The organism is Streptomyces sp. NPDC093252 (assembly GCF_040683675.1).
Lineage (GTDB): Bacteria > Actinomycetota > Actinomycetes > Streptomycetales > Streptomycetaceae > Streptomyces.
The window spans coordinates 172,231-229,901 of record NZ_JBFBEM010000007.1 but is presented as its reverse complement, the minus strand read 5'-3'; the positions used below and the strand labels follow the sequence as shown (position 1 = coordinate 229,901).

Genomic DNA, 57,671 nt, shown 5'->3' with positions numbered 1-57,671 from the left:
GCCCCGGCCGGGGCGGGCAGCACCTGCCAGTCGAAGCCCTCCGGCGCCTGCTGCACGATCTGCTGCCGGTAGGAGAAGCCGAGCGGCACCATCGCGTACCGGCCGCCGAAGAAGCCGGGCAGGGTGTCGGAGCCGCCGCTGCCCAGGGTGGTCGGCGAGGCGCTGGCGTCGGGGCCGGTCTGGGCGTGGATGGTGTTCGGGACGACCGCGTCGCCGGGCTCGTAGCGGATGGTGACCTTGCCGTCGGGGTCCCGGTGGAAGAGCCTGCCGCCCGTGGAGAGGGAGAGGTTGAGGGTGGCGGAGACCGGGTCCTTCAGCGGCCAGGCGACCCCGTACCGGCCGTCGCCGGAGAGGGTCCTGGTGACCTCCCGGAACTCCGCCCAGCTCCAGGGCCGCTCCGGCGTCGGGATCCTGACCCCGGACTCCGCGAGCCGGTCGGCGTCGGCGATCAGCACCCGGGGCTCCTGGAGGAACGGCACCCCGTAGATCCCGTCCCCGAAGGTGGTGGTGCGCCAACTGCGGTCCGGGATGTCGGAGCGGAGCCGGGCGGGGAGCAGCCCGGTCAGATCGGCGAGATGGCCGCCGTAGGCGAAGTCGGCCAGGTCGTCGGAGGCGTCATGGATGATGTCGGGTGCCTCACCGCCCTCGAAGGAGGTGAGCAACTGGTCGTGCACACTGTCCCAACTGCCCTGGACGTACTCCACCCGGACCCCGGGATGCGTGGCGTTCCACTCCGCGACCAGTTCCTTGGTCACGGCCACCGACTCCTCCTGCCAGGCCAGCGACTGGAAGCGCAGGGTGATCCGCCCGTCGGCGTCCGCCGCCCGGCCCCCGCCGCCCGTGCATCCGGCCAGCAGCACGGCGAGGACGGCGACCAGGACGGCGAGCGTGCGCGGGGGCGCGGTACGGCGGCGGCGCATCAGCTCTTCACCGCCCCGGCGACCATGCCGCCGGTGATCCGGCGCTGGACGACCGCGAAGACGATCAGCGAGGGGAGGGTGGCGAGCACGGCCGCGGCGGCGAGCGGACCGAGGTCGGCGACGCCCTCCGCGCCGATGAAGCGGGTCAGGATCACCGGCAGGGTCTGTTTCTCCGGGGTCTTGAGCAGCACCAGCGCGAAGAAGAACTCGTTCCACGCCGTGATGAACGCGAACAGGGCGGTCGCCACGATGCCCGGCGCGAGCAGCGGCGCGGTCACCGACACCAGGGTCCGCAGCCGTCCCGCCCCGTCGACGGCCGCCGCCTCCTCCAGTTCCACCGGCACCGCCCGGACATACCCGGTGAGCATCCACAGCGCGAACGGCAGCGCCCACACCACGTACACCAGCACCAGCCCCGCCACGGAGTCGATCAGCCGCAGGTTCTTCAGCACCAGGAACAGCGGGATGATCACCAGGACGAAGGGGAACGCCTGGCTGACCACCACCCAGCCGCTCGCCGCCCGCGCCAGCCGGGTGCGCTGCCGGGCCATCACATAGGCCATGGGGGTGGCCACCAGGACGGCGATCAGGGCGGCGCCCACGGCGGCCAGCAGGGAGTTGAGCCCGGCCCGCAGCAGGGGCTGTTCGTCGAACGCCTGCCGGAAGTTGTCCAGCGTGGGCCGGTCCGGGATCCAGGTCGGGTGCAGGCCGGCCAGTTCGCGCGGGGGTTTGAAGGCGGTGGAGAGCAGCCAGAGGAAGGGGAGGGCGAGGAAGAGGAGGTAGCAGCACAGGGCCGCGTACTGGCCCGCGCGGGCCACGCCGGAGGACCTGGTGCGCGTTCTCATGACTCCTCGCCTCCCCTGAGCCGGCCGGCCAGGAAGACGGCGAGCACGATCGAGATCAGGGCGACCATCACACAGCCCATGGCCGCCGCGTAGCCGAACTGGCCGTAGCGGAACGCCTCTTCGTAGGCGAAGAGCATCGGCAGCCGGGTGCGTCCGCCGGGCCCGCCGCTGGTCAGGACGTAGATCAGGGCGAAGGCGTTGAAGTTCCAGATCAGATTGAGCGCGGTGATGGCGAGGGCGACGGGGCGCAGCGCGGGCCAGGTCACCGTGCGGAAGCGGCGCCAGGCTCCGGCGCCGTCCAGGGCGGCGGCCTCGTGCAGTTCGCGCGGGGTGTTCTGGAGCCCGGCGAGCAGGGCGACCGTGGTCTGCGGCATCCCGGCCCAGATCCCGACGAGGATCACCGCGGGCAGGGCGGTGCCGAGCGTGCCGAGCCAGTCGCGGCCCGCGCCCAGGCCCAGATCGCGCAGGGTCTCGTTGAGGACACCGGCGTCCGGGTGGTAGACCAGCCGCCACATCACCCCCACCACCACCTCGGGCATCGCCCACGGGACGATCGCGAGCGCGCGGGCCAGCCAGCGCAGCCGCAGCCGCTCGTTCAGCAGCAGCGCGAGGCCGAGGGCCAGCAGGAACTGCGGCACGGTCACCCCGGCCGCCCACACCAGCCCGATCCGGAACGACTCCCAGAACAGGGTGTCCTTCAGCAGATCCTGGAAATTGAGGGTGCCGATCCACCGGGTGGGTTCGGTGCGGCCGGACTGTGCGTCCGTGAACGCCAGCAGGATCCCGTAGAGCAGGGGTCCGGCGCTGAGCAGCAGGATGGGGATCAGCGCGGGCAGGACCAGGAACCAGGCGCCGGGGTCGGCGGCCCGCCGCCGGGGCCGGGGGGCGGGCGCGCGGCGGGCCGGGCGCTCGGCCTCGGTCGCCAGTGTCACGTCAGCGGCTCCTTCGCACGGTTCGTGACGTTCGGGACCCGGCGGGCCCCCGTCATGGTCGTGAACGCGACAGGGGCCGTCAAGGCACCGCGCGCCGTCGGAGATCTGTGCGAATGCGACACTGACCGGTGCGTGGCGGGAACCCGACGGCACGCCCTGGCGGTGATCACGGAGGCGGACGATGGACGAGGCACGGGCGCGGGACGTACTGGAGCGGGCGGGGGTGCTGCCCGGACCGGCGCGGGAGGCGCGGCTGCTCGCGCTGGGCGAGAACGCGGTGTTCGCGGCCGGTGAGGTGGTGGTGAAGGTCGGGCGGGACGCGGAGCTGCTGGCGCGGGCCCGGCGGGAACTGGCCGTCGCGCTGTGGCTGGCGGAGGCGGGGGTACCGGCGGTGCGGGCGGCGGAGCCGGTGGCTCGGTCGGTGGACGGGCATCCGGTGACGGTGTGGCACCGGCTGCCGGACGCGGTACGGCCCGCCGGTCCCGGCGATCTGGCCGAACTGCTGCGCCTGGTCCACACCCTCCCCGCTCCGCCCTTCCCGCTCCCGGCGCGGGAGCTGCTGGGCGGGGTGGAACGCTGGCTGCGGCTGGCGGGTGACGCAATCGACCCGGCCGACGCGGCGTTCCTGCGCGAGCGCCGGGACGGTTTCGCGGCGGCTGCGGCCGGGCTGACGCCGCATCTGACGCCGGGGCCGATCCACGGCGACGCGCTCCCCCGCAATGTCCACATCGGCCCGGACGGCCCGGTCCTCGTCGACCTGGAGACCTTCTCCGCCGATCTGCGCGAGCACGACCTGGTGGTCATGGCCCTGTCCCGGGACCGCTACGGGCTGGGGGCGGAGGCGTACGGCACCTTCAGCGCCGCGTACGGGTGGGATGTGCGGGAGTGGGAGGGCTGCGGGGTGCTGCGCGGCGCCCGGGAGACGGCGAGCTGCGCGTGGGTGGCCCAGCACGCCCCGGCCGATCCGAAGGCCCTCGCGGAGTTCCGCCGCCGGGTGGCGTCCCTGCGGGACGGGGACGAGTCGGTCCGCTGGTATCCGTTCTGACCTAGGGCGGCGGGATCGTGTACGGCCTCGCCGCCGATGAGCCGCCCAACAGGTGTCCACGAGGCACCCCACGAGGCACCCCATGAGGCGTTCATGAGGCATCCATGAGGCATCTGTGAGGCGCCCCGCGCGTGGAACAGGGGGGATGCGGTCTTGGGCCGGACCGTATCCCCCCTGGCCGATGGCCTGCCGTCAGGTCAGCAGGGCCGGTAGGAAGAGATCTTGTCGTTGATCCAACTGGGGACCTGGGCCCACCACTCGCCGCGGCCGACCTTGAACTCGAGGCCGCCGAAGTTCGCGTGCTCGTAGAAGCACATGCCGTGGTCCGTGGTGACGCCCACGGAGGAGATGCTGTCCTTCGCGATACCGGTCAGGTTCGTGACGTAGACCGGGGCGCCGGAGGGGTACACCGGGATCGAGTAGTTGTAGTTGGCGTACACGAAGACGTTGCCCTGCGCGGCGGCCGGGGTGGCGGTGGCCACGACGCCCGCCGTCGCGGCCATGGCGGCGACGGCACCGATCAGCGCGGAACGTCGCTTGTTGTTCGCGAGAAACGACATCTGTCTCTTCCTTCTTCTCGGGGACGCCCGACCGTGCAGCGGCTCATTCTCGGCGTCGTTTTCAAGCCGTGGCGTGATGCTATGAAAGACCTTTCTGCAAGCGATAGAAAGAGTTTTCATAGCTGCCCGAAAGGGCAATCCCCGTGCCCTGAAGGGCAGTTCCTGTCCTTTCGTGTTTCATCTGCGTTACCTGCGGTGAGAGCCGGTCGGCGCCGCCGGCCTCAGAGCGGCTTGCGCCATACGGAGATGTGCTTCCCTGAGTCCCGGGTGAACGGTGTCCCGTCCCAGTCCGCGACCCGGCGCTCCGGTGCGAGACCGGCGATCCGTGCCATCAGGTCCAGCTCCGCCGGCCAGGCGTACCGGTGCCGGGAGTTCTCGCGGCGGTAGCGGCCGTCGTCGCCGTCGCGGGTGAAGTGGTGCGAGACGAGCATCTGCTCGACCGGGTCGAGGGTGTCGAAGCCGAGATGACGGTCGGAGACGTCGAACGGCACCGCGACCTGACCGGGCGGCAGGAACCGCAGCGGCGGCACCCCCAGCTCGATGACGAACCGGCCGCCGGGCCCCAGATGACGGGCCGCGTTGCGGAAGCACTCGACCTGCTCGTCCTGTGTGAGCAGGTTCGTGATGGTGTTGTAGACGAGATAGACCAGGGTGAACTCGCCGGGGACGACGGTGGTCGCCATGTCGCCGATGACGACCGGCAGCGTGCTCTCGTCGACCTTGCGGCGCAGCACCGCCACCATGTGCTCGGACAGCTCGATCCCGGTCACCGGCACCCCGCGCTCGCGGAGCGGGACGCCCACACGTCCGGTTCCGATGGCGAACTCCAGTGCCCGGCCGTCCCCGGCGAGCCCGGCGAGGAAGGCGAGAGCCGGTCCGAGAGCGGCGGCGGAGGACGTGTCGGCCTCCTCGGCGTCGTAACGGTCGGCGGTCGCGCGGGTCCACACTTCACTGCTTGTCATGGACTGCACCCTGCCGGGCGCCGAAGACCACTGTCGACACGTTTTCGCTCCCCTCGGGGCCGGGTCACCCTCCGGAGCGGGGCGCTCTCCCGGGCGGGCAGCCCTTCCGGGAAGGGGCACGCCTCTGGGGTGGTGGCGCTCTTCCGGGCGGGGCACCCTCCGGGGAAGGGTCACCCCTCCGGGGGCGGTCCGGCCCGTCCCCGCGCGGTCGGTCGCGGTGAACCCCGACGGGTCACCCTCCGGGGGTCCGGCGCCGCTCACGACTTGGCGTTGACCCGCCCCGGGGGCACTGCCGACTCGCCGTCGCCCCACCCCGGGGGACACCGCCGACTATGCGTCGACCCGCTCTGGCGGGCACCGCCGACTCGCCGCCGCCCCATCCCGGGCGCACCGCCGACTCGGCCTCGCCCCGCCCAGCCCCCCCCGGAGCCCCGGCGGGAACCGCCCGCCCCTACACCCTCTCCCCGGCCGGCTCCCGTATCGGCCACACCCCGTCCACCACCGCGGCAGCGTCCCCCTTGTCCCTGAGGAACCGCTGGAAATCCGCCGCCCACTCCGCGTACCACCCCACCTGTCTGCGGTGCAGCTCCCCGGCGCCGGTGTCCCCCACCTTGGGGTGCCGGACGGCAATCGCGCAGGCGAGCCGCGCCGCCGCCGCCGCGTCCGCCGTCGCGTTGTGCGCGGCGTCCAGCACCACCCCGTACTCCGCGCAGACCGCCTCCAGATTCCGCTTGCCGCGCCGGTAGCGGTCGGCCCGGCGGTCGATGGTGTACGGGTCGATGACCGGTCCGGGTTCCGCGCCGCCGAGGCGCTCGCGCAGGGACGGCAGCCCGTGCCGCCGCAGCTCCGCGCTGAGCAGGGTCAGATCGAACGCCGCGTTGTAGGCGACGACCGGCACGCCCGCCGCCCAGTACCCCGTCAGCGCCCCCGCCAGCGCGTCGGCCACCCGGTCGGCCGGACGGCCCTCCGCCGCCGCGCGCTCCGTGCTGATGCCGTGCACCGCGACCGCGTCCGGCGGTATCGGCACCCCGGGGTCGGCCAGCCACTCCCGGTGGCCCAGGACCTGTCCGGCGCGGACCTCGACCAGGGCGCCCGTGACGATCCGCGCCTCCCGCGGGTCCGTCCCCGTCGTCTCCAGGTCGAAGCCGATCAGCAGCTCCCGGTGCCAGGCCATGGCAGGTCCCCTCTCCTCGGTGGTGCTCTCCCCCAGTGGTCTTCACCCTCGCACGCGCCACTGACAATCGGAGGATCGCGTTCCGCTCAGCCGCCGCCCTCCGGGCCCGTCAAGCCGCATATCCGGCACTTCACGACACCGGCCGCGAATCCGCCCACGACAGTTCGAACTCCTCGCGGTACGTCGGGAACAGCCCGCCCTCGTCCACCGGGTCCGCCCGGACCACCCGGCCCCCGCCGCCGCGCAGCACCAGGACCGGCGCCTCCATGCCCCGGATGCGCCGCATGTAGGACTGGACGACGGCGATGCCGTCGCTGCCGTCGCCGTCGACCAGGTACGCCGTGAAGCGCGGGGTCTCGTCGTAGACCTGGATCTCGAAGGCGCCGGGGTCGCGCAGCCGGGCGCGGACCCGGCGCATGTGGAGGATGTTCATCTCGACCGCGCGGCCCAGCTCACCGCGTTTGAGGCCGAGTTCGCGCTCCCGGCGCTTGACCGCGCTGGAGGCGGGGTTGAGGAAGAGCAGCCGGACCCGGCAGCCGGCCTCCGCGAGCCGGACCAGACGGCGGCCGGAGAAGTTCTGCACCAGCAGATTGAGGCCGATGCCGATGGCGTCCAGCCGCCGGGCGGCGCCGAAGATGTCCTCGGCCGGGAACTGCCGCAGCAGCCGCACCCGGTCGGGGTGCACGGCCACCACGTCCCCGTAGCGGTCGCCGACCAGGTCCTCCACCGCGTCCACCGGGAGCCGGCGGCCGGAGGGGACGTCACCGCCCGCGCCCAGCATCTCCAGCAGCCGTGCGGAGGCCCGCTCGGCCTGGTTCAGGACGGCCTCGGACAGGGCCCGGTTGCGGGAGACGACATTGCGGGTGACCTCCAGCTCGTCGAGGGCCAGCTCGACATCCCGGCGGTCGTCGACATACGGCTCGAAGCAGGGCCAGTGCTGGACCATCAGCTCGCGGAGCTGCGGGAGGGTGAGGAAGCTGAGGACATTGTCGTCCGCCGGGTCGAGGAGGTACCCCTTGCGACGGCTGACCTCGCGGACGGCGACCGCGCGCTGCACCCACTCCTGGCCCGCCGGTCCGGCGGCGGCGACCACCCAGTCGTCGCCGTGGACGGGTTCGTAGATCGGGCGGACCAGGGCGGAGACGACCGCGCGCAGCCGCTGTTCGACCAGATTGAGCCAGATGTAGGCGCGGCCCGCACGCTGGGCGCGGGTGCGTACCTCCTGCCAGGCCCCGGCGTCCCAGTCCAGCTCGGGCCCTATGGACCCGGTCTCCATCGGCCGGGCCAGGGACACCGCGCCGGGCTGGACCTCCGCCGTGTCGCCCTCATGACCCTCGTCACCAGGGGGCAACTCCAGCCCACCCGAGCCCACCCACGCACCGCCTTCCGCTCCCCCGAGCACTCCCCGTGTCAACGATCAAGGAAGGGTACTCCGGGAGCGGTCGGCGGTGCAGCCGGATGGACAGGACCGTTTCCCGACGGCCCCTCAGCGGCCTCTCAACGGCCGCTCCGCACATGTCCGTTCTGATCGGCCAGCTCCTTGGGCGTGAGCGGATTCATAGCCGTCACGTCCCTCGGGACCAGGGAGAAGCCCTGCCAGTGGACCGGCATGGGCTGCTGGTCCTCGTCGCGGGCGATGTGGTGGAAGCCCACATTGACCCACACCGTCGGGTTGGTCAGGGTCTGACCGTTGACCCATTTGTCGACATTCTTGGGGTGCCCGGCGCCGCAGTTGAGCGGGTTGTTGCTGGCGTACTGCTCGCACTTGTTGTACTGCGTGAAGAACACATCGCTCTTCGTGAAGCTGCGGCCCGGGTACTTGCTGGTCGCGCCCTGGGCGATCTCGTAGGAGCGGGGGTGGCCGTCCTTGTTCTTGCCCGTGTCGCTGACCACGCGCCACCAGCGCATGTTCGCGCTGTTGCCGGCCAGCTCCTTGGTGATTTTGGTGCGGGTGGTCTTGGTGGTGGGGGTCCGGCCGTTCGGGGACGCGGTCACCTTGGAGTCGTACTGCTCGACCCGGGCCTTGGAGGAGCCGTCCAGGCCGAAGTTGAGCCGCCAGAAGACATTGTGGCTGTGGCTGGTGGCGTAGTCCTTGGCGCCCTTGCCTATGGGCCAGCCGCGGCCGTCCCCGGCGTCGTAGTCCTCGGGGGCGAGGGTGCCGGTGGCGCCGACGTTCATATGGAGCGTGCCGTCGTCCGCGAAGCGCCACTCGCTGATGTACTCGTACCAGCCGACCTTGTTGACCGTGTAGACGAGGAGGTCGGTGCCCTGCTTCTGGTAGACCTTGCCCGGCGTGTCGCCCTGCATGCGGTAGGCGTGGCCCCGCGCGCGGGTGGTGGTGCACAGACCCTTGACGTTCGGGTTCTGCGGGTCCCACGCCTCGGGGACCTTCACCGTGCGGATGGTGCCGCCGGGGCACTCGCCGGGGGCCAGCGGCATCAGGCCCGCGCCGAAGAAGTAGCTGGTGAGGTCGTCGTACTCGTTCTTGCCGTCGTCGTAGGGCACATGGATCTGGCCGAGCTTGGCGCTGTTGAGGACCTTGATGGGCTTGGCCTCGCCGGGGGGCTGGTAGGAGACGTCCTCCAGGACCAGGCCGGCCTTGGCCTCGTAGCGCCAGCACATCCGCCAGGTGGTGCCGTTCGCGAGCTTCTGCTCGATGCGGTAGGCGGCGCTGCACGCCGGGGCCGGGGCGGCGGCGCGGGGCTGGGCGGTGGCGGGTCCGGCACCGGCCGTGAGCCCCCCGGCGAGGGAGGCCAGGGCGACGGCCCCCGCGGCCGTGCGGGCACGGCTGATTCGGTTCACGCGCATGAAGGAACTGCTCCCTTGGAGGAGAGGAGAGGAGAGAGAGGGGGGACGAGGAGACCCGGGATCGGGCAGCGGGCCCGTCAGGGGGTCAGGGTGCCGACCTCGCGGGTGCTCAGGTCGATCACGAAGGCGCGGGCGTCGATCCAGGGGCCGTTGACGACCTTCGGGAACAGGCGCGCGCAGCGGTGCTCCCCGCACTTGTCGACGACGGCGTCCTGCGCGCCGGGCACGGCCCGGTAGACCATGCTGGTGAGCTTGAGCTGGTCGGTGGAGGTCAGTGCCTTGCCGGTGGCGTCCTTGTAGTCCGCCTTGAGGCCCGCGCCGAGCGGGTCGGCGAGCAGCAGCTCGGCCGCCTCCAGGGTCTCCGCGTGGGTGAGCGGGGGCTGGACGCCCCGCTGGGTGCCGGTCTTCACGACCTTGCCGGTGTCGAGATCGACGGTCCGGGTGACGACGGTGTCGGTCCTGTAGTCGTAGTACGTGACGTCCGCGCGGCGGGGGGCGTTCGGCTTGTCCAGGTCGGCCGCGTCGGGTTCGGCGAGGTCGGTGCCGAGCCGCTCGGGGCCTCGCTCGCCGTCCACGCCCTCCGCGGAGCGCAGCGACTGCTGTCCGCCGCCCAGGGCGATCTGCTCGGCGCGGCTCAGTTCGTCGTCGGTGAGCGGGTCGCGGCCCGTGCCGCGCTCGCCCTGGGCCGGTGCCTCCTGGACCACTCCGGGCGCCACCGCACCCTGCTGTCCCGCCGCGCCCTGCTGTCCCGCCGTCCCCTCCTGGCCGCCCGCGCCGGTCGGCGGCTGTCCGGCCGCGGTCCGTTCGCCGCCGCCGGACGGTGTGTCGTCGGCGCCCGCCGTGCCCGGCAGGGTGACGGCCACCATCGCCGCCGTACCGGCCACGGCGATGCCCGCACCGGCCACCACCTTGCCCAGGTGGCGGCGCACTATCTCGCGCACATTTCCCCCTACTCCCCCTTCGGAACCCGGGAGTACGTGTTGCCCCATCACATTCGGCACACCGCTCCGGCGCTGGTCCGCCGCACGCTGGTCCGCGCGGCACGCAGGTCACGGCATGCCCGGTCGCCCCGTAAGAGGGGGCCAAGTCGCAGGAGGTTCCGTCACTTTCGGGGAGACTCGAACGCAAGGCGGCCCCGGGCGGGCGCCACACCTGGAAGAGTCGGGCCCATGCAGGTCTGGCCAGGAGAGGCGTATCCCCTCGGTGCCACGTACGACGGCGCCGGTACCAATTTCGCGGTCTTCACGGAGGCCGCGCACCGAGTCGAGCTGTGTCTGCTGCACGACGACGGTTCCGAGACGGCGGTGGAGCTGCGGGAGACCGACGCGTTCGTCCGGCACGCGTATCTGCCCGGGGTGATGCCGGGGCAGCGCTACGGGTTCCGGGTGCACGGCCCGTACGCGCCGGAGCGGGGGCTGCGCTGCAACGCGGCGAAGCTGCTGCTCGATCCGTACGCGCGTGCGGTCGCCGGGGACATCCGGTGGGGCGAGGAGGTGTACGGCTACCACTTCGACGCGCCCGAGCGGCGCAACGACCTGGACTCGGCGCCGCACACCATGAGCGCGGTGGTCGTCAACCCGTACTTCGACTGGGGCGACGACCGCCGCCCGCGCACCGAGTACCACCACACCGTGATCTACGAGGCCCATGTCAAGGGTCTGACGATGCGGCACCCGGGGCTGCCGGAGGAGCTGCGCGGCACCTATGCGGGGCTCGCGCACCCGGCGATCATCGGGCATCTGACCGATCTCGGGGTGACGGCCCTGGAGCTGATGCCGGTGCATCAGTTCGTCAACGACCACCGGCTGGTGGACATGGGCCTGAACAACTACTGGGGCTACAACACCATCGGCTACTTCGCCCCGCACAACGCGTACGCCTCCTGGGGCGACCGCGGGCAGCAGGTGCTGGAGTTCAAGTCGGCGGTGAAGGCGCTGCACGAGGCGGGGATCGAGGTGATCCTCGATGTGGTCTACAACCACACCGCCGAGGGCAACCATATGGGCCCCACCCTCTCCTTCCGGGGCCTGGACAACCCGTCCTACTACCGGCTGACCGCCGACCGGCGCTACTACATGGACACCACCGGGACCGGCAACAGCCTCCTGATGCGCTCCCCGCACGTGCTCCAGCTCATCATGGACTCGCTGCGGTACTGGGTGACCGAGATGCATGTCGACGGGTTCCGGTTCGATCTGGCGGCGACCCTGGCCCGGCAGTTCCACGAGGTGGACCGGCTGTCGTCGTTCTTCGACCTGGTGCAGCAGGACCCGGTGGTCTCCCAGGTGAAGCTGATCGCCGAGCCGTGGGACGTCGGCGAGGGCGGCTACCAGGTGGGCAACTTCCCGCCGCTGTGGACGGAGTGGAACGGCAAGTACCGCGACACGGTCCGGGATCTGTGGCGGGGAGAGCCGCGTGCCCTCGCCGAGTTCGCGTCCCGGCTCACCGGCTCCTCCGACCTCTACCAGGACGACGGCCGCCGCCCGCTGGCCTCCATCAACTTCGTCACCTGCCACGACGGTTTCACCCTGAACGACCTGGTGTCCTACGACGAGAAGCACAACGAGGCCAACGGCGAGGGCAACCGGGACGGCGAGAGCCACAACCGGTCCTGGAACTGCGGCGCCGAGGGGGACACCGACGACCCGGACGTCCTCGCGCTGCGGGCCCGGCAGATGCGGAACTTCGTGGCCACCCTGATGCTGTCCCAGGGCGTGCCGATGATCAGCCACGGCGACGAGTTCGCCCGCACCCAGCACGGCAACAACAACGCCTACTGCCAGGACAGCGAGCTGGCGTGGGTGGACTGGCCGGGGGCGGACGGCGGGGGCGGGGGCAACGGGGGCGGATCCGGGGGCAGCGGGGATGGGGGCGGGGGCGGCGCCGCCGGGGGTGGGCTGGCGGCCTTCACGCGGGCCATGGTGTGGCTGCGCCGGGACCATCCGGTGTTCCGGCGGCGGCGCTTCTTCCACGGGCGGCCGGTGCAGGGCACCCATGACGAGCTGTCCGACATCGCCTGGTTCACCCCGGAGGGCAAGGAGATGACCCAGCGGGACTGGGACTCGGCGCCCGCCTCCGCGCTGGCGGTGTTCCTCAACGGCAACTCGATCTCGGAGCCGGGCCCGCGCGGGGAGCCGATCACCGACGACTCGTTCTTCCTGATGTTCAACGCCTCCCCGCGTTCCCTGGAGTTCGAGGTTCCGGCCGATCACGGGCAGCAGTGGCAGGTGGTCGTGGACACCGCCCGCCCGGAGGGCGTACCGCCGGGAACCGGCCCCAAGGTACGGGCCGGGGAACGACTCACCCTGGTGGACCGCAGCCTTACGGTGCTCCAGCGTCCGTCGTGAGCGGGAGCCGGGAACCGGCTGCGGCCTCCGTCGTCGGCGGGGCCCCCGCGCGCGGGAAGGTCACGGTGATGTCCAGACCGCCTTCCGGACCCGGCTCGGTGACGATCCGGGCCCGGTGGGCGTCGGCGACGGCGGCGACGATGGACAGCCCGAGGCCGTGGCCCCGGGCCCGCGCCGCGCGGGGGCCGAGCCGCTGGAAGGGCTGGTAGAGCAGGGGGATGGCGTCGCGGGGCACCACGGGGCCGCTGTTGACGACCCGCACCCGGGGGCGGCCGTCCGCCTCGGCGGTGGTCACCCGGATCCAGCCCCCGGGGTCGGTGTAGCGCTGGGCGTTGCCGATCAGATTGCCCACCAGGCGCTCCACCAGGCTGGTGTTGCCGTCGGCGACGGCGGGGGCGAGGGCGGTGTCCAGGGTGACATCGGCGCGCCGGGCGGGCGCCAGCTCCCCGAGGACGTCCCCGACGACCTCGGCGAGGTCCAGGGGCTCGGTCCGGAAGACCCCGCCCTGGCTGCTCGCCAGCGTCAGCAGGGCCTCGATCAGCCGCTCCTGGTCCTCGCCGATGGCCAGCGCCCGTTCGCACACCGCGCGCAGCGCCGCCGCGTCCGGGTCGGGGGTGTTGAGGGCGACCTCGATCACCGTGCGCTGGAGGGTCAGGGGGGTGCGCAGTTCGTGGGAGGCGTTGGCGACGAAGCGGCGCTGGGCGTCGAAGGCCGCGTCGAGGCGGGCGAGCAGTCCGTCGAAGGTGTCGCCGAGGTTCTTCAGCTCGTCGTCCGGCGGACCGGGCATGGCGAGCCGTTCGTGCAGATTGTGCGCGGAGATCCGCCGGGCGCGGTCGGTCATCACCCGCACCGGCCGCAGCACCCGCCCGGCGACCACCCAGCCGAGCCCGCCGGAGACGCCGGTCATGATGCCGAGGGCGATCCCGGAGCGGGTGAGCAGGGTGCGCTGGGCCTTGCGCCGGGTCTCGTCGGCGACGAAGGAGATGTCCGAGCGCAGCTTCTCCCGGGTGGGGTCGTCGGACACGTTCCGGGTGACGAGCTGGGTGCCCTTGGACGCCGGGCTCTGCACGACCAGCACATAGGTGACCGCCAGCAGGGTGGCACCGGACACCAGGAACAGGGTGCCGTAGAGCAGGGTCAGGCGCAGCCGGGCCGACCAGCGGATCCGGAACCGGCCGCCGCCGCCCGGTTCAGATGCGGTAGCCGACATGGGGGACCGTCTCGATCACGGGCGGGTCGCCGAGCTTGCGGCGCAGCCTGCTGATGGTCACCTTCACGGTGTGGGTGAAGGGGTCGGTGGCGTCGTCCCAGGCCCGTTCGAGGAGTTCCTCGGCGGAGACCACCGCGCCGCGCGCGGCCAGCAGCAGCTCCAGTACGGCCATCTCCTTCGGCGACAGCTCCAGCCGCCGCCCGCCGCGCCGGGCGGTGTGCTCGGCGGGCGACAGCGACAGATCGCCATGGGTGAGCACGGGCGGTACGGCGGGGTGCGCGCGGCGGGCCAGGGCGCGGACCCGGGCGACGAGTTCGGCGAAGGCGAACGGCTTCGTCAGATAGTCGTCGGCGCCCAGGCTGAGGCCGTCGACCCGGTCGGCGATGGTGGAGGACGCGGTGAGCATCAGGATGCGGGCCCGGCAGCCGTGCGCGATCAGCGCCCGGCACACCTCGTCGCCGTGCACCAGCGGCAGGTCCCGGTCCAGCACGATCACGTCGTAGTCGTACACGGTCGCCTGTTCCAGCGCCTGACGGCCGTCCAGGGCCAGATCGACGGCCATGCCCTCCTGGCGCAGTCCGGCGGCGATCGTCTCGGCGAGTTCGAGATGGTCGTCGACAATCAGCACTCTCATACCGGCCAGCATGTCCTGACGGTGATAACAGCGGGGTAACGCGGTGTGGGGGAGGGTGGGATCACGAGGGCGGGTCCGGCTGTTCCCCGGCTGTGGTCCCGTGCCGCCGGGTCCGGCTGTTCCCCGGCTGTAACCGTCCGCCGCGTAGAAATCGCCGCATGTTCTCTCACCTTCGACGCGCCCCTGCCGGGCGCGCTTTCCTACCCGTGTCCGTGCTGCTCACCGGTGTGCTGCTGAGCGGCTGCTCCGGAGACTCCAGCGCCGCGGGCGGCTCCGGACCGTCGTCCTCCCCGGGCACGTCGTCGGGCTCCTCGGGGTCCTCCTCCGGGTCGTCCTCGGGGGCCGGTGGCCAGTTCGACCAGGCGCTGGAGTTCGCCGCGTGCATGCGCGCCAACGGTGTGCCCGACTTCCCCGACCCCCAGCAGTCGGACGGCGGTGTCCGGATGGACGCGGGCGGGGTCGACACCGAGTCGCCGGAGTTCCAGGCCGCCATGGAGGCGTGCCGCGACCAGGCGCCCCAGGCACAGGGCCAGGAGGGCGGGGAGCCCCTCGACCCGACGAAGGTCGCCGCGTGGGCGGAGTGCATCCGGGCCAACGGCGTACCGGACTTCCCCGACCCGGAGATCAACGGCGGCCAGATGACGCTGGACTTCGGCGGCACCGGGCTGAGCATGGACGACGGGGCGTTCCAGCAGGCGCGTGCCGCGTGCCAGGACAAGTGGCCCGGCGGCGGCATGATGATCCAGGGCGGCGGGGGCCGGTGAGTACGGCGGAATCGGACGGGACACAGGCCCCCGCGCGCGGGGGCCGCGGGCGCCGCCGTACGGCGCTGGTCGTGGTCGTGGCGACGGCGGTCGCCGCGGCGGCGGGGCTGGCCGCGAGCGGGTTCTTCAGCGGTGACGGGACCGCCGCCGCGTCCACCGCGCCGGACGGGCCCACCGCCACCACCGAGGTCCGGCGGCTGACGCTGACCAGCACCGAGACCGTGGACGGCACCCTGGGCCACGGCGATCCGGCGCCGGTCACCCACGCGGGCGCCGCCGGTGAGTTCCTCACCTGGGTGCCCGGCGAGGGCGACACGCTCACCCGCGGGGACACCGTGTACCGGGTCAATGAGCGCGAGGTGCCGCTGCTGTACGGGGCGGTGCCCTTCTACCGGGTCCTGGAGCCGGGGGCGGAGGGCGCGGACGTACGGCTGCTGGAGCGGAATCTGTCCGAGCTGGGCTACTCGGGGTTCGAGGCGGACGACACCTACACCTCCGGCACCGCCGACGCGGTCCGGGAGTGGCAGGACGACCTCGGCGCGTCGCGGACCGGGACCGTGCGGCCCGGGGACGCGGTGGTCGCGTCGGGCGCCCGGCGGGTCGCGCGGACGGCGTCCTCGCCGGGGGCGGTCGCCGGGGGCGAGGTCCTCACCTGGACGGGCACCGAGCGGATCGTCTCCGTGGACCTGGACCCGCGGCACGAGGATCTGGTCGAGGAGGGCTCCCGGGCCACCGTACGGCTGCCCGACGGCGGCACGGTGGCCGGTGAGATCACCGCGATCGGCACGGCGGGCTCCGGGGCGTCCGGGGCCTCCGGGTCGTCCGGTGAGGGTCAGGGCGCGGACGAGGCGACCCTGCCGGTCGAGCTGCGCGTCGAGGACCAGAAGCGGCTGGGCCGCTACCAGGCCGCCTCGGTGGACGTGATCCTTGAGGCCGACAGCCGCCGGGACGTCCTCGCGGTGCCGGTGAACGCGCTGATGGCACGGCAGGGCGGCGGCTACGCCCTGGAGGTGCCGGCGGCGGGCGGCGGCAGTGAGCTGGTGCCGGTCGAGCTGGGCATGTTCGCCGACGGCCTGGTCGAGGTGAAGGGCGCCGGTATCGAGGAGGGCATGGACGTGGGGGTGCCGGAGTGACGCCGTACGTGGTCGAGTTGCGGCAGGTCTCCCAGCGGTACGGGGAGGTGGTGGCGCTGGCCGACACGAGTCTGGCGATCGGGCGCGGGGAGCTGGTCGCCATCGTCGGTCCGTCGGGGTCGGGCAAGTCGACCCTGCTCAACATCATGGGCACGCTGAGCCGGCCCACCTCCGGTGAGGTACGGGTGGCCGGTCACACGGTGTCCGCGCTGACCGACCGCGAGCTGTCGGCGCTGCGGGCCGGGACGATCGGCTTCGTCTTCCAGCAGTTCCATCTCACCGCGGGCATCCCGGTGCTGGACAGCGTGGCCGACGGGCTGCTCTACAGCGGCACCCCGCGCGCCGGGCGGCGACGGCTCGCGGAGGCCGCGCTGCGCCGGGTGGGCCTCGGACACCGGCTCCACCACGAGCCGCACCGGCTCTCGGGGGGTGAGAAGCAGCGGGTCGCCATCGCCCGCGCGGTCCTCGGCGACCCCCCGCTCCTCCTGGCCGACGAGCCGACCGGCGCCCTGGACACCCGCTCCGGAGCGACGGTCCTGGACCTGCTGCGCGAGCTGAACGACGCCGGGACGACGGTGGTCGTCATCACCCATGACCGGGAGGTGGCGGAGGCGCTGCCGCGCCGGGTGGGGTTGCGGGACGGGAGGGTGGTGTCGGATACGGGGGGATCGGGTTCAGGGGGATTGGGTTCGGGGGGACGGCATTCGGGGGGACGGCATTCGGGGGTGGTTGCCTCGGGGGTGCTTGCCCCAGGGGGCCTTGCCTCGGGGGCGGTTGCCTCGGGGGGCCTTGATCTGGAGGGCCTCCCTCCGGGGGGATCTGCCGCGCTGGGCGATGAGGGCTCGGGGCTCGGCGGGGAGAGTTCGGCACACGGCGATGAGGGCTCCGCGCACGGCCGTGGGGACTCCGCGCTCGACGTCGGGGACTCCGCGCACCGCAGTCGGGGCTTCGGCCTTGGGGTCGGGGGCGGCAAGGCTCCGGGGGGTGGGCGATGAGCGGCGGTGGGCGCGCGGACGCGCTCGGCGGGGGTTCGCCCCGGCCCGCCCGGATGAGCCCCGCCGATGTGCTGCGGACCGGCGCGTACGGGCTGCGGGCCCGGCCCATGCGGGTGTTCCTGTCCGCGCTGGGCATCGCCATCGGGATCGCGGCGATGGTGGGCGTCGTCGGCATTTCCACGTCCAGCGCCGAGGATCTCGACCGGCGGCTGTCGGCGCTCGGCACCAATCTGCTGACCGTCACCCCGGGGCCCTCGCTCAGCGGCGAGGCGTCCCAACTGCCCACCGAGTCGGTGCGGATGGTCGGGAACGTCCCGGACGTGGAGTCGGTGAGCGCGCTCGGCAAGGTCGACGCCAAGGTCTACCGCACCGACCACATACCGGAGGCCGAGACCAGCGGTATCGCGGTCTACGCGGCGCGGAACAACCTCCCCGCGACCACCGGCGCCGAACTGACCGACGGCCGCTGGCTGAACGCGGCCAACGACCGGTACCCGTCCGTCGTCCTGGGTCCGCGCGCCGCCGCGCAGCTCGGGGTGCACCGGGCCGGGGCCGATGTGCGGGTGTGGCTGGGTGAGCGCTGGTTCACCGTGATCGGGCTGCTGGCGCCCAACGCGCTCACCCCCGAACTCGACACCCAGGCCCTGATCGGCTGGCCGTACGCGCGCGAGCACCTCGGCTTCGACGGATACCCGACCGTCCTCCATGTCCGGGCCGTCGAGGCGCGGGTCGCCGAGGTGCAGAGCGTGCTCGGGGCCACCACGAACCCGGAGAAGCCGGACGAGGTGGCGGTGTCCCGGCCGTCCGACGTGCTCGCCGCGAAGCAGGCCACGGACGACACGCTGAGCGGGCTGCTGCTGGGCCTGGGCGCGGTGGCACTGCTGGTGGGCGGGGTGGGGGTGGCCAACACCATGGTCATCTCGGTGCTGGAACGCCGCTCGGAGATCGGGCTGCGCCGGTCGCTGGGGGCCACCCGGGGGCAGATCCGCCATCAGTTCCTGTGCGAGTCGCAGTTGCTGTCCGCGCTGGGCGGGCTCGGCGGGGTGGCGCTGGGGGTCGGGGTGACCCTCGGCTACGCGGCCTCTCAGGGGTGGCCCTCGGTGGTCCCGGTGTGGGCGATGGGCGGCGGGCTGGGCGCCACCCTGGTCATCGGGGCGCTGGCCGGTTTCTATCCGGCGATGCGCGCGGCCCGGCTGCCGCCGACGGAGGCGCTGGCGGCACCCTGACCGTCCCGGCGCCGGGGAGGACGGCGTTTCGGCCCGCTGGTGGTCTGGGTGCCACCGACGGGCCGAAACGGTTCCGCGCATATGACGGAGGGTGTGGCGGGCGGCGTCACGGCGTGTCCAACCACAGAAACCAGCCAGTTGGACACCGTGGCCGACGCGCCATCCCGGTGTGCCCCTCACATGGTCGGTATGGCCCGACGGTCGGCCGGGGCGGTGGCCGGTGCTCCCGGTCCGGCCGAGGTGTGGGTCGTGGCCGGGGGCACGGGGTGCGGGGCCGGTGCGGTGGGGGGCGGATGGCCGGAGCAGGGCCCGCCCGGCGGTCGTGGCGGCGGGGGTGGCGCGTCATGGCCCTGCGCGGTGTTCCGCTCGACCCGGGACGCGACCTCCTCCCAGATGTGCGCGCACTCCCGGGCGAGATGGGCCACCGTCCCGCCCCAGTAGGGCGGCACCGTGCCGATGATGCCCTCCCACTCGTCCGCCGGGAGCATGTGCACGCTGAGCAGCCGCAGCAGTTGCCGGCCGGTCTCGTTGAGCCGCAGCGCCGGGTCCGCCTTGAGCCGGTTGACGGCCGAGAGGTCCTCGGCGAACGCGGACACCGCCGCCGAGTCGTGCCGGGCGGCGGCCTGCTCGGCGTACCCCGTCTGCGGTACGACCTTCAGCAGTTCCTCGCCCGGCGCCGCGCGGACGCCCCGGGGCCGTGGGGGCAGTAACGGTTCCTCCCCCCGGCTGAGCCGGTTGCGCACATCGCGCGCGGTCTCCGGGGAGATCCCGGCGGCCCGCGCTATCTGGCGCAGCGACAGATCGGGGTTCGCGCTGATCAGCTCGCCCGCGCGGCGGCGCCGTTCGGCCATGTCGACCGGCCGGACCCGGCCGTCCCGGCCGACCCGGGGGACGTTCACCGCCTCGGAGCCGGCCTGGGCGGCGCGGCGCAGATCCCCGACCGTGCCGGGCGAGGTGCCGGTCACCGAGGCGATCTTCCGGTCGGACCACTGCGGATGGGTGGCGATGATCCGGGTGGCGGCGCACTTGCGGTCCGGCAGCGACATCGGCAGCCCGTGCCGCACATTGGACTCGACGGCGAGCACGAAAGCGTCCTCTTCCGTGCCGTCGTAGAAGGTCACCGCGATGGTGGTCCGGCCGCGCAGTTGGGCGGCGCGCAGCCGGTGCATTCCGTCGATCACACGCATCGAGGCGCGGTGCACAATGATGGGCGGCAGCGGAACATCCAATTCCGCGAGTGTCGCCACATGGTCCGGATCTTCGCCCGCGTTTCTCGGTGATCCCTCCGCCGATAATGATCGGATATCGACATCGACGATCCTGTCATCCGTACTCCCCCGTCGCACCCACATCTCCGTTCGCTCGGCTCAACGCCTTCCTCGTGCGTCACCGCCGGGGTGACGCACATCGGCACACACCGATTCCGCTCACCGCCGCGGTGGTGGGGCCGATTTCCTGGGTCACTTCGGTTCGTAGACTGTGGAGTCCGCTCACTGCGAGGAGCCGAACCGGGGGCGCACTCGCACTATCGAACGAGGCTCCAGGCGAACAAGATTCCCTTTTTCCCTGACGCTTCACTCTAACAGCAACCCCACAGTCCAGACGGTGCCTCACCCGCGCCTTCCAGCAGGTGAAACGAACCCTCAATTCCGGCCGAACGCCCGGCACGGGGTGCGCTCGAAGCCGGAATACGCCATTCTCCTTTGCTTTCCGGCTGTTCCCCGCCCGACCCCTCACCACCCGACCCGCCCGGTCGGCACAGTGCGGGATGCGGTGGCATTGCCGGTGACAGGAAGAGCGGTCGTTCGCCCCGCCGTCCGTTCACCTGCCCGTCCGTCAATGATCCGGGCCGGGCGGGGAATTCCGCATTCGCCCGGCGGGCACGGTGTGCGGCATCCACCCCCTTCCACCTCCCTCACCCTCCCCAACGCCCGATAATCGAAATCCGTTCCCCGGTATTCGACGCAACATCCTTTCTCTCGCCGATCCCCCCGGGCCCACTCCTCGCGCGCGGGTCCGCGCCGGCACCACCTGAGGCACTCCCCCGCGCGCGTCGGCCCGGCACGCCCCCCGCGCGCGCCCGGCGGACCCGGTGAGAGGAAGACCGGCGCCGGGGGTACGTAGGTACGCATGACCTCTGCGCGCCCCGTCCCCTTGGTGCCCACCGCCACCTACCGCCTCCAGTTGCAGCCGGCGTTCCCGTTCGAGGGTGCCGCGCGGGCGGTGCCCTATCTGGCCTCGCTCGGCGTGTCGCATCTGCATCTGTCGCCGGTGCTGGAGGCCGTCCCGGGGTCGGTGCACGGCTACGACGTCACCGACCCCACCCGCGTCCGGGCCGAACTGGGCGGTGAGGAGGGGCTGCGGGCGCTGGCGGCCACCGCGCGCGAGCACGGGCTCGGGCTGGTGGCGGACGTGGTGCCGAACCACATGGCGATGGCGCCGCGCCACAGCCCGGCCCTGTGGGAGGTGCTGCGCGAGGGCCCGGAGTCGCCGTACGCGCGCTGGTTCGACATCGACTGGGAGGCGGGCGGCGGGCAGGTGCTGCTGCCGGTGCTGGGCGGCCCCCTGGGCACCCAGACGGAACACCTGGAGGTGGACGGGGACGTCCTGCGCTACCACGACCACGCCTTCCCGCTGCGGGAGGGCACGGCCGGGCTGCCGCTGCCCCAGGTGCTGGACGCCCAGTGGTACCGGCCGGTGTGGTGGCGGCTGGCCCGTACCGAGCTGAACTACCGGCGGTTCTTCAGCATCTCGGAGCTGATCGGGGTGCGGGTCGAGGACCCCGGGGTGTTCGAGGCGACCCACGCGAAGATCCTCGCCCTGCTGCACGAGGGCGTGCTCGACGGGCTGCGCGTCGACCATCCGGACGGGCTCGCCGACCCGGACGGCTATCTGGAGCGGCTGCACGAGGCGACCGGTGGGCGCTGGACGGTGGTGGAGAAGATCCTGGCGGACGGCGAGCGGCTGCCGGCCGCCTGGCCCGTCGCGGGCACCACCGGCTACGACGCCCTGCGCCGGATCGACGGCCTGTTCACCGACCCGGTCGGCGCCGGGGAGCTGCTGGGCCGCTACCGGCGCTTCGCGGCCCCGCAGACGGACCGGGGCGGGGTGTGGGAGGCGACGGTGCGGCGGGCGGCGTACCGGGTGCTGGGGCATGAGCTGGCGGCCGAGACGGACCGGCTCACCCGCGCGGCGAGCCGGGTGTGCGACCGGGCACCGGAACCGGCGCTGCGCGACCGGGCCCCCTGGGCGCTGCACACCGCCCTGCGCGAGCTGCTGGTCCGGCTGGAGGTGTACCGGCCCTACTCGTCCACCGACCCGGCCCGGGTGCTGACCGAGGAGGCGGCCCAGGACGCCAGGTCGGCCTACCTGGTCCCGGAGGAGGCCGGCGCGGTGGACGTCGTACGGGATCTGCTGCTGGGGCGGTACGGGGACGGGCCCGGGGTCGGGGAGCTGCGGGCGCGGTTCGCGCAGACGGCGTCGGCGCTGCGGGCCAAGTCGGTGGAGGACACGGCGTTCTACCGGTATGTGCCGCTGCTGTCGGCGACCGAGGTGGGCGGTGATCCGGGGGCGCCCGGCGTGTCGCCGGAGGACTTCCACGCGTACTGCGCGCGGATCCAGCGGGACTGGCCGGGGACGGGGACGGTGGTGTCCACCCACGACACCAAGCGCAGCGCCGATGTCCGGGCCGCGCTGGCGGTGCTGACCGAGTGCCCGGGGCGCTGGGCGGACGTGCTGGCGGAGGTGACGGGTGAGGACGCGGCGGCGGTGCCGGACGGGCAACTGGCGTGGGCGGCCTGGCAGACGGTGTTCGGGCTGGGCCCGGCCGATCCGGCGCGGGTGCGGGGGGCGCTGCTCAAGCATGTGCGGGAGGCGGGGCTCTACACGAGTTGGACCGAGCAGGAGCCGTCGTACGAGGAGGCGGTGGAGACGTTCGTGGCGGCGGGTCCCTGCGGGCCGCCCGGCGCGCGGGTGGCGGCCTTCCGGGCGTCCCTGGAGCCGTATGTGCGGGCCAATGTGCTCGGCACGGCCCTGGTCCATCTCACCATGCCCGGGGTACCGGATGTCTATCAAGGCACGGAGGGCGAGTACCGGGCGCTGGTGGACCCGGACAACCGGGGTGTGGCCGTCTTCCCGCCGCCGGAACCGGGCCCCAAGGACGCGGTGACGGCGGCGGCGCTGCGGCTGCGGGCGCGCCGTCCCGAGGTCTTCGGCGAGAGCGCCTCGTACGCGCCCCTCGCGGCCGAGGGGCCCGCCGCGGCCCATTGCCTGGCCTTCGTCCGCTCCGGGCGGGTGATCACTGCGGTCACCCGGCTGTCCCTGCGCCTGGCGGAGGCGGGCGGCTGGTCCGGCACCCGCCTCCCGCTGCCGCCGGGCCGCTGGACGGACGTCCTGGACCCGGCCCGGGAGTTCACCGGGGACATCGGCCTGTCGGACCTCCTGGGGGCGTCACCGGTGGCTCTGCTGGAACGGGTCGGCTAGGCCGCCGAGAGCGGCGGGGTCTGGCGGGAGGTGCGGGCCCTCGCCGGAGGTGTGGGGCCTGACCAGAGGCGTGGGGCCTGGCCGACATGGTGGGCCCTGACCGGAGTGGTAGGCCGCGACCGGCACAGTGGGCGGCCCTGACCTGAGCAACGCGCCCTGACCGGCGCAGAGGGCCCTGAGCAGCGCGGTGGCCGCTGGCTGGCGCACAGGGCCCTGGTCGGCACAGAGGTCCCCGGTCCGCACCGTGGGCCCCGGCCGGAGTGGCCGGGCCTCTGCGGAGCGGTCGGCCCGCGCACGCCGCGCCCGCTCCCGCCCCCGCCGTGCGGCGGTGTCCGCCCGCTCTCCCGCCGCTTCCGAACGCCCCCGATGCCCCCTTGCGCCTCCCCCACCGTGTCCTTGACAGCCGGGGCCGGCCGTGGGGTACTGCGGAGGCGAGGCAAGGCGGACTCGGCGACAAGGTCGGGGGGTGAGTCTGCTGCCGCAGCAGCGCTATCCCAGCGTCACCGAACTGGTGTGGTCCGCGCGGGCCCTGGCCGCCGGACATCCCGGACTGTGCACCCTGCGGCAGGTCGGCCGCTCGCGCGCGGGACGCCCGTTGCATCTGCTGTCGGTCGGCCGGGGAAGCCGGGCCGTGCTGGTCGTGGCGGGCGCGCACGCCAATGAGCCCACCGGCGGGTGCACCCTGCTGGCGCTGGCCCGGCGGGTGCTGGACGAACGGGCCCTGCGCGACGGGCTGTCCTGGCACTTCCTGCTCTGCGCCGACCCCGACGGGGCGAGTCTGCACAGCACCCCGGCGCCGCACAGCCTGCTGGACTACCACCGGGGCTTCTACCGGCCGCCCGCGCCCGAGCAGCCCGAGTGGTCCCCGGCGGCGCTGCCCCCGGACCGGCTGCCGCCCGAGACCCGCGCCCTGACCGGGGTGATCGACGAACTGCGGCCCTACCTCCAGGTGACCCTGCACGGCACCGATCTGGGCGGGAGCTGGGTGCAGCTCACCAAGGACATCCCGGGGCTCGCCGAGCCGTTCGCGCGGTCGGCGGCGGAGCTGCGCATCCCGGTGGAGGCGGGTGCCTCGGACGCCGCGGGGTGGCCGTCCGCCGGACCGGGGGTGCATGTGATGCCCCCGCCGGACGCGGACGCGGCGTACCCGAGCATGCCGGACGACGCGCGCAACAGCACCTGGTACCACGCGCACCGCTACGGCGGGCTGACCGCGGTGGTGGAGGTGCCGATGTGGGCGAGCGACCTGGTGACCGATCCGGCGCCGCACCCGGCCCCGGCGGCGGCGCTGCGCCGGCTCGCCCAGCGGCTGCTGCGCGACACGCTGGAGGTGGAGGGGGTGCTGGCCGAGGCGCTGCCCCGGCTCGGCGGGTCGGGCGGTCCCCTGCTGCGGGCCGCGCAGTGGGGCCTGGAACTGGTGCCGGGCCTGGCGGCCGACTGGGTGCAGACCGCGCCGGCCGCCTCCACGATGGCCTACGTCGGCAGTGTGGACGCCTTCGCGCGGCGGCTGCCGCTGCGGGCGGCGGCGATGCTGCTGCGGGTCCTCCAGGAGACCGACGACCGCGCGGCGCCCCGTCTGGAGCGGCTGGTGGCCACCTGGAGCGCCTCCTTCGCGGACCGCTTCCGGGCCCGCTGGGTGCCCCTGGAGGACCAGACGGAGCATCAGAGCCGTACGGTCCTCGCGGCGGCCCTGCACGCCCGGGAGCGGGCCTCCTGACCGCCCTGGAGGGGCCGCCGCGGCTCGGGCGCCGTCACGCGTCGAGCGTGAACACCTCCCCGGTGCTGCCGCGCAGCTCGCAGTCGTTGGAGTAGGTCTGCCGGAACTCGACCGTCCGGCCGCTCCACTGCCCGCGCGCGTGGGCCGTGACGGGCGCGTAGAGCATGGGGCAGGCGGTGTCGTCGACGGGGATGTTCCCGATGTCCCCGTCGGCGGAGGAGAGCTGCTCGCAGGCCGCGGTGGCGTGGGTGTGCCCCTGGGGCGGGTTGCACATCAGCAGCGTGCCGCGCGTGTCGCTGGACTGGGTGTCCCCGCGGGTGACGGTCAGATAGAACCAGTTGCCCGGCAGCGCGGGCTGGACGGCCGCCTGCGCGGGGAGCGCGGCGGCGGCCAGCAGCAGGGCCGCGAGCAGCGAGCCGCGCGCGGCTCTGCGGGGGTACGGGGATGTCGTGTGCGTCATTCCCGATGCATCGGCACGGCGGTGCCCGAACCCCACCCCGGCTCACCCGAACGGGAGGGTCGCGGCACCCGGCGCCGGGCCAGGTCGAAGGCGTGCAGCACCATCTGCGCCTGGTAGGCGACCTGCCGTTCGACGGGGATCCAGCGGGCCCCGCAGCCGTCGTGGAAGTCGGCGCACCACAGGTCGAGGAGGTGGTCCAGCTCGGGCAGCACCCCGGCCGGGTCGGTCCCGGTGGAGCGGACGAGCTGATGCAGCAGCCCGGCGGTGCGCAGCGCGATCCGGCGTCCGGCCAGCCGCAGCGCGGTGAGGTGGGCGGTGGTGAGCGGCGGCAGCCCGTGCGCGGTGTGCCGGTCGCGGGTGTCGGGGTCCCAGGCGTCGGCGAGGCCGGGGCAGACCAGGAGGTAGTCGTCGACGGGCGCGAGCAGCGGGGCGGCGTCGGGCGCGGCGGCCAGATGCGGGCGGCAGCGGGCGAGGAGCCCCTCCAGGAGCCGCATGTCGTGCCGCAGGGCGCCGCTGACGGCCCGGAGCGCGCCGTCGGGATCCGGGGGCACGGAGCCGTCCTGGACGGCCGCCACGCCCCACATGGGCGCCTCCACGACGGCGGTCACCGTGCCGTGCCGGTAGGGGTGGAACCAGGTGGAGTCGACGGCGGCCTCGGTGATCGCGGCGGCCAGGTCGCCGTGCCGGGGGTGCGGGATGCGGTAGACGGAGGGGCCGAGGGCGGGCCAGTACAGGGTGTCGTAGGGGCCGAGTTCGCGCGGTACGGCGTGCCGGGCGGCGGTGCGGGCGAGGCGGCGGGCGATGCCGGGCAGGTCGTGGGTGAGTTCGACGAAGCCGCCGCCGACGTCGACGCCGTGCAGGGAGCACTGGAGGAACGGTTTCAGCTCGTCCTGGAGGGCGAGCAGCGCGCGGGTCTCGGGCAGGACGGCGGCGTCGGGGCCGTCGGGGAGCCACTCGGGCTGCTCGCGGAAGCCGGGGCGGAAGAAGTTCCGGAAGTAGCCGCCGAGGGTGTAGGGGCCGCCCAGCCAGCGCTCGTTGCGGCGCAGTCCGTCGGGGTCGACGCAGAGCAGCAGGTCCCAGGTGGCATCGGCGCCGTCGCGCAGGGCCGGGTCGGCGAGGACCCGCTCGGCGAGGTGCAGGGCGGTGGCGCCGCCGCACGGCTCATTGGCGTGCGGTCCGGCGACGACCAGGACGTGCCGGGCGCCGTGGCCCACGGACAGCAGCCACAGGGGGGTGCCCGCGCGCGAGGTGCCGGCCCGGCGCAGCCGGGCGTGCCGGGGGCTGCGGGCGACGAGGGCCGCCGCGCGGGAGGCGAGTTCGTCGACGGTGGGGTAACGCCGGAGGGGCGGCAGGGCACACCTCCACATCGCACGGTCGCTTCACCTGCTGTACAGATCCAGACACAGTCAGTCACTCATCGGGACGGGCGTCAACACCGCGTCGTGCAAAGGGTTTCCCGTCCCGGGGTGCACCGGGTTCCGGGGTTCCCGCCCCGGAGGGGGTGGAGGGGCTACAGGGTTCCCCGTCTGTCCGGGGCCGGACAGGGCTTCAGGGGCTCACGCCCCGGCGCGGGCTGGAGGGGCTCCAGGGTTTCCCGTCCCCGGGCGCCGGGCGTCCCTCGGCGTCGGGCGTTCCCGCCCGGGGGCTGGACCCGGGGGCCGGACCCGGGTCCAGGGCGTCGGCATCAGGGTGGCTGGACCGGGCTCCGGGGGCTCCGTCCCGGGGCGGGTTGCAGGGGCTCCGGAGTTTCCCGTCCCCGGGGGCCGGACAGGGCGTCGCGATTCAGCCCAAGGGCGGGTTGGAAGGGCTCCAGGGTCCCTCGTCCCCGGGCGCAGGACCGGGCGCCAGGGTTCTGCCCCGAGGGAGTTGGGGGACCCCGGCTCCAGGATTCCCCGTCCCCGGGCCCTGGACCCGGCTCCAAGGTCCTGCCCCGGGGGAGCTGGGAGACCTCGGCTCCAGGGCTTCCGTTCCAGAGGGCTGGACCAGGCTCCGGGGTCTCCCGCTTCGGGGCGGGTTGGACGGGCTCCATGGGCTTCCCGTCCCCCCGGGGGGCTGGGACCGGGCGCCCTGGACCCCACCCCGGGAACTTGCCCCAAGGCGCCAAGGCTTCGGCGCCAGGACCCTGGGCGGGCTCCTGGCTCTCACGCACCGGGGCGGGTTGGACCAGGCTCAAGGGGCTCCCGCCCCGGAAGGGCTGGACCGGGGCTCCAGGGCCCCCGCCTTGGAGAGGCTGGACCGGGCTCAAGGGGCTCCCGCACCGCGAAGGCGGGCCCGCCTCCAGGCTTCCCGCCGCGAGGGCCGGTCAGCCCTCGGGGCATGCCGCCCCCACGGACGGATCGGCTCTCAGGGCGTCCCGCCGCCGGGGCCGGAGAGGAGGGGCCAAGGACTTCCCTCGCGACGCAGGGGCAGGGCCCAAAGACCTCCTGCCAGGAGGCCGGACCACATTCCAATGATTACCCCGCGCGATGCCGGACCAGGGAGGGTTCAAAGGCTTCCCCTCGCGAAGCCGAACCAGGAAGGAAGAACTTCCCGCCGCGAAGCCGGACCAGAGCGGGCTCACAAGCTTTCCGCCGCGAACCCGGATCAGGGGCGACCCGGAAGCTACCCCTCGGCCAGCCGGACCAGGGACGTCGCACAGGCTTCCCCACGGCCACCCGGGCCAGGAACGTCCCACAGACTTCCCCACGACCACCCGGACCAAGGACGTCCCACAGGCTTCCCCACGCGCAGTCGGACCAGGGACAGCCCCCGGACACACGTCCCGCCGCGCCGTCGGTTCAGCCCGCGGCCAGGCGGAACGCCATCGTGCCGAAGGACACCTGGTCGCCCTCGCAGACCACCACCGCGCCGATGACCCGGCGGCCGTTGACCGTGGTGCCATTGGTGGAGCCGAGGTCGCGCAGGACCCACATGCCGCCCTGGCGGGTGAGTTCGGCGTGCACGCGCGAGACCGTCTCGTGGTGGAGGCGCAGCCCGCTGGCGGGGTCGCGCCCTATGCGCAGGGCGTGTCCCGAGGCGGGGTGCGGCAGCAGCAGCTTGGGCAGCCGCTCGGCCTGCCAGGCGCGGCGCAGCCGGACCGTGAAGCCGGACACCGCCTCGACCGTGCCGAACACCGCGCGCGAGAGGCGGCTCTCGGTGGGGAGGTCGGCGGTGAGCAGGGCGAGTTCGTCGGAGCGCCGGGCGGCCAGCGCCAGTTCCATGCGGCGCACGAACGTGTCGTGCGAGAGGCGGCCCATGGCGACGCCGTCACGCAGCACCTTCAGCGCCTTGTCGCGTTCCGCGTCCGACAGCCTCGCGGGGTACGTGGGGAACTCGAAAGACGACGTCACAGTGCTGATTGTCGGTCAGTGCGCCCCCCAGTGTCCAGGAATCGGCCAAAGGGCGCCCCGGGGACGAAGGAGTCGGCCGCAAATGGAGGTATGCGCCAGCGGGCCCCGCGCGCGTCACGCACGATGGACGCGCTACATCACGGTGAACAGACGAAGGGGAACCGTCCGTGCAGTTCGAGGTGTGGGCACCGCGGGCCGACCGCGTGACGCTGGAGTGCGGGGGCGACTCGCACCCGATGGACCGCGATCCGGAGCGGGCGGGGTGGTGGACCGGGCACGCGGAGGCGGCGGACGGCACCCGCTACGGCTTCGCGCTGGACGGCGGCCCGGTGCGCCCCGACCCGCGCTCCCGACGCCAGCCGGACGGCCCCGACGGGCCCAGCGCGGTCGTCGACCACTCCCGGCACACCTGGCGCGCGCCCTGGCCGGGACGCCCGCTCCAGGGGGCCGTCCTGTACGAGCTGCATGTGGGCACGTTCACCCGCGAGGGCACCCTGGACGCCGCCGCCGAGCGCCTCGGCCATCTGGCGGAACTCGGGGTCAGCCACGTGGAATTGATGCCCCTGTGCCCCTTCCCGGGACGGCACGGCTGGGGCTACGAGGGTGTCTCCCTGTGGGCGGTCCACGAGCCGTACGGCGGTCCCGGCGCCCTGAAGCGGTTCGTGGACCGGGCGCACGGCCTCGGGCTCGGCGTGGTCCTGGACGTCGTCCACAACCATCTGGGGCCGTCCGGGAACTACCTCCCCGAGTTCGGCCCGTACTTCACGGACACCCACCACACCCCCTGGGGGTCGGCGGTGAACCTGGACGCGCCCGGGTCCGACGAGGTGCGGGCCTTCCTGCTGGGCAGCGCGCTGGCCTGGCTGCGGGACTACCGCCTGGACGGGCTGCGCCTGGACGCCGTGCACGCGCTCGCGGACACGCGCGCGTACCCCTTCCTGGAGGAGCTGTCGGCGGCGGTGGACGCGCTGGCCGTCGCGGAGGGCCGGCCGCTGTTCCTGATCGCCGAGTCCGATCTCAACGACCCCCGGCTGATCACCCCCCGCCCCGCGGGCGGGCTCGGACTGCACGCCCAGTGGAGCGACGACTTCCACCACGCCCTGCACACCGCCCTCACCGGCGAGTCGCAGGGCTACTACGCCGACTTCGCGCGCGCCCCCCTGGACGCCGTCGCCAAGACCCTCACGGGCGGCTTCTTCCACGACGGGACGTACTCGTCCTTCCGCGACCGGCATCACGGCCGCCCCCTGGACCGGACACGGGTGGCCGCGCACCGGCTGCTGGGCTACAGCCAGACCCACGACCAGATCGGCAACCGGGCCCAGGGCGACCGGCTGTCCGCGAGCCTCTCCCCCGGCCTGCTGGCCTGCGCGGCGACCCTGACGCTGGCCGGTCCCTTCACCCCGATGCTGTTCATGGGCGAGGAGTGGGCGGCGGGCACCCCGTGGCAGTTCTTCACCGACCACACCGACCCCGATCTGGCCGAGGCCGTACGGCGGGGCAGGCGACGGGAGTTCGCCGCGCACGGGTGGGCCGAGGAGGACGTCCCCGATCCGCAGGACCCGGCGACCCGGGACCGCTCCTGCCTGGACTGGTCCGAGCCGCGCGAGGAGCCCCACGCGCGCGTGCTGGCCTGGTACCGCCGGCTGATCGCCCTGCGCGGCGACCACCCCGACCTGACCGATCCCGATCTGTCCGACCTCAGGGTCACCCATGACGCCGGGGCGCGCTGGCTGGCGTTCCGCCGGGGCGACCTGCGCGTGGCCGTCAATCTCGGCGCCGCCCCCGCCGCGATCCCCCTGGGCACCCGCCGCGCGGAGATCCTCGCGGCCTGGGAGCCGACCCCCACGCCCGGCGCGGACGGGGTGCTGCGGCTGCCGGGGGAGTCGGGGGTGGTACTGATCCAGCCGTGAGGGGTGCGGGGCGTCAGGGGCCGCGTGGGGCCCCTGATCCGGCAGGGGGCGCCTTCCTGACCCGCGGGAGGCCCCTGCCTGACCCGCGGGAGGGCTCCCGACCCACCGGAGAGCCCCCGCCCCGCGCGGGAACCCCCCGACCCGGCCCGCGACGGCCGGGACCGGCAGGCTCACACCCCGTCGTCCGCCGCGTCCGCCCCGAGGTCCGTCACGCGCTCCAGGAGGATCGGCTCCCAGGCGCGGTGCAGGCGGTCCCGGAGCGGGGCCAGGGGGGTGCGGGTGCCGAGGGCGGCGGCCAGGCGCAGGACGGCGTCGCAGCGGGCCAGCCACAGGCCGCGCAGACAGGGGCGGGCCCCGTACCCGGCGAGGGTGGCGGCGCGGACGGCGGCCGGGGAGCCGACGGCGGCGGCGAGCCCCGCGATGTCCTCGGCGGGGTCGCCGAGGACGGCCTCGTCCCAGCCGAGGACGCCCCGGACCCGGCCGTCACCGCTGACGACCAGGTGCTCGGCGGTCAGCGCGTGATGGACCAGGACGGCGGGGGCCGTCTGGGCGCCGAGCTGGGCGGCGGCGGCCGGGGTGAGCTGCTGCACGCGCGCGGGATCGGACTCGTCGGCCGCGGTGAGGCGTGCGGCGGCCCGGTCGGCGGCCCGGCGCAGCGACTCCAGGGAGCGGGGCGCCCGGCGCGGCACGCCGAGCGTCTCGGCCTGGCGCACCGGCACCTCGCGCAGCCCGGTGAGGACGGCGGCGAGGTCGGCCTCGCCCACCGCGGACACGTCGTGGCGGTCGGCGGAGCCGCCGGGCACCACGGTGTCGAGGGTGTAGCCGAGGCCGGGCGCCCATTCGCCGTGCGCCACGCTGGCCGGTACGGCGACCGGGAGGTACGGGCGCACCAGGTCGCGGACGCGCAGTTCGCGGCGGCGTCCGGTGCCCGCCCCGGGGCCGGGGGCGAGGCGCAGGACGTGGCGGGTGCCGACCCACCAGGTGGCGCCGCCCGGGGAGGCGGGGCGGATCTCGGGGCCGCCGGGACGGTCCGGGTCCTCGTCCTTGAGGAGGCCGCGGACGATCCGGCGGACGGTGTCCTCGGTGGGTGCGGATGATGCCTGGGTCATGGTCGCGCGCCGTCGCTCGGGGGGTCCCTGGGGGCGGTCAGTCCACGACGACCAGTTCGCGGGTGGTGTCGTTGAGGCGGCGCCCGCCGTCCTCGGTGACGGTGACGATGTCCTCGATCCGGACGCCGAACCGGCCGGGCAGATAGACACCGGGTTCCACGGAGAAACACATACCGGGCACCAGGGGCTGTTCCTCGCCCTCGATCATGTAGGGCGGTTCATGGGTGGTGACGCCGATGCCGTGGCCGGTGCGGTGGATGAAGCGGGCGCCGTATCCGGCGGCGTCGATGACCGCGCGGGCGGCCCGGTCGACCTCCTGGCAGGCGACGCCGGGCCGGACGGCCTCGTACCCGGCCTGCTGGGCGGCGCGCACCAGGTCGTGGACCCGGCGCTCCTCGTCGGTGGGGTCGCCGACGTGGACCGTGCGGGAGGTGTCGGAGCCGTAGCCGTGGCGGAGGCCGCCGAAGTCGAGGACGACCATGTCGCCGCGCTCGATGACCCGGTCGCCCGCCTCGTGATGGGGATTGGCGCCGTTGGGGCCGGAGGCGACGATGGTGAAGTCGACCTGTTCGTGGCCGTGCCGGCGCAGCAGCGCGGCCAGGTCGGCGGCGACCTCGGACTCGCGGCGCCCGCCGAACGGCACCGCGCGGATCTCCTCGAAGGCCGCGTCGGCGGCGGCGCCCGCGGCGGCCATCAGCTCCAGCTCGGCGGCGTCCTTGACGGCGCGGAGCATGGGCAGGGCGTCGGAGAGGGCGGCGTAGGAACTCTCCGGCAGGGCCCTCTGGAGCCCGAGCAGATGCAGGGACCAGGTGCTGTCGCTGACGCCGAACCGTCCGGAGGCGGCGAGGAGGGCGGCCGTCGCGGCGTAGGGGTCCTTGCCGTCGGTCCAGTCGCGCAGGGTGATCGCGGGCGCCCCGGTGGCCCTGGCGGCGTCCGGGGCCTCCAGGGTGGGCACGACGAGCGCCGGGTCCCGGCCGGGGACGAGGACCAGCAGGGTGAGCCGTTCGGTGGCCGCGGGCGGGGCGTAGCCGGTGAGCCAGACGAGATCGGGGCCCGGGGCGACGAGCAGCCCGGCGAGCCCGGCGGCCTCGGCGTCCCGCACGGCCCGCGCCATGCGGGCCCGGTAGTCGTCGGCGGTGAAGGCCGCGCGCGTGCTGGCGGTCATCGGGTACCTCCCTGGCGGCTGGCTGACAGGGCCTGTCCGCAGCATCCTGCCCGCACGACGGGTGGGGCGCGAGCGCTCTGCACGGGTTCGCCGCGCGGCGGTGCGCCACCGGTGCCGCCCGGAGGGGGCGGGCTCTCGGGACCAGAGGGGCCGGGCCCTCGGGAGGGGACCGCAGCTTCTCCCGGTTAGCCCGCCCCACCGAGCTGGACGCGGGCCCGCGCGCTGGGGGACGGCAGCAGGGCGATCAGCTCACGCGGTGCAACGACAACGCGCGGGCCCCGGGAGCGGGGGAGGGACGGCAATCGACCCGAGGCACCCGACCGGCCCGCGCGCCGGCGGAGGGACGGCATGTCCCCCCGCCGGTACGGACCTTGGTGCACCAGCGGACCCCACGCACCGCGCGAAGCCGCAGCACGCCCCGCTACGCATCACACTCTGGTACGCGTCACACCCCGGTCCGCGTCACGTCACCAGTGCCGGTGTCACCGACAACTGCTGATACCCCCCGCTCTCATGCCGCACCGTGATCGTGACCGGTGTGCCGGGCGTGGCGGTGTCGACGGCGCGGGCGAGGTCGGCGGCGGTGTCGACGCGGGTGCCGGCGAAGGTGAGCAGGATGTCGCCGCGGACCAGACCGGCGGAGTGGCCGGGACCCGGCACATGGATGCCGACCAGCAGGGCACCCGCCCTCTCGGCGTCCACGGCCTCCACGCCGAGGGCGGCGGCCGGCGGGGCCGGGCGCGCGGGGCCGGGGGCGGCGGTCGGGGTGGTCCGGGGCTCCGGCTCGGCCTCCGTCCGCCGCTCGTGCTCGGCGAGCCGGCTCATGCCGATCACGGTGGCACCGACGGTGCCGAGGCCGACCCCGCAGAGCACCAGCACGGTACCGGCCAGCAGGCCGAGCAGCAGGGTCCGCAGCCGCCGCGTCCGGCGCCGGGCGGCATGGGGTCGCCGGACGGGCGCGGCCCTGGCCCTGCCGGGCTCCCGGCCGGGCATCGGTTTGGGACGCAACGCAGTCTGTTCCATCGGATCGCCTCCGCCCGGTGCCCTACCCGGCGCACCGGCGCCCGACGAGCCACGAACGAGTGAGACTGAACAACGGGTTTGACCCGGCGGGCGCCCCTTGGGCCCACCGCCCCCGCGCCTCCCGGACGGCCACCCGAACGGCCGCCGGACCCCCCCGCCCCCACCCCGGCGGCCGGGTGACTCCCCCACCCCGTCCCGACCGCCCGCCCCCACCGCCGATGCACCACCACCTCACCACCACCTCACCACCGCCTCACCACCGCCTCGCCCCCGTCACCCCCGCCGCCGCTCCGCCAACTCCCGCTGTCCAGACGGACGGCCGGTTCATTCGGCCCGGATTGTCAGTCCTCACTGTTACGTTCTGTGACATGACGGATAACGCGCTCCGGCTGCTGCGGCAGCACCCGCGGCTGGCCGGGCTGGCCGCGTTCCCCTTCGCCTTCGATCTGGACCGGGCCGCACAGGACCCCGGGAGCCCGGTGCGGCTCGCGTCCGGTGCGCCGCTGGAGCCCCTCGCGGGCGACGACTCGGGCGGTACGTACTTCCATTGCCCGGACGGCTCGGTGCTGTACGCGTCGGCGGACGGCGCGGCCGGGGTCATCGGCGCGTCGGTGTCCGAGGCGCTGGAGGTGGTGATCGGCCTGCCGGGCTGGGCGGAGTACGGCGATGCCGGACCCGGGGCCGGTGCGGCGGAGGTGCTGGACGCGATGACCGGGACCGGGGCCGGGATCCGCGCCCACGCGCTGGACGAGGCGCGGAGCGAGCTGCGCGCCGGTCTGGGACTGCCCGTGCGCGCCCCGGTCGAGCTGCTGGCGCTGCTGGACACGGCGCTGCGGCGCACGGAGCCGGATTTCCTGCTGCTGGCCGACCGGGACGGCCACGCCTACGCCCCGTTGCACGGCCGTCCGGGTCCCCCGCTGTGGGAGCCGGTCCTCGCGCGCGGGCGGGCCGATCTGGCGCTGCTGCGCGCCGGGGACGCGGCGGTGATGACGGCGATGCGGCAGGACGCGGTACGGCGGCGGGTGGTGCTGCGGGCGGCGCAGTTCGACCGGCGGGAGGGGGATCTCGGGCTGCTGCGGCGGCTGCTGCGGCTGGCGGCGGGCGGGTCGACGACCGGCGAACTGCGCCTGGCGGCCGTGCTGGTGGGCCGGTTCGGCCGGGCGGCGGACCTGCCGCTGCTCAACGAGGTACGGGAGACGGACGTCGGCACCGAGTGCGGGCTGGGCGAGCTGCCCGGACTGGACGCGAGCGGTACGGAGCTGGCGCGCTGGGCCCAGTGGCTGGACGAGTCGGCGTTCGGCACGGACCCGGCGGGCGAGCCCCTGCTGACCTGGACGGGCCTGGCGCTGGACCAAGGCCTGACCGAGCACGCCCGGGTGGCGCTGATCCACGAGTTGGACGCGCTCTCGCTCGACCGGTCCCGGCTCAGCCGGCCGGACGACCCCGCCCGGCTGAATCCGGCGCCGCTGGCCGCGCTGGCCCGGGAGTTCGAGCGGCTGGGCGATCTGCGGCAGGCGCTGCGCGCCCAGGGGCTGTACGCGGCGCTCCAGGAGACGGCGTGGGACCGGGTGTCGGCGCGGCTGGCCCAGGCCCGGCTGGAGCGCGAGGCGGGGCAGGCCGTGCGGGCGGCCGGGACACTGACCGCCGTCCGGGCGGTGCTGGCCGATCCGGGGGACGGTTCGCTGGCGTACTGGCGGCGGGTGAACCTGGGCCGGTTCATCGCGGAGGAGCACTACGCGCTGGCTGTCGCCCTGGCCGACGCGCGGTTGCCGCGGCAGGCGCGGGCGGTGCTGGCGGCCGGTGACGCGATACTCGGCGAGCTGTCGGACACCGCCGCGAAGGGCGTCCGGCAGCTCGCCCAGGAGACCGCCACCTGGGTGTGGGGCGTCAGTTGACCGCCTGCAAGGACGACACGCCCACCGGCAGGGACACGGACGGAATCGGGGAAACGGACGGGAACGGGGACGGGGACGGGGACAGGAACGGGGACGGGGACGGGGATGCGGACGGCAGGGACAGCCGTAGCGGCGGGAGCGGGGCCGGTGCCCGGTCCGGCAGGAAGCCATGGGTCCGTCCGGCCAGGTACTCGGCCCGGTAGCGATCCACCGTGCGGTGCCAGTGGAATATGCCGGACATCCAGTTCTCCAGGTCGGTCACATAGTCGCGCATGATCCTCCGCCCCTCGGCGGACAGCTCGAAGTCGTCGTAGACGACGGGCAGTTCATGGGCGACGACATGCTCGAACTGCTTCATCCGCTGGGTCATCAGATCGTGGACGACGCCGAGCGCGGTCGGGTAGTCGCAGCCGAAGAAGTTCTGCACCACGAGGATCGCGTTGTGGATCTCGCCCTCGTACTCGATCTCCTTCTGGTACGAGAAGACGTCGTTGAGGAGGCAGGCGTAGTCGGCGGCGGCGTTCTCCAGGGCCCGGACGGGGCCGGTGCGGTAGATCTCGTCGGGGACGGCGGGGCCGTGGCCCATCCGGCAGAGGCCGAGGGTGAGATCGGAGCCGAAGGTGTCGCGGCGCATCTCCAGATAGTCGACGGGGTCGGGGATGCGGTGCTGGACCTGGTTGACCAGTTCCCAGAGCCAGGACTCGGTCATCCGGTCGACGGCGCCCTTGAGGCGCTCGCGGTGGGCGGTGCTCATCCCGGCGGTGGTGCGGGCCCACAGGTCGATCAGACCGCGTTCCACGGCGTTGACCGGGACGGGGACGGGCTCGCCGTGCACGGGCATGCAGTCGGAGAGCCGGGCGGTGGTGAGCCGGGCACCGGCGAGGTCGCGGCGGTTGCCGTACACCAGGGGGTAGTAGTCGTCGGCGTAGGTGCCCCAGGCGAGCCAGCCCGCGCTGAGGTCGAGGGCCTCCTCGCTGCCGTCGGGGTCGATCCCGGCGGAGCACAGGGCGAGATCGGCGGCCCGGAGCTTGTCCTCGTCCCAGACGCCCTCCTGGAGGAAGCCGATGCTCCGGGACCAGTCCAGGAGGCGGGCGCGGGTGGCGTCCAGATGGGGGCTGAGACGGGGTTCGAAGGGCAGGTAGAGGTCCGGGACGAGGGACGGGCCGACCTTCGGGTACGGCACATGGGCGTACGGGCGCAGCCGTCCGGCGCGGCCGAAGTGGGTGGGGGCCGAGGCCGAGCCGCCGGCCCCGGCGACCAGATGGGCGAGGGCGGCGGCCGAGGTGCCGGGGCCGGCCGGGGCGGCCCAGGGGGCGGCGGTGGGGCGGGCGTTCTCGTTCATGTAGCGGCTGGAGCGCAGATGCCACTCGTGGCCCCCGGACTGCCAGTCCTGGAGTCCCTTGGTGTACGCGGCGACGGCGCTCACCTCGGCGGGGCCGAGGGCGCGTTCGAGGGCGAGGGCGGGGACCTCGGTGAGGGCGGTGTGCTCGAACTGGTGGAGGCGGGAGGTGAGGATGTCGTTGACGTGCTCGGCGGCCTCCTGGGTGGGGCAGCCGAAGAAGGTCTCCAGGACCAGGACGCCGTTGCTGAGTTCGCCCTCGTCCTCGACCTCGCGCTGGTAGGAGAAGAGGTCGTTGCGCAAGTGGACGCCGTCGGAGAAGGTCTCCATCAGCACCCGCAGCGGGCGGGACCCGGCGACGGCGGCCGGGACCTCGGCGGTCGCGTACTCCACCAGCCCCGCCGACCAGGGGGCGCCGCCGACCTTGCGGCGCATCTCGATGTACTCGACGGGGTTGGCGATCCGCCCCTCGTTGATGTTGGACAGCTCCCAGAGGGACTCGTTGAGCAGATGCTCGGTCGCGGTGGCGAAACGCTTCCTCCACGCGGGCGACATGGCGGGGACGGTACGGGCCCACAGATCGGCGAGCCCGGCCTCGACCGGGTTCTCCGGCTCGGGCACGGGGGTGGCGAGGTCGAGCGGCATGAACAGCGGCAGCCGGTCGAGATACGCCTTGCCGCCCGCGCGGTCCTGGGAGCGCTTGAAGGTCTCCAGGAAGTGGTCGTCGAAGAAGAAGACCCACACGTACCAGTCGGTGATCAGGGAGAGGGCGGGTCCGTCGCAGTCGGGGTGGGTGTAGGCGCAGAGCAGGCCGTAGTCGTGCGCCTCCAGATCGGCCTGGTCCCAGACCCCGGAGCCCTCCAGCATGCCCATCTGCCGCGCCCACGCGGTGGAGTGGCTCCGGGCCTCGTCCAGATGGGGATTGAGGCGGGCCGGATACGGCATGTAGAAGCGCGGGAGTTCGAACGGCTGCGTCATGGCCCCGGGCTACCCGGGTCCCTCCGGACCCATCCACCCGGAAGCAGATGATCACACCATCGCGTGAATCGAGGGCGAACCCGGGCGTTCCCGGGCCGCGGTGTGGCTCCCGCCGCGCCGCGCCGCTCCCGCCCGGCGGCGAACAACGGGGTGGACGAGCCGACCGCTCGACGGCGACCGACGGGGTAGGTGGGACGACTGCTCGGCGCCGGCCGACAGGGTGAGTGGGACGACCCGGCCGTCGGCGGCCGACGGGGCAGGTGGGGCGACCCGGTCGTCAGCGACCGACGGGGTGGGTGGGACGGCCCGGTCGTCGGCGGCCGACGGGGTGGGTGGGACAACCGCCCGGTGGCGGCCGGTCGGCTCACCCACCCCGTGGGACTACCGTGGGACAACCGGTCAGCTCAGCCCCGCCGTCTTCAGCCACTCCTGGGCCACGTCCAGCGGGTCCTTGCTCTCCAACTGCACCTGGGCGTCCAGTTCGAGCAGGGTCGCGGTGTCCAGCTTCGCGGAGACCGCGTTGAGGGCGTCCACGCCCTCCTGGGACAGCCCGGACTTGTGGACCAGCGGGGTCACATTGGCGAACCCGAAGAGGTTCTTGGGGTCCTTGAGGACCACGAACCCCTCCTTCTTGATGGTCGGGTCCGTGGTGAAGATGTCCGCCGCCTGCACGGTGTTGTCGGCCAGCGCCGCCTGGGTGAGCGGGCCGCCGGCGTCCAGCGCCTTGAAGGACTTGAACGTCAGGCCGTACTCCTCCTCAAGACCGGGCAGGCCCTGCTGGCGGGTCTGGAACTCGGGGGAGCCGCCGATGACCATCTCGGGCGCGATGTCCTTGAGGTCGTCGAGGGTCGACTCCGCGGTGAGGCCATGCTCCTCGGCCGTCTCGGCGTTGACCGACACCGAGTCCTTGTTCTCGGCCGGGGAGGACTCCAGCAGCGTCAGCTCGCTGTTGAGCTTGGCCTTGACGGCCTCGTTGACCGCGTCCGCCGACTCCTGCTCGGCCTCGGCGTCGAGGTAGGACAGCAGGGCGCCGTTGTACTCGGGCAGCACCGTGATGCTGCCGTTCTCCAGCAGCCCGTAGGTGGTCTCCCGGCTGCCGATGTTGGGCCGGTACTCGACCTCGATGCCCTTGGCCTTGAGCGCCTCGCCGTAGATGTCGGCGAGCAGGGTGCTCTCGGCGAAGTTGTTCGAGCCGACGACGACCGTGCCGGCCTCGGCCTGGTCCCCCGCGAGCGGGTCGGAGGTGTCGTCGGACGAGCCGCACCCCGCGACGAGGGCCGCCACGACGGCGAGCGCGGCGGCGGCCACGCCGGGGTGTCTCGTACGGGTCAAGCTGCTCTTCGCGGTAGAAGTCACGATGTCCGTTCCGGGCTCGGAGATGGGGTGGACCAGGTCGGTGGGCTCGATGGATCCGGGGACCCGGTGGGAGCCGATCGACGCGATGAAGTCATGAAACCGTTGGAACCGCCGGTGCTGCATGGCGTTTTCTGATCCAATCCAGCCACTTCCGGCCCAGTCAAGTGCCCCTGAGTAACCAAGCTGTTTCGAACCGTAATTATTTGTGAAGGGCGTGCGGACAACCCGCCACCGAGCCGCAGCGGGTTGTAACGGATTCTTGACTTCTGGCCGCCGGGCGATCACCGCAAGAGAAGGTAGTCTCCCCGAAGTTGGCGGACGTCACAGAGGTAAACGGGGGTCGCGTGCATGTCGCGCCCACGTCCTGCCGCCACCGGTCGTCAGTCGACCCCGAATCGGTCGGAATCGGTCTGCGGTCGTTCTGCGACAGTCATGTGAAATCTGCGCGCGACACCCTGGAGGAGGCCCGGTGGCCACTGGCGGAGGCCCGGAGTCCATGAGCGGACGGGACGACGCGCCGAACCCTCATGGGTCGTCGAGTCCTCATGGGCCGTCGAGCCCTCGTGGGGCGTCGGCCTCTCACGGGTCGTCGGCAACGCAGGGGTCGTCGGCAGCGCAGGAGGCACCGGCATCCCCGGGCGCCCCGGACACCCAGGAACCGCCCGCGTCTCCTCCTCCCCCGACCCCTCGCCGCGCGACCCGCACCCTGCCCGTGCCGCGCCGGCTGCGGGAGCTGGTCGTCCGCTGGCCCTTCCGGCGGAAGCTGAACGTCCTGGTCGGTGTCCCGCTCGCCGGGCTGGCCCTCCTGCTCTCCTATCTGATCGCCGGACAGGTCGGGCAGGCCCGGGACGCGGCCGAGGCCGCCCGGCTCGTCCGGGACAGCACCCAGGTCGCGGAGCTGGTGGACCGGGTGCAGACCGAGCACCAGCAGGCGATCCTGCTCTCGGTACGGTTCCAGGCGCTCGGCGGCGATCAGTCCGTCGCCGCCTACCGGGTGGCCCAGTCCTCGGTGGACGACCAGGTGGTGCGGGTACGGGACGCCTTCGGTGACCGGATGCCGGGGACCGCCTCCCGTGCCCTGCAAGAGATCGACAGCCTCGTCGCGCTGCGGGACACCATCGAGCGGGGCTATCTGCCCGCCGACAACATCGACCTCTCGTACACCAAGGTCGCCCAGGCCCTGATCGACGGGCTCGCGCTGGACCGCAACCCCGTCCTCGCGGCCACCTTCGTCGGCGACCTGCTGGACTCGCTGCTGCGCGCCGACGCGGCCCACGCCGTCTTCGAGACCTCCGTGCTGTCGGCGAGCACGGGCGACCCGAACACCCAGGTCGAGTTCATCAACGCGGCCGGGGCCCAGGAGCTGTACGTCCATCAGGCAGAACGTTTCGGCCGGTTCGCCACCGAGGAGCAGGTGGAGGAGCTGTCCGGGATCGTGCTCAGCGTCCCGCAGGCCGCCATCGAGCGGGACTACGCGGAGCAGAAGATCGCCCTCGGCGGCATCCAGTTCGAGACGCCGGAGGAGACCCGGGAGACGCTCGCCGAGGCCCTCGCCGCCTTCCCCACCTACCGGGAACAGGCCGAGGTGCGGCTGGAGATCACCGAGTCCCTCATCGAGCAGATCGCCGACCGCGCCGAGGCCACCTCCAACGAGGCATGGCGGAACGCGGCCTGGCTGCTGAGCGCCGCGGTGCTCGGCTACGGGCTGTGGCTCGGTCTGTCGGTGGCGGTGCGCCGCTCGGTGGTGCGCCCGGTGCTGGAGCTGACCGGCGCCGCGCAGGAGGTCGCCGACGCCGCCGCGCGCGAGCTGGCCCGGGTCGCCGACGACGACACCGAGGACGAGGGGCCGCCGCTGCTGCGGGACATGCCGGTCACCGCCCGCGACGAGATCGGCGAGCTGGCCGACGCCTTCAACCAGGTGCAGACCACCGCCGTCGCCCTGCTGGAGCGCCAGGTGCTCAGCCGCCGCAATGTCGCCGAGATGTTCGGCAACGTCGGCCGCCGGGTCAGCAACCTCACCACCCGCCAGCTCGCGCTGATCGACGCCGTCGAGCGCGGCGAGACCGACCCGGAGCTGCTGGAGCGCCTCTACCGCATCGACCACATCGCGGTCCGGCTGCGCCGCAACGCCGACAGCCTGATGCTGCTGGCCGGGCTGCGCGAGACGGTCCTCGCCGCCGGGCCGACCGCGCTCACCAATGTCGTCCGGGCCGCGCTCGGCCAGATCGAGGGCTATCAGCGGGTCGAACTGCACGCCGGTACCGAGGTGATGGTCGAGCCCGACATCATCGGCGACCTGACCCTGATGGTGGCCGAGCTGCTGGAGAACGCGGTGGCGTTCTCGCCGGTCGGCAGCCCCGTCGAGGTCACCGTCGGCACCGGCGAGGCGGGCGGCGCCCTCATCACCGTCGCCGACCACGGTCTCGGGATGAGCGCCGAGCGGCTCGCCGAGGAGAACGCCCGGCTGGTGCGCCGCGAACGCCTGGACCTGGTCCCGACGAAGGTGCTCGGGCTGTTCGTGGTCGGTACGCTCGCCCGGCGCTGGGAGATCGGCATCACCCTGGACCACACCCGGGGCGGCGGCGTCACCGCCGGGATCGACATCCCTGCCTCCCTGCTGCTGACGATGAGCGCGGTGGGCGGCGGGGGCCCGCAGGTCCCGACGATGAGCAACGGTGCGGCGGACCGGCCGGTCACCCGCGCCGGCTCCGGTCCGCGGCCCGCCGCCGCGCTGCCCGCCGGGCCCGATGACGAGGCGCCGCTGCCCCGCCGGCTACCCCGCCGCGACCCCGCCGACGACGACCGGGCCACCACCGCGCTGATCCCGAAGGCCCGGGCCGCCGAGGCGCCGTCCGCCCCCGCCCGGGGCGAGGCCGCCGCCCGCCCGCTGCGGCGCCGGGTGCGGGGCGCGACCCTGCGCACCACCGCCGCCGACACCGTCCACCGCCCCGCGACCACCGCCCCCGCCGACGCCGACGCCGTACGCGACGCGCTGGACGAGTTCGAGGCGGCGATCGAGCGGGCCCACCGGGACAGCGCGAACGGCGCCCACCGGGACGGCCTCACAGGCCCCAACGGCCCCACCGACCCCGACCCCGGCCCCGGCCCGGACGACCCGGCTACTGCCACTCCCCACACGTCCCCCGCTCCCCCCACACCCCCGACTCCCCCCACACCCACCCCACCCATCACCCGGCACGAGAAGGACCTCCCGGAAGGAGCGGAGCAGTGAGTACGTCGACAGGTGGCACTCCGGCGCGGGGCGCCACACCGGACGAACTGCGGGCCGCAGCCGCCGACTTCACCTGGCTGCTCAACCGCTTCGCGACGGAGACGGCGGGTGTCGTGGACGCCATCGCCGTCTCCTCCGACGGGCTGCTGATCGCCGTGGCCCAACTGCGCGAACGCGCCCACTCGGAGCGGCTCGCGGCGATCGTCTCCGGGCTGACCAGCCTGGCCGCCGGTGCCTCCGGCAACTACGGCCTGGGCGCGCTGAACAAGGTCATCATCGATCTGGAGGGCGGCCATGTGCTGGTCTCCGCGATCGGCAACGGAGCCGTCCTCGGCGTGGTCGCCGACAAGGAGGCCAAGCTCGGCAACATCGCCTACGAGATGACCCTGTTCGCCAACCGGGCCGGTGCCGCGCTCAGTCCGCAACTGGTGCTGGAGCTGAAGAACACGGTCGGCGCCACCTCGGCCGGCTGACCGGCCGTCCAGCGGCGATCACCGTTCGCACACGTGTGCGCGCTAGAAGAGGAAGAGACCAGTCATGGCGGACGGCCGCAGCTCCGGTGCGCCGGGTCCGGACCCGGTGGAACCGGTCGCCGCGGTACGGCCGTTCCTGGTCACCGCGGGCCGGGTGGCGGGTACGGCCACCGGCCGGACGATGCCCGTGGAGACCCAGGTGATCGCCACCGCGCAGGGGCTCGCCGCGCTCGGCCGGCTCTCCTTCGAGAACCACGACATCGTCGCCGCGTGCGCGGTGCCGCAGTCGATCGCCGAGCTGGCGTCCCGGCTCACGCTGCATCTGAACGTGGTCCGGGTCCTCGCCGAGGATCTGCGGGCCGACGCGATGCTGGCGGTGCACGTGCCCGACGCCGCCGCCACCCATGACGCATCCGTGCTGCGCAGGGTCATCGACGGCCTGCGGGCCATTCCCGACTCCCGAGGGGTACTCCGTGACACCGACTGACCGTCTCGCCGTCGGCTCGGCCGGGCAGCCGACCGTGCGCCCGCCGCTGCCGGTCAAACTGGTGATCGCGGGCGGGTTCGGGGTGGGCAAGACCACCACCGTCGGCGCGATCTCCGAGATCGAGCCGCTCACCACCGAGGCCGCGATCACCGAGGTCGCGGCGGGCGTGGACGATCTGAGCCACACCCCGCGCAAGACCACCACCACCGTCGCCATGGACTTCGGGTGCATCACCATCGACCCGACGCTCAAGCTGTATCTGTTCGGGACGCCCGGCCAGGAGCGGTTCGGGTTCATGTGGGACGACATCGTGGAGGGCGCGGTCGGCGCGCTGGTGATCGTGGACACCCGGCGGCTGGACGACTGCTATGCCGCGGTGGACTACTTCGAGCACCGGCGGATTCCGTTCGCGGTCGCGGTGAACGCATTCGACGGGTCGGTGGAGCACGCCATGGACGAGGTGCGGTGGGCGCTGGATGTCGCCGAGCGGGTTCCCGTGGTGGTGTTCGACGCCCGGGAGCGGGGGTCTGTGCGGGACGCGTTGCTGGTGGTGCTGGAGTTGGCTCTGGAGCGGGCCGAAGGGTAGGGGGCGGGCTGGGGCGCGGGTCGGTGGGGGCGGACTGGTCGCGCAGTTCCTCCCCCGGAGCCCCGGAGCCCCAGAGCCCCAGAGCCCCGGAGCCCCAGAGCCCCAGAGCCCCGGAGCCCCGGAGCCCCGGAGCCCCGGAGCCCCAAAGACCTCTCTACGTAGCGCTCTGCCTCCGCACCCCCCGGGACACCGTCACCCGGGCCGCGAGCCAGAACACCCCCAGCGTCACCAGGGCCAGCACCGCCACCAGGGTCGCGCCGCCCACCACCTTCTCGTAGTCGCGCTGGTAGAGGCCGTCCACGATGTAGCGGCCGAGGCCGCCGAAGCTGACGTACGCGGCGATGGTGGCCGTGGAGACGATCTGGATGGCCGCCGAGCGCAGGCCGCTGAGGATCAGCGGGAGGGCGACCGGGATCTCCACCCGGAAGAGGATCGCGGGTTCGGCCATGCCCATGCCCCGGGCCGCGTCCACGGGGGCCGGGTCGACGGAGCGGACGGCCTCGTAGGTGGTGACCAGGATCGGCGGGATCGCCAGCACCACCAGGGGGATCATCACGGGGGCCAGGCCCAGACCGAGGAGGACGAACATCAGGACCATCAGGCCGAAGCTGGGCAGTGCGCGGGCGGCCGTCGCGATCAGGGCCAGGGTGTTGCCGCCCCGGCCGGTGTGCCCGGTGATCAGGCCGACCGGCAGGCCCACGGCGGCGGCGATGCCGAGGGCGAGCAGGGTGTACCGGAGGTGCTCGGCGAGCCGGGTGGGGATGCCGTCGTAGCCCTTCCACTGGGCGCTGTCGCTGAAGAAGGCGTCGATGAAGCTCAGGATGTTCATGGCGTGGACTTCTCCAGGGCGGCGCCGGTACGGGAGGAGGAGCCGCCGCCGGCCGGGCGTGAGCCGCGGGGCATCCAGGGGGTGACCAGCAGCCGCAGCCCGATCAGCAGGGCGTCCACCGCGACGGCGAGCACGGCGGTGCCGAGGACGGACAGCCAGATCAGCCGGGGCTGGTTGTAGATCATGCCGCTGTTGAGGAGGTTGCCCAGCGCGCCCTGGTTGCCGATCAGCATGCCGACGCTGACCAGGGAGATGCTGGAGACGGACGCGATCCGCAGTCCGGCGATGATGGCGGGCGCGGCGATCGGCAACTGCACCTGGAGATAGCGGCGGACCGGGCCGATGCCCATGGCGGTGGCGGCGTCCAGGGTCTCGCGCGGCACCGAGCGCACCCCGTCGACGATCGCCGGGACGAACACCACCAGGCTGTAGACGGCCAGCGGGATCATCACGGTGGTCTCGCTGAGCCCGGTGTAGTCGATGAGGACGACGAAGAAGGCGAGCGAGGGGATGGCGTAGAGGACCGTCGTCACCCACAGGACCGGCGGGTACAGCCAGCGCAGCCGGACGCAGAGCTGGGCGACGGGCAGCGCGACCAGCAGGCCGATCAGCACCGGGACGAGCGCGTTGCGCAGATGCAGGCCGAGCAGGCCCCAGTAGGTGTTCTGGAGGTCGCTCGGCATGTCGAACAGGCCGTTCACGGGGCGACCTTCTCGGTCCGGGGGCCGCCCTGGGCGCCCAGGGTGGTCTTGGCGTGCTCGCCGCGGATGGTGTCGCCGATGGTGGCCTGGGAGACCACCCCGGTGGCCCGGCCCTCGGCGTCCACGGCGACGGCCCAGCCGGTGGGCGAGAGCACGGCGGCGTCCAGGGCGGCCCGCAGGGAGTCGCCGTCCGGGTGGAAGGGATGGCCGACGGGCAGCAGGCGTTCGGGGCGGATGTCACCGGCGGTGAGTTCGTCCCGGACGCCCCAGCCGAGGGGGCGGCGGTCGGCGTCGGTGACCAGGAGGTAGGGCACGTCCTCGGCCCGGCGGGCGGCGAGCTGCTCGGCGGTGGCGTCGACGGCGACGATCGGCGTGGTGAGCAGCGGGAGCCCGGCGGACGGGAAGAAGGAGAGACGGCGGACGCCCCGGTCGGCGCCGAGGAAGTCCTCCACGAAGTCGTCGGCCGGGTGGGAGAGCAGCTCGGCGGGCGGCGCGAACTGGGCGAGCCGGCCCCCGGTGCGCAGCACGGCGACCATGGTGCCGATCTTGACGGCCTCGTCGATGTCATGGGTGACGAAGACGATGGTCTTGCCCAGCTCGGCCTGGAGGCGCAGCAGTTCGTCCTGGAGGCCCTTGCGGACGATGGGGTCGACGGCGGAGAACGGCTCGTCCATCAGCAGGACGGGCGGGTCGGAGGCGAGGGCGCGGGCCACGCCGACGCGCTGCTGCTGGCCGCCGGAGAGCTGGTAGGGGAAGCGCTGGGCGAGGGCGGCGTCGAGGCCGACGCGCTCCATCAGTTCGCGGGCCCGGGAGCGGGCCTTCTCCTTGCTCCAGCCGAGGAGGCGGGGCACGGTGGCGATGTTGTCGACGATGGTGCGGTGCGGGAAGAGGCCCGCGTTCTGGATGACGTATCCCATGGAGCGGCGCAGGGTGTTGACCGGCTGCTGGGTGACGTCGACGCCGTCGATGAGGATGGTGCCCTCGCTGGGCTCGACCATCCGGTTGATCATGCGCAGGGTGGTGGTCTTGCCACAGCCCGAGGGTCCGACGAGGACGGTGATCGAGCGGTCCGGTATGTCCAGGGAGAGCCTGTCGACCGCGGTGGTGCCGTCCGGGTAGCGCTTGGTGACTGAATCTATCCGTATCAAGGTGCCGGATACCCTTCGGGGTTGGCAGGTGCTGAGCGCTTTCACACACCGTTGTGCGCGGTCTCGGCCGGTCGCGGACCGAGTCTAGACCGGTAGTGTTGCGGAAACTTGGCGTACGCACACCGTTTCCCGACCGTAATGGTCGGATTCCCGATCGGCGGGCACTGTCACACCGCGACCCGGCCCGTACGGGGACTCATGTCAGGAACCGGCCCTCGCCCCGTGCGCGGACTCACGCCGCGACCGGCAGCCCCGCGCTCCGGCGCACCCGGCGCTCCCCGTCCACCGCGAACACCTCGCAGCCCGCGCGTCCGGCGGCCCAGGCGATGCCGTCGGCGCCCAGCGCGAACGCGGCGGTGGCCGTGACGTCCGCCTCGGTCAGGGTGGGCGCCACCACGGTCAGGCTCAGCAGCCCGGTCGCGGGCCGCCCGGTCCGGCCGTCGAGGATGTGGTCGCCGCGCTCGTAGCGGGCCGAGGTGGCCACCGCGCCCTCCTCGATCTCCAGCACCACGCACACCCGGTCCGCGATCTCGGGGTGCCGCACCCCCACCCGCCACGGTCCCCCGGCGGCGATCACATCGCCCCCGGCGTTCAGACAGAACCTGCGCACCCCGGCCGCGCGCAGCAGCCCCGCCGCCCGCTGCACGGACCAGCCCTTCACCACCGCACAGGGGTCGAGCCCCCGCCCCGGCAGCCGTACGTCGAACGCGCCGCCGGTCTCGGCCCGGTACCGCTCGGACAGGAACAGCACCTCGACGAGGTCGGCGCTGATGTCGTCCGGCGCGATCTCGCCACGGTCGAGCCGGGAGACCTCGCTGTCGGGGCGGAACGGGCTGAACCGCCGGTCGACCTCGTGCAGCCACCCGAACACCGCGTCGCCGAGGCCGTCCGGCACGCTCTCGTCGTCGATCCGCAGCGAGACCGGGAACCCCATCACCTGTTCGACGCGGTGCATGTCAGACGCCCTTCGCGTCGAGCACGGCCTGGAGGGACTGCTTGTAGGCGTCGCTGGTGAGGGTGGCGCCGGAGACGGTGTCGATGTCGGCGCTCTGCGCGTCGAGGGTGTCCTCGATGAGCTGGGGCACGGCGGCGATGGTCTGCGGGTGGTTGGGCTGCTGGAGCATCCGCACGGCGCCGATGGTGTCGCCGTCGAAGGTGACCTCGACCTGGACCGGGCCCTTCTCGGTGTTCACGGTCGGCCCGGCGAGGGTCTCGCTGACGGGCTCGGGCTCGGCGGCGGGCTCGTCCGCCGGTTCACCGGAGGAGTCACCCGCGGGCGCGTCGGCGGCGGGCGCGTCGGCCCCGGCCGCGGCCTGCTCGTCCAGTACGGCCTGGAGGGACTCGCGGTAGGCGTCGCTGGTGAGGGTCGCGCCGGAGACGGTGTCGATGTCGGAACTCTGCGCCGACAGCGTCTCCTCGATCAGCGTCGGTACGGCCGCCTCGGTCTGCGGGTGGTCGGGCTGCTGGAGCATCCGCACGGCGCTGATGCGGTCCCCGTCGAAGGTGACCTCGACCTGGACCGGGCCCTTCTCGGTGTCGACGGTCGGCCCGGTGAACACGGTGCTGCCGCCGGCCGCGGTCGAGGAGGGGGCGGGTGCCGGGGCGGCCTCGACGGTCGTGCCGGTGTCGTGGGAGGGGGCGTAGCGCCACACCGGTATCAGTCCGGCCACGGTGAGGGCCAGGACGGGCAGTACTCGCTTCACGGTCGATCGTTTCCTTGTCGTCGGCGCGGTCGGTGGGGCGGCCGTCTCGGGCCGAGTGTCCCGGGTCGGGTGTCCCGGGTCGGGTGTCCCGGCTCAGCCGGCCAGGCTGAACCGCTCGAAGTGGACCTGCTCCTTCGGGACGCCCAGGGTCTTCAGATTGCCGATGACGGCGGTGGTCATCCCGGGCGGGCCGCAGACGAACACATCGCGACCGGCGATGTCCGGGACGAGCCGGGCCAGGGACTCCGGGGCCAGCGGGTCGGGCGTGATCGGGCCGGTGACGAGGTGCAGTTCGGCGCCCCGGTCCAGGGCCAGGCCGCGCAGCTCGTCGTAGAGGACGGCGTCCTTGTCGCTGGCGACCCGGTAGAGGACGACGGCGTGGCCGGGCAGTTCCTCCAGCAGGGCGCGGATCGGGGTGACACCGACGCCGCCCGCGATCAGGACCGAGTCCGGGCGGGTGCGGTGCAGGGCGGTGAAGGCGCCGTAGGGGCCCTCGGCGAAGACGCGGGTGCCGGGCTTGAGGTGGCGCAGCGAGGCGCTGCCCTCCCCGGCGGCCTTGGCGGTGAGACGCAGGGTGCGGCCGTCGGGGGCGGCGGACAGGGAGAAGGGGTTGGCCTGCCACCAGCGGTCGCGGGTGAGGAACCGCCACAGGAAGAACTGTCCGGCGCGGGCGGGCAGCCGGTCGAGGTCGCGGCCGGTCATGTAGACGGAGACGACATTGTCCGACTCGGGGACGACGGCGGTGACGACGAGCTTGTGCCGCCAGTTGCGCCACAGCGGCAGCACCGCCCGGCCGACGACGACCGCGCCGAGCGCGCCGCCCCAGACCAGGTACCAGTAGGCGGTGGCCAGGGAGGAGGAGGCGAACGAGGTGCCGGCGGCGACCTGGTGGGTGAAGGCGAGGACCACCGCGAGATAGGTGTAGAGGTGGATGAAGTGCCAGGTCTCGTAGGCGAGGCGGCGCCGGGCCCAGCGGGCGGAGACCGCGCCGACCAGGATGATCAGGGCGAGCGCGACGATGGCCCGCAGGACGCCCTCGACGGTCTCGGCGAGGTCGACGAGCTGGTTGACCGGGTCCAGACCGGCCGGCTGGGCGTAGCCGAGCACGATGAAGACGACATGGCCGAGCAGCAGCCACAGCAGGGCGAAGCCGGTCCAGCGGTGCCAGGAGGTCAGCCGGTCCATGCCGATGCGGCGGTCCAGCCAGGGCAGCCGGGCCACCAGCAGCAGTTGGAACGCCATGAGCAGGGCGCCGTACAGGCCGGTGAGGCGGCCCAGCACGATCAGCGCGTTGGAGGCGAACCCGCCCTGGACGAAGAAGTACGCCACGATCGCCGCGTTGGCGGCGAGGGCGGCGTACAGGCCGGTGCGGGCCACGACTTTCGGCCGTACACCCGAGGTGGGGGCGCGATGGGATGCGACGGTCGTCACGGAGGGCAACTCCTTGATCGGGACTCGGTATCCCGAGCTTGCCGGGCGGGAGCTGTCGATCCCCTGTCGGACCACTTTCAAGTGATTATCGATCGCCGCCGGATCATCACCGGGGTCTGGCGCGGACGGCCGGTTGCCGCAGTATGGACGGGTGGACAAAGTTCGAGTGCTGGTCGTGGACGACGACCCGCCGATCGCTGACCTGGTGGCGACCGTGGCGCGCTACGAGGGCTGGGACGCGATGACGGCCAATTCCGGCGAGGACGCGCTGCGGCTGGCCGGTGAGTTCCAGCCGGACATCGTGGTGCTGGATCTGATGCTGCCGGATGTGGACGGCTTCGGGGTGCTGGACCGGCTGCGCCGCTCCGGGACGATGGTGCCGGTGGTGTTCCTCACCGCCCGGGACGGGGTCGCCGACCGGGTCGCGGGGCTGACCCGGGGCGGGGACGACTACCTGGTCAAACCGTTCGCGGTGGAGGAGCTGATGGCCCGGCTGCGGACGGTGCTGCGGCGCAGCGCGGGCCCCGGCTTCCAGCGCTCGGTGCTGCGGGTCGGCGATCTCACCATGGACGAGGACACCCGTGAGGTGCGCCGCGGCAACCGGCAGCTCACGCTCACCCCCACCGAGTACGAGGTGCTGCGCTATCTGATGCGCCGCTCCCCCACGGTTCTCACCAAGGCGCAGATCCTGGACCATGTCTGGGAGTACGGCTTCGGAGGGCGGTCGAACGTGGTGGAACTGGTGGTCAGCAGGCTGCGCCGCAAACTGGACGACGACAGCGGCGACCCGCTGATCCACACCGTCCGCGGCTTCGGATACGTCATCAAGCAGGCCGCCGAGTGAGCCCCGCCCCGGGCGGCCGGCTGCGGCAGGTGTACGACCGGCTGCGCCTGGGCACCCGGCTGGCGCTGGGCCTGGGCGCGCTGTCGCTGGTGGTCTTCGCCGTGGTCGGCACGGTCCTGACCACCTACATGCACGACTATCTGGAGACCCAGCTCTCCGGTCAGATGGAGTCGGCGCAGGTGGTGCAGGCGGAGGACGCCATCAAGCACGGCGCGGTCCAGCGCGAGACGTACATCGGCTGGTACCAGGCGGTGTACGACGTCTCCGGCGGGCGGCCGGAGGCGCGCTCGCCGTCCGCCCTCCCGACCGACAGCAGCGCCTTCGCCGCCCTGGCCGCGCGCTTCACCGAGGACGGCGTCGAGGACCTCTACGCCACCCGCTCCATCGACGGCAAGGGCAGCTACCGGCTGCGGGCCTGCGAGGTGGAGCCGGGTGTGGTGCTGGTGACGGCGGCGCCCCGGGACGGCATCGAGAACACCGTCACCCGGCTGATCACGGTCCAGGTGATCGCGTTCGCGGTGGCGCTGCTGGCGCTGGTGGTGTTCGGGCGGCGGATGCTGCGGCGCGGGCTGAAGCCGCTGAGCGACATGGCGTCCACCGCGCACGGCATCACCTCGCACGATCTGACCGAGTCGGCGGCCCGGCTGCCGCTGCGCGCGGACCGGCGGGGCGGCGGCCCGGAGGTGGAGGAGCTGCGCACCGCGTTCAACACGATGCTGGAGCACATCGACGACTCGCTGGCGGTCCGCGCGGAGGCCGAGCAGCGGCTGCGCCGCTTCGTCGCGGACGCCTCGCACGAACTGCGCACCCCCCTGATGTCGGTCCGCGGGTACGCCGACCTCTTCCAGTACGCCCCGGCCAACGCCCCCGAGGAACGCGACAAGCATCTCTCCCGGCTGCGCGCCGAGGCCGCCCGGATGGGGGTCCTGCTGGACGATCTGCTGATGCTGGCCCGGCTGGACGCGGCGGAGGTCCAGGCGCCGGTGCGGCTGGCGCCGACGGATCTGGTGGAGCTGGTGCGGCAGGCGGCGGACGCGTTCGAGGCGACCCGCCCGGATCATCCGCTCACCGTGACGACCGGCCCGGACCCGGTCTGCCTGCCGGTGGACGCCCAGCGGCTGCGCCAGGTCCTGGACAACCTCCTCGCCAACGCGGCCGTCCACACCCCGGCGGGAACCCGGGTGGCGATAGCGGTACGGGTGACGCCCGGCGAGGCCCTGGTGACCGTCACCGACAGCGGCCCGGGGATCCCGGCCGCCGACCGGGAACGGGTCTTCGACCGCTTCTACCGCGTCGACAAGGCCCGCACCCGCGACCGCGGCGGCAGCGGGCTCGGCCTCTCGGTCGCGGGCGCCTTGGTCCGCGCCCACGGCGGCACGATCGACCTGACGAGCGCCCCCGGAGAGACGGCGTTCACGGTGCGGCTGCCGTTGCGGGGGGTTGCGGCGGGGGTGCCGGGGGGGCAAGGGGGAGGTGGGGTTCAGGAGGCGCAGGGGGCGCAGAGGGCACCGGGGGCGCCGGGGGCTCAAGGGGCACCCGGGGTTCAGGGAGCGCCGGGACGTCAAGGGGCACCCGGGGTTCAAGGAGCGCGGGGGGTTCAACAGACGCCCGGGGTTCAGGGAGCGCAGGGGGTTCAACAGGCGCCCGGGGTTCAAGGAGCGCGGGGTGCGGAGGGCACTCGGGGGGTGCACGGGGCGCCAGGGGTGCCGGATACGCCGGGGGTTCAGGGGGTGCCGGCTACGCCGGGCGCTGCGGGAGCGCCGGGCGGTCCCGGCGTTGCGGGCGCGCCGGGTGGCCCGGGCAGGCCGGTGACTGCCGGTGGTGGGCGCGGGCCGGGTGCCCAGGGCACACCGGGCGCTTCGGGCACGCCGAGTGACACGGGCGCTTCGGGGCGCCGGGCAGTTCGGGCACGCCCGTGACCGCCGGGGGTCCGCGCGGGCCGGGTGCCCAGGGCACCCCGAGTGACACAGGCACTGCGGGCACGCCAGGTGGTCCGGGCACGCCCGTGACTGCTGGTGGTGGGCGCGGGCCGGGTGCCCAGGACATTCCGGGCACGCCGGGTAGCGCGGGCGCATCGGGCACCCCAAGTGGTCCGAGCACGCCCGTCACTGCCGGTGATGCGCGCGGGCCAGGTACCCAGGGCACACCGGGCGCTACGGGCACGCCGAGTGACACAGGCACTGCGGGCACGCCGAGTGGCGCGAGGGCTGTGGGCGCCCCAAGTGGTCCGGGCACGCCCGTGACTGCCGACGGTCCACGCGGACCCGGCGCGCCCGGTGCCCAGGGCGTGTCAGTCGCACCGGACGCGCCGGGCGCTCGGGGCGTGTCGGTCGCACCGGGCGCACCACGCGCTCGGGGCGTGCCCGGCGCCCAGGGTGGTCCGGGCTCACACGGGGCGCCGGCGCCATCTGCGGAGGGCTCGGCGGAGAGTGCCGCGGGTTCCCCGCCAGGGGTATCCGGTGCGGCGCCCGCCCTCGGGACGCCCCGTGCGGCGCCCGCCCCCGGGACACCCGGCGTGGCGCCCGCCCCCGGGACGCCCGGCATGGCGCCCTCCCCCGGGGCACCCGGGGTCCCGTCGGGGCCGAGCGGCGGCCGGAGGCTCCCCCAGCCCTCCGGATCGACCTCACGCTGACCCATGGGCGGCGCGGAGCGGTCCCCGTTCCTCCCGGCGCCCGTGCGGGCTCGCCGCCAGGACGGCCACGTCGTCCTCGGCGTGGGCCGCGTCCAGGCGGGACAGGACGGTGTCGAGGACCGACTCCACGCCCTCGGTGCCGGTGAAGCGGACGGCGGCCAGGCGGTTCAGGGAGTGGTCGATGTCCTCGCCCCGGTGCTCGACCAGCCCGTCGGTGAACAGGAGCAGGGTGCGGGCCGGGTCCAGCGGGTGGGTGACCGCCTCGTAGCCGCCGAGTCCCGTGCCCAGCGGCGGGCCGACCGGCACGTCCAGCAGGGTGGTGCGGCCGTCGCCGCCGATCACGGCGGGCGGCAGATGCCCGGCGCTGGCCAGCGTGATCTGCTCGCGGACCGGATCGACCCGGGCGATCAGACAGGTGGCCGGACGCCGGTCGGGCTCACCGGCGGCGATGTCGTCGAGCTGGCGCAGCACCCGGTGCGGGGGCAGGTCGGCGGCGGCGATGACCCGCAGGGACTGCCGGTAGGCGGTCATGTCGACGGCGGCCTCCACCCCGTGCCCCATCACATCCCCGACGACCAGCAGCGTCCGCCCGAAGTGCAGCCGTACCGTCTCGCACCAGTCGCCGCCCACCAGGGCGCGTTTCCCGGCCGGGAGATGGCGGATGGCGACATCGAGGTTGGGGTGCGGGCGGCCCGGCTCGGCGAGCAGCGCGCGCTGGAGGTCGGCGACGACATGGCTGACCCGGTGGTGTTCGCGGGCGTGCCGGATATGGGAGGCGGCGCGTTCGGCGAGCAGGGCGAGGGCCTCGGCCTCGTGCCGGATGAACGGCAGCCCGGTGCGGGCGCAGACCAGGACGCCGAAGTGCTGCCCGCCGGAGGCCAGCGGCAGGCTGAGCGCGGGCCGGGCGCCCGCCCAGAACGCCCAGAACGCCCGGTGCCCGCCACCCCCGCCACCCCCGTCACTCCCGGCCCCGGCCCCGGTCCCGGTGCCGCGCGCGGCCGTCGCGGCGGCCCAGCGGGTGTCGGGCAGCACGGACGCGTCGCCGCTGACCGCCTCGTACCCGGTGCCGGTGCCGTTCTCCCCCGGGATCCGCAGGACCGCGGCCGTGCAGCCGAGGTGCGCGGCGGCGCCGCTGGTCAGTTCCTCGCAGGTGGTGATCTCGTCCAGGGTCGTCCCGATCCCGGCCATGACCACCCGCAGCACGGCGAGCCGCCCGGCCCCGACGGCACCCGGCGGCGGCCCCCCGCCTCCCGCGCACCGCCGGGCGGACGGGGGCCTTCGGACCGACCGCAGCCAGCGTGATACACCGCACACACCTAAAGGGTGGCAAATCACTTCGCGGAACGCACAGAATCCCGGCAGACCCGCACCAATGGGCCATCGGGTGTGGTGTGGCACGGCGTGCCCGCGGGGAAGACGTCCATGGCGGACACGCACGGCAGCACCATGCACGGCACCACCACGCACGGCACACGCCGGCCCGGCACTCGGGGCCACCCGGCGCCGTGTCCGCCCGTCCGCCCGCGCTTCGTCGGCTCCTGGACACCCGTCCGTCACACCGAGCGGGGACCTTTCCCTGGGGTCCCCGGCCCCGCTCCCCATCCCGGCCCCCACCGGGCCGCCCCCGTCCCCCGCCGCCCCGCTCGCCTTGCATCCGCCCGCCCCCCTCACTGCCGGGCGCGATGCGGAAGGACGACGTACGCCGTGACGCTGATGCCGCTCGACGGGCTCCCCCAGCCCGCCGCCCCCGCCGTGGACCCGGCCCCCCTCGGGCCGCCCGCTCCCACCGGCCCGCGCTCCCCCGCCGCCGCCCGAGCCGTCCGGCTCACGATCAGTCTGCTGCCGCTGCTGCTGATCGCCGGCTGGGCGGTGGTCGACCGGCGGTCCCTGTACGACGGCGTCGCCCGGCTGGCCTCCGCCGACCCCGCCTGGCTGCTGATCGCCGGTGTCCTCACCGCCCTGGGCTGGGTGGCCGCCGCCTGCGTCCGGCAGGGCGCGGTGCCCGAACGGCTGCCGCCGGGACTGCTGCTGGCCTCGCAGTTCGCCGCGGGCGCCGCCAACCACGTCCTCCCGGCGAGCATCGGCGCGCACGCCGTCACCCTGCGCTTCCTCCAGCGCCAGGGCATCCCGCTGGCCCGGGGCACCGCGTCCCTGGCGCTGTACTCGCTGGTCAAGCCGGTCGCCAAGACCGCGGTGCTGCTGGTCTTCCTGATCGCCTTCCCCGACATGCTGCACTTCGGCGATCTGCTGCCCGACACCTCGACCGTGGTGCTGATAGCCGGTGGGATCGCGGCGGCGCTCGCCGCGACCGTCGTCCTTCTCGCGGCCGTCCCGTCGCTGCGCCGCCCGGTGACCGGCTTCCTGGGCACCGCCCTGACCGACGCGCGGGTGCTGCACACCCGGCCGAGCCGCTATCTGCCGCTGTGGCTGGGCGCCGCCGCCACCCCGCTGCTCCAGGGCAGTGTGATCGCCGCGGTCGGCTTCGCGCTGGGGCTGCCGCTGTCCTGGGCGCAGGTGGTGTTCGCGCTGCTGATCGCGAGTACGGCGGTGGGCGCGGTGCCCGCGCCGGGCGGGATCGGCCCGCTGGACGCGGCGATGGTGTTCACCATGACCGCGTTCGGCGCCCCGGTCGGCCTCGCCACCGCCACGATCATCGGCTACCGCGTCCTGACGGTCTGGATCCCGCTGCTGCCGGGGGCACTGGTGCTGTCGGCCCTGGTCCAGCGAAAGGCGCTGTGAGCCGGTACCGGCACTACGCCCTGTACGGACACCGGGCCCCGTACCGACACCGTGCCCCCCGTACCAACACCGCGCCCCGTACCGGCGCACCCCGCACCGGGGATCCTCAGAACCCCGCCCCGCCCGTCCTCGCCCCCAGCCGCGCCGCCAGCACCGCCACGTCGTCCTCCGCGTCCCGGGCGTCGAGGCGGGCGAGGACCGTGTCGAGCATGTCCTCCACGCCCGTGCCGGGCGGGAAGCGCAGCCCGGTGAGCCGGGCCAGGGAGCGGTCGATGTCCTCGTCCCGGCGCTCGACCAGCCCGTCGGTGAACAGCAGCAGCGTCTGGCCGGGCGCCAGCCGGTGGGTGGCGGGTCCGTAGCCGCCGTGGCCGGTGCCGAGCGGGGGGCCGACCGGTACGTCCAGCAGGGCGACCCGGCCGTCGGCGCCGATCACGGCCGGGGGCGGATGCCCGGCGGAGGCCAGGCTCACCAGCCCCCGCACCGGGTCCGTCCGGGCGATCAGACAGGTCGCCGGACGCCGGTCCGGCTCGCGCGCGGCGAGGGCGTCGAGCTGGCGCAGCACCCGGTGCGGCGGGAGATCGGCGGAGGCGATGTAGCGCAGCGAGGAGCGGTACGCCGCCATGTCCACGGCCGCGTCCGGACCGTGCCCCATGACATCGCCGACGACCAGCAGCGTCCGCCCGAAGTGCAGCCGTACCGTCTCGCACCAGTCGCCGCCCACCAGGGCGCGCCGCCCCACCGGCAGATAGCGCAGGGCGACCTCCAGATTGGGGTGGGGGCGGCCGGGCGCGGCGAGCAGCGCGCGCTGGAGCCGGCCGGCGACGGCGCCGACGGCGTCGTACTCGCGCGCGTGCCGGATGGTCGCGGCGGCCCGCTCGGCGAGGAGGGCGGCCACCTCGGTGTCGGCACGGCCGAAGGCCGCCCCTTCCCCGGCCGCGCGGGCGCAGACCAGGAATCCGTAGCCGTGTCCCTGCGCGGTGAGCGGTACGACGAGTACGGGCCCGGAGGCGGTGGCGAGGGTCAGGGTCCCGTCGGGGGCGCTCCGGGCGGCCGGGAGGACGGCGCCGGGCCCGGGGAGCAGGTCGGGGTTGCCGCCGACGGCCGTGTACGCGGGCCCGGAGTCCTCGTGCGGGGGCAGCACTCCGGCGGCGGCGCCCAACTGCGCGGCGGCCTCCCGGGCCAGTTCGGCGCGGGTGGTCGCCTCGTCCAGAGTGGTGCCGATCCGCGCCACGACCGGGCGCAGCAGGCTGAGCGGGGGCGGTGCGCCGCCGTCCGGGGACGCACCGGGACCGGTCGGCTCCACCGTGGCCGGCCCTTGCAACGATTCGAACGATCGCGCCACGCGCCCCACTGTAGGAGCAGGGCGCGCGGACGCGGGTAACGAGGGGGTTACCACGAGGCGGCCGACGGCCCCGGCCCTCCTGCCCCCGCCGTCACCCCTCGGCCATCACCCCGCCACCGTCAGCCCTCCGGCGTCAGCCGCAGCGAGATGCTGTTGATGCAGTACCGCTGATCCGTCGGGGTCGGATACCCCTCACCCTCGAA

At 73.9% G+C, this 57,671-nt stretch carries 44 protein-coding genes and 2 pseudogenes (2 of these 46 only partly in view); 17 read left to right on the top strand and 29 right to left on the bottom strand.

Going from position 1 to position 57,671, the window contains the following annotated elements; all coding sequences use genetic code 11:
* The 3 genes in view from AB0O01_RS16855 to AB0O01_RS16845 are tightly spaced (each overlapping or abutting the next) and all read right to left on the bottom strand, a layout consistent with a single transcriptional unit that may run on beyond the window.
* Positions 1-920: the 5' portion of an extracellular solute-binding protein gene (locus tag AB0O01_RS16855; protein WP_365314085.1), read on the bottom strand. Its footprint begins 391 nt before the window's first position; the window shows 920 of its 1,311 coding nt (coding positions 1-920); it begins with the start codon at positions 918-920; the stop codon falls past the left edge of the window.
* Positions 920-1,765: a carbohydrate ABC transporter permease gene (locus AB0O01_RS16850; protein WP_365314084.1), complete on the bottom strand. Its 846-nt coding sequence runs from the start codon at positions 1,763-1,765 to the stop codon at positions 920-922. Before AB0O01_RS16850 ends, AB0O01_RS16855 begins: the two co-directional genes overlap by 1 nt.
* On the bottom strand, positions 1,762-2,697 hold the full coding sequence (locus tag AB0O01_RS16845) for a sugar ABC transporter permease (RefSeq protein WP_365314082.1): 936 nt from the start codon (positions 2,695-2,697) through the stop codon (positions 1,762-1,764). The genes AB0O01_RS16850 and AB0O01_RS16845 overlap by 4 nt, the downstream gene beginning before the upstream one ends.
* A 181-nt stretch (positions 2,698-2,878) precedes the next feature.
* Between AB0O01_RS16845 and AB0O01_RS16840 the strand changes: the two genes are divergently transcribed.
* Positions 2,879-3,742: an aminoglycoside phosphotransferase family protein gene (locus AB0O01_RS16840; RefSeq protein ID WP_365314080.1), complete on the top strand. Its 864-nt coding sequence runs from the start codon at positions 2,879-2,881 to the stop codon at positions 3,740-3,742.
* Positions 3,743-3,939: 197 nt separating this feature from the next.
* On the opposite strand, the gene AB0O01_RS16835 is transcribed toward AB0O01_RS16840, so the two are convergent.
* From AB0O01_RS16835 to AB0O01_RS16810, 6 genes are all read right to left on the bottom strand, one after another.
* Positions 3,940-4,302, bottom strand: coding sequence for a hypothetical protein (locus AB0O01_RS16835; RefSeq protein WP_365314079.1), 363 nt, complete (start codon positions 4,300-4,302; stop codon positions 3,940-3,942).
* A gap of 221 nt (positions 4,303-4,523) precedes the next feature.
* Positions 4,524-5,264 carry a class I SAM-dependent methyltransferase gene (locus AB0O01_RS16830; protein ID WP_365314078.1) on the bottom strand — a complete coding sequence of 247 codons (741 nt, stop codon included), beginning with the start codon at positions 5,262-5,264 and terminating at the stop codon, positions 4,524-4,526.
* Positions 5,265-5,715: 451 nt separating this feature from the next.
* Positions 5,716-6,438 carry a 3'-5' exonuclease gene (locus AB0O01_RS16825; protein ID WP_365314076.1) on the bottom strand — a complete coding sequence of 241 codons (723 nt, stop codon included), beginning with the start codon at positions 6,436-6,438 and terminating at the stop codon, positions 5,716-5,718.
* Between the two features lie 130 nt (positions 6,439-6,568).
* Positions 6,569-7,810: an SAV2148 family HEPN domain-containing protein gene (locus tag AB0O01_RS16820; protein WP_365314075.1), complete on the bottom strand. Its 1,242-nt coding sequence runs from the start codon at positions 7,808-7,810 to the stop codon at positions 6,569-6,571.
* 125 nt (positions 7,811-7,935) lie between these two features.
* The gene (locus AB0O01_RS16815; RefSeq protein ID WP_365314074.1) at positions 7,936-9,246 is read right to left on the bottom strand and encodes a copper amine oxidase; all 1,311 of its coding nucleotides are present in this window, start codon (positions 9,244-9,246) and stop codon (positions 7,936-7,938) included.
* Positions 9,247-9,323: 77 nt separating this feature from the next.
* Entirely contained in the window at positions 9,324-10,187 is an 864-nt protein-coding gene (locus AB0O01_RS16810) for a Tat pathway signal sequence domain protein (RefSeq protein ID WP_365314072.1), read from the bottom strand.
* Between the two features lie 228 nt (positions 10,188-10,415).
* Between AB0O01_RS16810 and glgX the strand changes: the two genes are divergently transcribed.
* Positions 10,416-12,593 (top strand): glycogen debranching protein GlgX, encoded by a 2,178-nt coding sequence (glgX, locus tag AB0O01_RS16805; RefSeq protein WP_365314071.1) that lies wholly within the window; start codon positions 10,416-10,418, stop codon positions 12,591-12,593.
* On the opposite strand, the gene AB0O01_RS16800 is transcribed toward glgX, so the two are convergent.
* Together AB0O01_RS16800 and AB0O01_RS16795 are read right to left on the bottom strand one after the other, a co-directional pair.
* Positions 12,568-13,803: a HAMP domain-containing sensor histidine kinase gene (locus AB0O01_RS16800; protein WP_365314070.1), complete on the bottom strand. Its 1,236-nt coding sequence runs from the start codon at positions 13,801-13,803 to the stop codon at positions 12,568-12,570. The genes glgX and AB0O01_RS16800 overlap by 26 nt on opposite strands.
* On the bottom strand, positions 13,784-14,437 hold the full coding sequence (locus AB0O01_RS16795) for a response regulator transcription factor (RefSeq protein WP_365314068.1): 654 nt from the start codon (positions 14,435-14,437) through the stop codon (positions 13,784-13,786). The genes AB0O01_RS16800 and AB0O01_RS16795 overlap by 20 nt, the downstream gene beginning before the upstream one ends.
* A gap of 206 nt (positions 14,438-14,643) precedes the next feature.
* On the opposite strand from AB0O01_RS16795, the gene AB0O01_RS16790 reads away from it, so the two are divergent.
* The 4 genes and pseudogenes from AB0O01_RS16790 to AB0O01_RS16775 all read left to right on the top strand — a co-directional run bounded on the left by AB0O01_RS16790 (position 14,644) and on the right by AB0O01_RS16775 (position 18,555).
* The gene (locus AB0O01_RS16790; protein ID WP_365314066.1) at positions 14,644-15,201 is read left to right on the top strand and encodes a hypothetical protein; all 558 of its coding nucleotides are present in this window, start codon (positions 14,644-14,646) and stop codon (positions 15,199-15,201) included.
* Complete coding sequence (locus tag AB0O01_RS16785; protein ID WP_365314065.1) at positions 15,198-16,334, top strand: peptidoglycan-binding domain-containing protein; 1,137 nt, start codon at positions 15,198-15,200, stop codon at positions 16,332-16,334. The genes AB0O01_RS16790 and AB0O01_RS16785 overlap by 4 nt, the downstream gene beginning before the upstream one ends.
* 8 nt (positions 16,335-16,342) lie before the next feature.
* Positions 16,343-16,996: pseudogene (locus AB0O01_RS16780) on the top strand (ABC transporter ATP-binding protein); the annotation flags it as partial.
* Positions 16,997-17,325: 329 nt separating this feature from the next.
* Positions 17,326-18,555 carry an ABC transporter permease gene (locus tag AB0O01_RS16775; protein ID WP_365314063.1) on the top strand — a complete coding sequence of 410 codons (1,230 nt, stop codon included), beginning with the start codon at positions 17,326-17,328 and terminating at the stop codon, positions 18,553-18,555.
* 176 nt (positions 18,556-18,731) lie between these two features.
* Here AB0O01_RS16775 and AB0O01_RS16770 read toward each other — a convergent pair whose 3' ends face one another.
* Positions 18,732-19,742 (bottom strand): hypothetical protein, encoded by a 1,011-nt coding sequence (locus tag AB0O01_RS16770; protein ID WP_365314061.1) that lies wholly within the window; start codon positions 19,740-19,742, stop codon positions 18,732-18,734.
* Positions 19,743-20,685: 943 nt separating this feature from the next.
* On the opposite strand from AB0O01_RS16770, the gene treY reads away from it, so the two are divergent.
* Together treY and AB0O01_RS16760 are read left to right on the top strand one after the other, a co-directional pair.
* The gene (gene treY / locus AB0O01_RS16765) at positions 20,686-23,037 is read left to right on the top strand and encodes a malto-oligosyltrehalose synthase (RefSeq protein WP_365314058.1); all 2,352 of its coding nucleotides are present in this window, start codon (positions 20,686-20,688) and stop codon (positions 23,035-23,037) included.
* 466 nt (positions 23,038-23,503) lie between these two features.
* A complete protein-coding gene (locus tag AB0O01_RS16760; RefSeq protein ID WP_365314056.1) occupies positions 23,504-24,754 on the top strand; it encodes a M14 family zinc carboxypeptidase in 1,251 nt (416 codons plus the stop codon).
* A 34-nt stretch (positions 24,755-24,788) separates the two neighbouring features.
* Here the strand turns inward: AB0O01_RS16760 and AB0O01_RS16755 are convergent, their stop codons facing one another.
* The 3 genes from AB0O01_RS16755 to AB0O01_RS16745 form a co-directional block, all read right to left on the bottom strand.
* A complete protein-coding gene (locus tag AB0O01_RS16755) occupies positions 24,789-25,214 on the bottom strand; it encodes an SSI family serine proteinase inhibitor (protein WP_365314054.1) in 426 nt (141 codons plus the stop codon).
* The gene (locus tag AB0O01_RS16750) at positions 25,211-26,581 is read right to left on the bottom strand and encodes a M14 family zinc carboxypeptidase (RefSeq protein WP_365314052.1); all 1,371 of its coding nucleotides are present in this window, start codon (positions 26,579-26,581) and stop codon (positions 25,211-25,213) included. The genes AB0O01_RS16755 and AB0O01_RS16750 overlap by 4 nt, the downstream gene beginning before the upstream one ends.
* A gap of 1,410 nt (positions 26,582-27,991) precedes the next feature.
* Positions 27,992-28,543, bottom strand: coding sequence for an FHA domain-containing protein (locus AB0O01_RS16745; RefSeq protein WP_355739996.1), 552 nt, complete (start codon positions 28,541-28,543; stop codon positions 27,992-27,994).
* Positions 28,544-28,710: 167 nt separating this feature from the next.
* On the opposite strand from AB0O01_RS16745, the gene treZ reads away from it, so the two are divergent.
* Positions 28,711-30,456 carry a malto-oligosyltrehalose trehalohydrolase gene (gene treZ, locus AB0O01_RS16740; RefSeq protein WP_365314051.1) on the top strand — a complete coding sequence of 582 codons (1,746 nt, stop codon included), beginning with the start codon at positions 28,711-28,713 and terminating at the stop codon, positions 30,454-30,456.
* Positions 30,457-30,626: 170 nt separating this feature from the next.
* Here treZ and AB0O01_RS16735 read toward each other — a convergent pair whose 3' ends face one another.
* The 3 genes from AB0O01_RS16735 to AB0O01_RS16725 form a co-directional block, all read right to left on the bottom strand.
* Positions 30,627-31,565, bottom strand: coding sequence for an aminoglycoside phosphotransferase family protein (locus AB0O01_RS16735; RefSeq protein ID WP_365314050.1), 939 nt, complete (start codon positions 31,563-31,565; stop codon positions 30,627-30,629).
* A 37-nt stretch (positions 31,566-31,602) separates the two neighbouring features.
* The gene (locus AB0O01_RS16730) at positions 31,603-32,730 is read right to left on the bottom strand and encodes an aminopeptidase P family protein (RefSeq protein ID WP_365314048.1); all 1,128 of its coding nucleotides are present in this window, start codon (positions 32,728-32,730) and stop codon (positions 31,603-31,605) included.
* 462 nt (positions 32,731-33,192) lie between these two features.
* Positions 33,193-33,753 (bottom strand): PDZ domain-containing protein, encoded by a 561-nt coding sequence (locus AB0O01_RS16725; protein ID WP_365314046.1) that lies wholly within the window; start codon positions 33,751-33,753, stop codon positions 33,193-33,195.
* A gap of 368 nt (positions 33,754-34,121) precedes the next feature.
* Here AB0O01_RS16725 and AB0O01_RS16720 point away from each other — a divergent pair, with 368 nt between their 5' ends.
* Positions 34,122-35,648 (top strand): hypothetical protein, encoded by a 1,527-nt coding sequence (locus AB0O01_RS16720; protein ID WP_365314045.1) that lies wholly within the window; start codon positions 34,122-34,124, stop codon positions 35,646-35,648.
* On the opposite strand, the gene cyc2 is transcribed toward AB0O01_RS16720, so the two are convergent.
* On the bottom strand, positions 35,641-37,965 hold the full coding sequence (cyc2, locus tag AB0O01_RS16715; protein ID WP_365314043.1) for a germacradienol/geosmin synthase Cyc2: 2,325 nt from the start codon (positions 37,963-37,965) through the stop codon (positions 35,641-35,643). The two genes, AB0O01_RS16720 and cyc2, sit on opposite strands and share 8 nt — an antisense overlap.
* A gap of 399 nt (positions 37,966-38,364) precedes the next feature.
* On the bottom strand, positions 38,365-39,321 hold the full coding sequence (locus tag AB0O01_RS16710) for an ABC transporter substrate-binding protein (RefSeq protein ID WP_365314411.1): 957 nt from the start codon (positions 39,319-39,321) through the stop codon (positions 38,365-38,367).
* Between the two features lie 712 nt (positions 39,322-40,033).
* On the opposite strand from AB0O01_RS16710, the gene AB0O01_RS16705 reads away from it, so the two are divergent.
* From AB0O01_RS16705 to AB0O01_RS16690, 4 genes are all read left to right on the top strand, one after another.
* Positions 40,034-42,553: an ATP-binding protein gene (locus AB0O01_RS16705; protein ID WP_365314041.1), complete on the top strand. Its 2,520-nt coding sequence runs from the start codon at positions 40,034-40,036 to the stop codon at positions 42,551-42,553.
* Complete coding sequence (locus AB0O01_RS16700; RefSeq protein ID WP_365314039.1) at positions 42,550-43,026, top strand: roadblock/LC7 domain-containing protein; 477 nt, start codon at positions 42,550-42,552, stop codon at positions 43,024-43,026. Before AB0O01_RS16705 ends, AB0O01_RS16700 begins: the two co-directional genes overlap by 4 nt.
* Before the next feature lie 64 nt (positions 43,027-43,090).
* Complete coding sequence (locus AB0O01_RS16695; RefSeq protein ID WP_365314037.1) at positions 43,091-43,513, top strand: DUF742 domain-containing protein; 423 nt, start codon at positions 43,091-43,093, stop codon at positions 43,511-43,513.
* Positions 43,500-44,099 (top strand): ATP/GTP-binding protein, encoded by a 600-nt coding sequence (locus AB0O01_RS16690; RefSeq protein ID WP_365314035.1) that lies wholly within the window; start codon positions 43,500-43,502, stop codon positions 44,097-44,099. Before AB0O01_RS16695 ends, AB0O01_RS16690 begins: the two co-directional genes overlap by 14 nt.
* Positions 44,100-44,253: 154 nt before the next feature.
* Here the strand turns inward: AB0O01_RS16690 and AB0O01_RS16685 are convergent, their stop codons facing one another.
* The 6 genes from AB0O01_RS16685 to AB0O01_RS16660 all read right to left on the bottom strand — a co-directional run bounded on the left by AB0O01_RS16685 (position 44,254) and on the right by AB0O01_RS16660 (position 49,911).
* Positions 44,254-44,928, bottom strand: coding sequence for an ABC transporter permease (locus AB0O01_RS16685; RefSeq protein ID WP_365314033.1), 675 nt, complete (start codon positions 44,926-44,928; stop codon positions 44,254-44,256).
* The gene (locus AB0O01_RS16680; protein WP_365314031.1) at positions 44,925-45,629 is read right to left on the bottom strand and encodes an ABC transporter permease subunit; all 705 of its coding nucleotides are present in this window, start codon (positions 45,627-45,629) and stop codon (positions 44,925-44,927) included. The genes AB0O01_RS16685 and AB0O01_RS16680 overlap by 4 nt, the downstream gene beginning before the upstream one ends.
* The gene (locus tag AB0O01_RS16675; RefSeq protein WP_365314029.1) at positions 45,626-46,777 is read right to left on the bottom strand and encodes an ABC transporter ATP-binding protein; all 1,152 of its coding nucleotides are present in this window, start codon (positions 46,775-46,777) and stop codon (positions 45,626-45,628) included. Before AB0O01_RS16675 ends, AB0O01_RS16680 begins: the two co-directional genes overlap by 4 nt.
* Positions 46,778-47,009: 232 nt before the next feature.
* Positions 47,010-47,732, bottom strand: coding sequence for an FAD:protein FMN transferase (locus AB0O01_RS16670; RefSeq protein WP_365314027.1), 723 nt, complete (start codon positions 47,730-47,732; stop codon positions 47,010-47,012).
* Position 47,733: 1 nt separating this feature from the next.
* A complete protein-coding gene (locus AB0O01_RS16665; protein WP_365314025.1) occupies positions 47,734-48,480 on the bottom strand; it encodes an FMN-binding protein in 747 nt (248 codons plus the stop codon).
* Positions 48,481-48,573: 93 nt separating this feature from the next.
* Positions 48,574-49,911: a ferredoxin reductase family protein gene (locus AB0O01_RS16660; RefSeq protein ID WP_365314023.1), complete on the bottom strand. Its 1,338-nt coding sequence runs from the start codon at positions 49,909-49,911 to the stop codon at positions 48,574-48,576.
* Between the two features lie 151 nt (positions 49,912-50,062).
* Between AB0O01_RS16660 and AB0O01_RS16655 the strand changes: the two genes are divergently transcribed.
* The gene (locus AB0O01_RS16655; protein WP_365314021.1) at positions 50,063-50,755 is read left to right on the top strand and encodes a response regulator transcription factor; all 693 of its coding nucleotides are present in this window, start codon (positions 50,063-50,065) and stop codon (positions 50,753-50,755) included.
* Positions 50,752-52,188 (top strand): annotated as a pseudogene (locus tag AB0O01_RS16650) (HAMP domain-containing sensor histidine kinase); the annotation flags it as partial. The gene AB0O01_RS16655 and the pseudogene AB0O01_RS16650, both read left to right, overlap by 4 nt.
* A 1,190-nt stretch (positions 52,189-53,378) precedes the next feature.
* On the opposite strand, the gene AB0O01_RS16645 reads toward AB0O01_RS16650, so the two are convergent.
* A complete protein-coding gene (locus AB0O01_RS16645) occupies positions 53,379-54,701 on the bottom strand; it encodes a PP2C family protein-serine/threonine phosphatase (protein WP_365314018.1) in 1,323 nt (440 codons plus the stop codon).
* A gap of 390 nt (positions 54,702-55,091) precedes the next feature.
* Here AB0O01_RS16645 and AB0O01_RS16640 point away from each other — a divergent pair, with 390 nt between their 5' ends.
* The gene (locus AB0O01_RS16640; protein ID WP_365314016.1) at positions 55,092-56,126 is read left to right on the top strand and encodes a lysylphosphatidylglycerol synthase domain-containing protein; all 1,035 of its coding nucleotides are present in this window, start codon (positions 55,092-55,094) and stop codon (positions 56,124-56,126) included.
* 106 nt (positions 56,127-56,232) lie between these two features.
* Here AB0O01_RS16640 and AB0O01_RS16635 read toward each other — a convergent pair whose 3' ends face one another.
* Complete coding sequence (locus tag AB0O01_RS16635; RefSeq protein ID WP_365314014.1) at positions 56,233-57,468, bottom strand: PP2C family protein-serine/threonine phosphatase; 1,236 nt, start codon at positions 57,466-57,468, stop codon at positions 56,233-56,235.
* A 119-nt stretch (positions 57,469-57,587) separates the two neighbouring features.
* A protein-coding gene (msrB, locus tag AB0O01_RS16630) for a peptide-methionine (R)-S-oxide reductase MsrB (RefSeq protein ID WP_365314012.1) crosses the window boundary here: on the bottom strand, positions 57,588-57,671 show its 3' end. It continues 321 nt past the right edge of the window; only the last 84 of its 405 coding nucleotides appear in the window; its start codon lies beyond the right edge, outside the window; the stop codon is at positions 57,588-57,590.

What these genes read in the sequence shown, in the direction of transcription:
- AB0O01_RS16850 (WP_365314084.1), bottom strand. Translation starts at nt 1,765, where the DNA reads ATGAGAACGCGCACCAGGTCCTCCGGCGTGGCCCGCGCGGGCCAGTAC.
- AB0O01_RS16840 (WP_365314080.1), top strand. Translation starts at nt 2,879, where the DNA reads ATGGACGAGGCACGGGCGCGGGACGTACTGGAGCGGGCGGGGGTGCTG.
- AB0O01_RS16835 (WP_365314079.1), bottom strand. Translation starts at nt 4,302, where the DNA reads ATGTCGTTTCTCGCGAACAACAAGCGACGTTCCGCGCTGATCGGTGCC.
- AB0O01_RS16830 (WP_365314078.1), bottom strand. Translation starts at nt 5,264, where the DNA reads ATGACAAGCAGTGAAGTGTGGACCCGCGCGACCGCCGACCGTTACGAC.
- AB0O01_RS16825 (WP_365314076.1), bottom strand. Translation starts at nt 6,438, where the DNA reads ATGGCCTGGCACCGGGAGCTGCTGATCGGCTTCGACCTGGAGACGACG.
- AB0O01_RS16815 (WP_365314074.1), bottom strand. Translation starts at nt 9,246, where the DNA reads ATGCGCGTGAACCGAATCAGCCGTGCCCGCACGGCCGCGGGGGCCGTC.
- glgX (WP_365314071.1), top strand. Translation starts at nt 10,416, where the DNA reads ATGCAGGTCTGGCCAGGAGAGGCGTATCCCCTCGGTGCCACGTACGAC.
- AB0O01_RS16800 (WP_365314070.1), bottom strand. Translation starts at nt 13,803, where the DNA reads ATGTCGGCTACCGCATCTGAACCGGGCGGCGGCGGCCGGTTCCGGATC.
- AB0O01_RS16795 (WP_365314068.1), bottom strand. Translation starts at nt 14,437, where the DNA reads ATGAGAGTGCTGATTGTCGACGACCATCTCGAACTCGCCGAGACGATC.
- AB0O01_RS16775 (WP_365314063.1), top strand. Translation starts at nt 17,326, where the DNA reads ATGAGCGGCGGTGGGCGCGCGGACGCGCTCGGCGGGGGTTCGCCCCGG.
- AB0O01_RS16770 (WP_365314061.1), bottom strand. Translation starts at nt 19,742, where the DNA reads ATGCGTGTGATCGACGGAATGCACCGGCTGCGCGCCGCCCAACTGCGC.
- treY (WP_365314058.1), top strand. Translation starts at nt 20,686, where the DNA reads ATGACCTCTGCGCGCCCCGTCCCCTTGGTGCCCACCGCCACCTACCGC.
- AB0O01_RS16755 (WP_365314054.1), bottom strand. Translation starts at nt 25,214, where the DNA reads ATGACGCACACGACATCCCCGTACCCCCGCAGAGCCGCGCGCGGCTCG.
- AB0O01_RS16750 (WP_365314052.1), bottom strand. Translation starts at nt 26,581, where the DNA reads ATGTGGAGGTGTGCCCTGCCGCCCCTCCGGCGTTACCCCACCGTCGAC.
- AB0O01_RS16735 (WP_365314050.1), bottom strand. Translation starts at nt 31,565, where the DNA reads ATGACCCAGGCATCATCCGCACCCACCGAGGACACCGTCCGCCGGATC.
- AB0O01_RS16730 (WP_365314048.1), bottom strand. Translation starts at nt 32,730, where the DNA reads ATGACCGCCAGCACGCGCGCGGCCTTCACCGCCGACGACTACCGGGCC.
- AB0O01_RS16725 (WP_365314046.1), bottom strand. Translation starts at nt 33,753, where the DNA reads ATGGAACAGACTGCGTTGCGTCCCAAACCGATGCCCGGCCGGGAGCCC.
- AB0O01_RS16720 (WP_365314045.1), top strand. Translation starts at nt 34,122, where the DNA reads ATGACGGATAACGCGCTCCGGCTGCTGCGGCAGCACCCGCGGCTGGCC.
- cyc2 (WP_365314043.1), bottom strand. Translation starts at nt 37,965, where the DNA reads ATGACGCAGCCGTTCGAACTCCCGCGCTTCTACATGCCGTATCCGGCC.
- AB0O01_RS16695 (WP_365314037.1), top strand. Translation starts at nt 43,091, where the DNA reads ATGGCGGACGGCCGCAGCTCCGGTGCGCCGGGTCCGGACCCGGTGGAA.
- AB0O01_RS16685 (WP_365314033.1), bottom strand. Translation starts at nt 44,928, where the DNA reads ATGAACATCCTGAGCTTCATCGACGCCTTCTTCAGCGACAGCGCCCAG.
- AB0O01_RS16670 (WP_365314027.1), bottom strand. Translation starts at nt 47,732, where the DNA reads ATGCACCGCGTCGAACAGGTGATGGGGTTCCCGGTCTCGCTGCGGATC.